At 65.5% G+C, this 56,079-nt stretch carries 53 protein-coding genes (1 of these 53 only partly in view); 20 read left to right on the top strand and 33 right to left on the bottom strand.

The window, feature by feature from the left end; translation table 11 throughout:
• A protein-coding gene (locus A9973_RS16115; protein WP_183014744.1) for a YbhB/YbcL family Raf kinase inhibitor-like protein crosses the window boundary here: on the bottom strand, positions 1-621 show its 5' portion. The gene continues 33 nt to the left of window position 1, outside the view; only the first 621 of its 654 coding nucleotides appear in the window; the start codon lies at positions 619-621; the stop codon falls past the left edge of the window.
• A gap of 71 nt (positions 622-692) precedes the next feature.
• Positions 693-1,922, bottom strand: a complete 1,230-nt coding sequence (gene tyrS, locus A9973_RS16110) for a tyrosine--tRNA ligase (protein ID WP_183014743.1) — start codon at positions 1,920-1,922, stop codon at positions 693-695.
• A 267-nt stretch (positions 1,923-2,189) separates the two neighbouring features.
• Here tyrS and A9973_RS16105 point away from each other — a divergent pair, with 267 nt between their 5' ends.
• Together A9973_RS16105 and A9973_RS16100 are read left to right on the top strand one after the other, a co-directional pair.
• The gene (locus A9973_RS16105; RefSeq protein ID WP_183014742.1) at positions 2,190-3,599 is read left to right on the top strand and encodes a peptidoglycan DD-metalloendopeptidase family protein; all 1,410 of its coding nucleotides are present in this window, start codon (positions 2,190-2,192) and stop codon (positions 3,597-3,599) included.
• An 80-nt stretch (positions 3,600-3,679) separates the two neighbouring features.
• Positions 3,680-4,813 (top strand): anhydro-N-acetylmuramic acid kinase, encoded by a 1,134-nt coding sequence (locus A9973_RS16100; RefSeq protein ID WP_370539495.1) that lies wholly within the window; start codon positions 3,680-3,682, stop codon positions 4,811-4,813.
• Positions 4,814-4,902: 89 nt separating this feature from the next.
• Here the strand turns inward: A9973_RS16100 and erpA are convergent, their stop codons facing one another.
• From erpA to pmbA, 12 genes are all read right to left on the bottom strand, one after another.
• Positions 4,903-5,274, bottom strand: coding sequence for an iron-sulfur cluster insertion protein ErpA (gene erpA, locus A9973_RS16095; protein ID WP_006226695.1), 372 nt, complete (start codon positions 5,272-5,274; stop codon positions 4,903-4,905).
• Positions 5,275-5,360: 86 nt separating this feature from the next.
• Positions 5,361-6,107 (bottom strand): DUF6776 family protein, encoded by a 747-nt coding sequence (locus tag A9973_RS16090; RefSeq protein ID WP_183014741.1) that lies wholly within the window; start codon positions 6,105-6,107, stop codon positions 5,361-5,363.
• A gap of 49 nt (positions 6,108-6,156) precedes the next feature.
• Positions 6,157-7,221, bottom strand: coding sequence for an N-acetyl-gamma-glutamyl-phosphate reductase (argC, locus tag A9973_RS16085; RefSeq protein ID WP_183014740.1), 1,065 nt, complete (start codon positions 7,219-7,221; stop codon positions 6,157-6,159).
• Positions 7,222-7,421: 200 nt separating this feature from the next.
• Entirely contained in the window at positions 7,422-7,814 is a 393-nt protein-coding gene (rpsI, locus tag A9973_RS16080) for a 30S ribosomal protein S9 (RefSeq protein WP_006226692.1), read from the bottom strand.
• A gap of 9 nt (positions 7,815-7,823) precedes the next feature.
• Entirely contained in the window at positions 7,824-8,252 is a 429-nt protein-coding gene (gene rplM, locus A9973_RS16075) for a 50S ribosomal protein L13 (protein ID WP_006217309.1), read from the bottom strand.
• Positions 8,253-8,559: 307 nt separating this feature from the next.
• On the bottom strand, positions 8,560-9,270 hold the full coding sequence (locus A9973_RS16070) for an ABC transporter ATP-binding protein (RefSeq protein WP_169271843.1): 711 nt from the start codon (positions 9,268-9,270) through the stop codon (positions 8,560-8,562).
• Positions 9,267-10,055 (bottom strand): ABC transporter ATP-binding protein, encoded by a 789-nt coding sequence (locus tag A9973_RS16065; RefSeq protein WP_183014739.1) that lies wholly within the window; start codon positions 10,053-10,055, stop codon positions 9,267-9,269. Before A9973_RS16065 ends, A9973_RS16070 begins: the two co-directional genes overlap by 4 nt.
• Positions 10,048-10,929, bottom strand: coding sequence for a branched-chain amino acid ABC transporter permease (locus A9973_RS16060; RefSeq protein WP_183014738.1), 882 nt, complete (start codon positions 10,927-10,929; stop codon positions 10,048-10,050). Before A9973_RS16060 ends, A9973_RS16065 begins: the two co-directional genes overlap by 8 nt.
• 3 nt (positions 10,930-10,932) lie before the next feature.
• Complete coding sequence (locus A9973_RS16055; RefSeq protein ID WP_105559311.1) at positions 10,933-11,814, bottom strand: branched-chain amino acid ABC transporter permease; 882 nt, start codon at positions 11,812-11,814, stop codon at positions 10,933-10,935.
• A 164-nt stretch (positions 11,815-11,978) separates the two neighbouring features.
• Positions 11,979-13,133: an ABC transporter substrate-binding protein gene (locus A9973_RS16050; RefSeq protein ID WP_183014737.1), complete on the bottom strand. Its 1,155-nt coding sequence runs from the start codon at positions 13,131-13,133 to the stop codon at positions 11,979-11,981.
• Positions 13,134-13,394: 261 nt separating this feature from the next.
• A complete protein-coding gene (locus A9973_RS16045; RefSeq protein ID WP_183014736.1) occupies positions 13,395-14,492 on the bottom strand; it encodes a TRAP transporter substrate-binding protein in 1,098 nt (365 codons plus the stop codon).
• A gap of 170 nt (positions 14,493-14,662) precedes the next feature.
• The gene (gene pmbA, locus A9973_RS16040; RefSeq protein ID WP_183014735.1) at positions 14,663-16,027 is read right to left on the bottom strand and encodes a metalloprotease PmbA; all 1,365 of its coding nucleotides are present in this window, start codon (positions 16,025-16,027) and stop codon (positions 14,663-14,665) included.
• Positions 16,028-16,085: 58 nt separating this feature from the next.
• Between pmbA and yjgA the strand changes: the two genes are divergently transcribed.
• The 6 genes from yjgA to A9973_RS16010 all read left to right on the top strand — a co-directional run bounded on the left by yjgA (position 16,086) and on the right by A9973_RS16010 (position 20,993).
• Positions 16,086-16,637 (top strand): ribosome biogenesis factor YjgA, encoded by a 552-nt coding sequence (yjgA, locus tag A9973_RS16035; protein WP_183014734.1) that lies wholly within the window; start codon positions 16,086-16,088, stop codon positions 16,635-16,637.
• 36 nt (positions 16,638-16,673) lie between these two features.
• A complete protein-coding gene (locus A9973_RS16030; RefSeq protein WP_183014733.1) occupies positions 16,674-17,351 on the top strand; it encodes an alpha/beta hydrolase in 678 nt (225 codons plus the stop codon).
• 283 nt (positions 17,352-17,634) lie between these two features.
• Complete coding sequence (locus A9973_RS16025) at positions 17,635-18,639, top strand: ABC transporter substrate-binding protein (protein WP_183014732.1); 1,005 nt, start codon at positions 17,635-17,637, stop codon at positions 18,637-18,639.
• Positions 18,639-19,451 (top strand): ABC transporter ATP-binding protein, encoded by an 813-nt coding sequence (locus A9973_RS16020; protein WP_183014731.1) that lies wholly within the window; start codon positions 18,639-18,641, stop codon positions 19,449-19,451. Before A9973_RS16025 ends, A9973_RS16020 begins: the two co-directional genes overlap by 1 nt.
• A gap of 3 nt (positions 19,452-19,454) precedes the next feature.
• A complete protein-coding gene (locus A9973_RS16015) occupies positions 19,455-20,291 on the top strand; it encodes an ABC transporter permease (RefSeq protein WP_183014730.1) in 837 nt (278 codons plus the stop codon).
• A 9-nt stretch (positions 20,292-20,300) separates the two neighbouring features.
• The gene (locus A9973_RS16010) at positions 20,301-20,993 is read left to right on the top strand and encodes a cysteine hydrolase family protein (RefSeq protein WP_183014729.1); all 693 of its coding nucleotides are present in this window, start codon (positions 20,301-20,303) and stop codon (positions 20,991-20,993) included.
• A gap of 43 nt (positions 20,994-21,036) precedes the next feature.
• On the opposite strand, the gene A9973_RS16005 is transcribed toward A9973_RS16010, so the two are convergent.
• Positions 21,037-23,478 (bottom strand): GNAT family N-acetyltransferase, encoded by a 2,442-nt coding sequence (locus tag A9973_RS16005; RefSeq protein WP_183014728.1) that lies wholly within the window; start codon positions 23,476-23,478, stop codon positions 21,037-21,039.
• Between the two features lie 120 nt (positions 23,479-23,598).
• On the opposite strand from A9973_RS16005, the gene gltX reads away from it, so the two are divergent.
• Positions 23,599-25,005: a glutamate--tRNA ligase gene (gene gltX, locus A9973_RS16000; protein WP_183014727.1), complete on the top strand. Its 1,407-nt coding sequence runs from the start codon at positions 23,599-23,601 to the stop codon at positions 25,003-25,005.
• Between the two features lie 61 nt (positions 25,006-25,066).
• Here gltX and A9973_RS15995 read toward each other — a convergent pair whose 3' ends face one another.
• The 3 genes from A9973_RS15995 to A9973_RS15985 all read right to left on the bottom strand — a co-directional run bounded on the left by A9973_RS15995 (position 25,067) and on the right by A9973_RS15985 (position 27,990).
• Complete coding sequence (locus tag A9973_RS15995) at positions 25,067-26,266, bottom strand: MFS transporter (protein WP_183014726.1); 1,200 nt, start codon at positions 26,264-26,266, stop codon at positions 25,067-25,069.
• A gap of 128 nt (positions 26,267-26,394) precedes the next feature.
• A complete protein-coding gene (locus A9973_RS15990; RefSeq protein ID WP_183014725.1) occupies positions 26,395-26,901 on the bottom strand; it encodes a hypothetical protein in 507 nt (168 codons plus the stop codon).
• A gap of 189 nt (positions 26,902-27,090) precedes the next feature.
• On the bottom strand, positions 27,091-27,990 hold the full coding sequence (locus A9973_RS15985) for a LysR family transcriptional regulator (RefSeq protein ID WP_183014724.1): 900 nt from the start codon (positions 27,988-27,990) through the stop codon (positions 27,091-27,093).
• A gap of 85 nt (positions 27,991-28,075) precedes the next feature.
• On the opposite strand from A9973_RS15985, the gene A9973_RS31170 reads away from it, so the two are divergent.
• The 3 genes from A9973_RS31170 to A9973_RS15975 all read left to right on the top strand — a co-directional run bounded on the left by A9973_RS31170 (position 28,076) and on the right by A9973_RS15975 (position 29,693).
• On the top strand, positions 28,076-28,405 hold the full coding sequence (locus A9973_RS31170) for a hypothetical protein (protein ID WP_255469182.1): 330 nt from the start codon (positions 28,076-28,078) through the stop codon (positions 28,403-28,405).
• The gene (locus A9973_RS31165) at positions 28,399-28,647 is read left to right on the top strand and encodes a hypothetical protein (protein ID WP_255469181.1); all 249 of its coding nucleotides are present in this window, start codon (positions 28,399-28,401) and stop codon (positions 28,645-28,647) included. Before A9973_RS31170 ends, A9973_RS31165 begins: the two co-directional genes overlap by 7 nt.
• 80 nt (positions 28,648-28,727) lie before the next feature.
• Entirely contained in the window at positions 28,728-29,693 is a 966-nt protein-coding gene (locus A9973_RS15975; protein WP_183014723.1) for a tripartite tricarboxylate transporter substrate binding protein, read from the top strand.
• Between the two features lie 76 nt (positions 29,694-29,769).
• On the opposite strand, the gene A9973_RS15970 is transcribed toward A9973_RS15975, so the two are convergent.
• A complete protein-coding gene (locus A9973_RS15970) occupies positions 29,770-30,219 on the bottom strand; it encodes an Lrp/AsnC family transcriptional regulator (protein WP_169271862.1) in 450 nt (149 codons plus the stop codon).
• Positions 30,220-30,349: 130 nt separating this feature from the next.
• On the opposite strand from A9973_RS15970, the gene A9973_RS15965 reads away from it, so the two are divergent.
• The 3 genes from A9973_RS15965 to A9973_RS15955 all read left to right on the top strand — a co-directional run bounded on the left by A9973_RS15965 (position 30,350) and on the right by A9973_RS15955 (position 38,310).
• Positions 30,350-33,856: an indolepyruvate ferredoxin oxidoreductase family protein gene (locus A9973_RS15965; RefSeq protein WP_183014722.1), complete on the top strand. Its 3,507-nt coding sequence runs from the start codon at positions 30,350-30,352 to the stop codon at positions 33,854-33,856.
• 302 nt (positions 33,857-34,158) lie between these two features.
• Positions 34,159-37,089, top strand: a complete 2,931-nt coding sequence (locus tag A9973_RS15960; RefSeq protein ID WP_183014721.1) for a ribonucleoside-diphosphate reductase subunit alpha — start codon at positions 34,159-34,161, stop codon at positions 37,087-37,089.
• 21 nt (positions 37,090-37,110) lie between these two features.
• A complete protein-coding gene (locus tag A9973_RS15955; protein WP_105559328.1) occupies positions 37,111-38,310 on the top strand; it encodes a ribonucleotide-diphosphate reductase subunit beta in 1,200 nt (399 codons plus the stop codon).
• 86 nt (positions 38,311-38,396) lie between these two features.
• Here A9973_RS15955 and A9973_RS15950 read toward each other — a convergent pair whose 3' ends face one another.
• Positions 38,397-38,540, bottom strand: coding sequence for a hypothetical protein (locus A9973_RS15950; protein ID WP_183014720.1), 144 nt, complete (start codon positions 38,538-38,540; stop codon positions 38,397-38,399).
• 194 nt (positions 38,541-38,734) lie between these two features.
• On the opposite strand from A9973_RS15950, the gene A9973_RS15945 reads away from it, so the two are divergent.
• Together A9973_RS15945 and A9973_RS15940 are read left to right on the top strand one after the other, a co-directional pair.
• Positions 38,735-39,445, top strand: a complete 711-nt coding sequence (locus A9973_RS15945) for a histone H1-like DNA-binding protein (protein ID WP_183014719.1) — start codon at positions 38,735-38,737, stop codon at positions 39,443-39,445.
• A 132-nt stretch (positions 39,446-39,577) separates the two neighbouring features.
• Entirely contained in the window at positions 39,578-40,138 is a 561-nt protein-coding gene (locus A9973_RS15940) for a YggT family protein (protein ID WP_183014718.1), read from the top strand.
• A gap of 34 nt (positions 40,139-40,172) precedes the next feature.
• On the opposite strand, the gene A9973_RS15935 is transcribed toward A9973_RS15940, so the two are convergent.
• From A9973_RS15935 to A9973_RS15875, 13 genes are all read right to left on the bottom strand, one after another.
• A complete protein-coding gene (locus tag A9973_RS15935; protein WP_183014717.1) occupies positions 40,173-41,621 on the bottom strand; it encodes a D-alanine--poly(phosphoribitol) ligase in 1,449 nt (482 codons plus the stop codon).
• 16 nt (positions 41,622-41,637) lie between these two features.
• Positions 41,638-42,765 (bottom strand): MBOAT family O-acyltransferase, encoded by a 1,128-nt coding sequence (locus A9973_RS15930; RefSeq protein WP_183014716.1) that lies wholly within the window; start codon positions 42,763-42,765, stop codon positions 41,638-41,640.
• 7 nt (positions 42,766-42,772) lie between these two features.
• A complete protein-coding gene (locus A9973_RS15925) occupies positions 42,773-42,925 on the bottom strand; it encodes a hypothetical protein (RefSeq protein ID WP_105559333.1) in 153 nt (50 codons plus the stop codon).
• Complete coding sequence (locus A9973_RS15920; RefSeq protein ID WP_183014715.1) at positions 42,922-44,109, bottom strand: D-alanyl-lipoteichoic acid biosynthesis protein DltD; 1,188 nt, start codon at positions 44,107-44,109, stop codon at positions 42,922-42,924. Before A9973_RS15920 ends, A9973_RS15925 begins: the two co-directional genes overlap by 4 nt.
• Positions 44,087-44,326, bottom strand: a complete 240-nt coding sequence (locus A9973_RS15915) for an acyl carrier protein (RefSeq protein ID WP_006226661.1) — start codon at positions 44,324-44,326, stop codon at positions 44,087-44,089. The genes A9973_RS15920 and A9973_RS15915 overlap by 23 nt, the downstream gene beginning before the upstream one ends.
• Positions 44,327-44,764: 438 nt before the next feature.
• On the bottom strand, positions 44,765-45,268 hold the full coding sequence (locus tag A9973_RS15910; protein WP_183014714.1) for a glycine zipper 2TM domain-containing protein: 504 nt from the start codon (positions 45,266-45,268) through the stop codon (positions 44,765-44,767).
• A gap of 208 nt (positions 45,269-45,476) precedes the next feature.
• A complete protein-coding gene (locus tag A9973_RS15905) occupies positions 45,477-46,418 on the bottom strand; it encodes a carbohydrate kinase family protein (RefSeq protein ID WP_183014713.1) in 942 nt (313 codons plus the stop codon).
• A 12-nt stretch (positions 46,419-46,430) separates the two neighbouring features.
• Positions 46,431-47,816, bottom strand: a complete 1,386-nt coding sequence (locus A9973_RS15900) for a DUF3426 domain-containing protein (RefSeq protein ID WP_183014712.1) — start codon at positions 47,814-47,816, stop codon at positions 46,431-46,433.
• Between the two features lie 23 nt (positions 47,817-47,839).
• Positions 47,840-48,766 (bottom strand): 50S ribosomal protein L11 methyltransferase, encoded by a 927-nt coding sequence (gene prmA, locus A9973_RS15895; RefSeq protein WP_183014711.1) that lies wholly within the window; start codon positions 48,764-48,766, stop codon positions 47,840-47,842.
• Positions 48,767-48,904: 138 nt separating this feature from the next.
• The gene (gene accC, locus A9973_RS15890; protein WP_183014710.1) at positions 48,905-50,251 is read right to left on the bottom strand and encodes an acetyl-CoA carboxylase biotin carboxylase subunit; all 1,347 of its coding nucleotides are present in this window, start codon (positions 50,249-50,251) and stop codon (positions 48,905-48,907) included.
• A gap of 9 nt (positions 50,252-50,260) precedes the next feature.
• The gene (gene accB / locus A9973_RS15885; protein WP_183014709.1) at positions 50,261-50,716 is read right to left on the bottom strand and encodes an acetyl-CoA carboxylase biotin carboxyl carrier protein; all 456 of its coding nucleotides are present in this window, start codon (positions 50,714-50,716) and stop codon (positions 50,261-50,263) included.
• An 87-nt stretch (positions 50,717-50,803) separates the two neighbouring features.
• The gene (gene aroQ / locus A9973_RS15880; RefSeq protein WP_006226654.1) at positions 50,804-51,238 is read right to left on the bottom strand and encodes a type II 3-dehydroquinate dehydratase; all 435 of its coding nucleotides are present in this window, start codon (positions 51,236-51,238) and stop codon (positions 50,804-50,806) included.
• Positions 51,239-51,327: 89 nt separating this feature from the next.
• A complete protein-coding gene (locus tag A9973_RS15875; protein WP_183014708.1) occupies positions 51,328-51,861 on the bottom strand; it encodes a TlpA disulfide reductase family protein in 534 nt (177 codons plus the stop codon).
• 226 nt (positions 51,862-52,087) lie between these two features.
• Between A9973_RS15875 and mpl the strand changes: the two genes are divergently transcribed.
• The 3 genes from mpl (at position 52,088) to A9973_RS15860 (ending at position 56,068) form a co-directional block, all read left to right on the top strand.
• Positions 52,088-53,458: a UDP-N-acetylmuramate:L-alanyl-gamma-D-glutamyl-meso-diaminopimelate ligase gene (gene mpl, locus A9973_RS15870; RefSeq protein ID WP_183014707.1), complete on the top strand. Its 1,371-nt coding sequence runs from the start codon at positions 52,088-52,090 to the stop codon at positions 53,456-53,458.
• 29 nt (positions 53,459-53,487) lie between these two features.
• Positions 53,488-54,090 (top strand): YqiA/YcfP family alpha/beta fold hydrolase, encoded by a 603-nt coding sequence (locus A9973_RS15865; RefSeq protein ID WP_183014706.1) that lies wholly within the window; start codon positions 53,488-53,490, stop codon positions 54,088-54,090.
• A gap of 73 nt (positions 54,091-54,163) precedes the next feature.
• A complete protein-coding gene (locus tag A9973_RS15860; protein ID WP_183014705.1) occupies positions 54,164-56,068 on the top strand; it encodes a ribonuclease catalytic domain-containing protein in 1,905 nt (634 codons plus the stop codon).
• Positions 56,069-56,079 lie beyond the last annotated feature (11 nt).

Raw genomic sequence — 56,079 nt, 5'->3', positions numbered from 1 at the left:
CAGCTTCGGATTGAGCGTGTAGGTGCCCGTGACCGACGCCTGGGCCAGCACATGCTTTTGCATGGCGCGCAGCGCGTCCTCGCCGGTGAAGGAGCCGTTCAGGTTCAGGCTGTGCACGTCCAGCGCATACAGCGTGAAGACGTAGCGGTGCACGATCGAATCGTTCCAGGGCGGGCACGGGCCGTCGTAGCCGAAGTAGTCGCCGCTCATGTCGTGGTCATTGGCGAACCACGAGGAATACGAGTTGATGCCCTGGCGCGCGTCCATCGGCGCCAGCGGACCGCCCTTTCCGCGCGGCGTGATGCCGTTGGAAAAAGCGCCTTCGTCGATTTCACGCATGTCGGCGGCAAGATCAACCAGCACCCAGTGGAAGAAATCCACGCGGGGCAGGTCGGCCGGGACTTCGCGGCCTTCCTGGTTGACGTCGTCGGGCCGCGAGGGCACATCGGGGTCATGGCAGATCAACGCAAACGACTGCGTTCCCGGCGGGACGTCGTCCCACGAAAACTGCGGGTTGTAGTTGTCTGCCAGCGCGACGTGCGATTGCGCATCGATCTTGCCGAAGGCGTAGCGTTCGGGAATCGACTCGTGATCGGAAAAAGACAAACTCGAAAGTTTCATGTCGTGCTCCTTGAAGTGCCGCAAAGGCGTCCCGCCCCTGCCTGTACCCTCAGCGTATCAAAACTTCGCAATTATGGGTTCAAGTTAACACGCGCGAACTTGCGCTTGCCCACCTGGACGACGTAAGTCCCCGCGGGCAATTGCAACGATTTATCTTCAACCCGATCGCCGTTGACCCGTACGCCGCCTTGCTCCACATTGCGCTGCGCCTCGGACCCCGATGCGACCAGGCCCGCTTCGCGCAGCAGCTTCAGGATGCCCACCGGCGCGCCGCCGATATTCACTTCGGGCATGTCTTCCGGAATGGCGCCGTCGCGAAAGCGCGCCTCGAAGGACGCCAGCGCCTCCTCGGCCGCCCGGGCGGAGTGGAAGCGCGTGATGATTTCCTGAGCCAGCATCACTTTGGCATCACGCGGGTTGCGGCCGCCATCGGTCTCTTGCTTGAGGGCCGCGATGTCTTCCAGCGAACGGAACGACAGCAGCTCGAAGTAACGCCACATCAGCGTGTCGGAAATCGACATGAGCTTGCCGAACATCGAATCGGGCGACTCCGAAATACCGATGTAGTTGCCCTTGGACTTGGACATCTTCTCTACGCCGTCCGTACCCACCAGCAGCGGCATCGTCAGGATGCACTGGGGCTCCTGGCCGTATTCCTTTTGCAGCTCGCGCCCGACCAGCAGGTTGAACTTCTGATCGGTGCCCCCCAGCTCCAGATCGGACTTCAGCGCCACCGAGTCATAGCCCTGCATCAGCGGGTACAGGAATTCGTGCACCGAAATCGGGATGCCGCCCTTGAAGCGCTTGGTGAAGTCCTCGCGCTCCATCATGCGGGCGACCGTGTAGCGGGACGCCAGCTGGATCATGCCGCGGGCGCCCAGCGGATCGCACCACTCGGAGTTGTAACGGATCTCGGTACGGGCCGGATCCAGCACCAGGCTGGCCTGCGCGTAGTAGGTCTTGGCGTTGGACTCGATCTGCTCGCGCGTCAGCGGCGGGCGGGTGCTGTTGCGGCCGCTGGGATCGCCGATCGTGGAGGTGAAATCGCCGATCAGGAAGATGACGTTGTGGCCCAGGTCCTGCAGCTGGCGCATCTTGTTCAGCACCACGGTGTGGCCCAGATGGATGTCCGGCGCAGTGGGATCCAGGCCCAGCTTGATGCGCAGGGGCACGCCGGTCGCGCGGCTCTTGGCCAGCTTGCGGGCGAACTCGGACTCGACCAGCAGCTCGTCGCAGCCGCGCTTGGCTATACGCAGATCGGCTTCGACTTCGGGAGTGATAGGGGCTTCTGAGGATGACATGGCAGGGGGACCAACGCGGCTTCAGCCGACAAAAAGGTGTAAAAAGTGACGAAAACTATCGAAAATTCTAGCCGAATCAGCTAGGATACCGCCCAATCATACGCAACTGCTATCTATACGCAGTCCGCAGTTGCGGTTCGGCCTACCACCCGTTGTTCACAAGATGCGCCCCGCGTCAGCAGCCCCTGCCCCCGATTTCGCGGCGCGCAAGGGCCGTTCGTGTTACGCACCCTGCGAGCTCATGCCACCTGAGAGGGTATCTTCACGATGAATCGTGGCCTCCACGAACTGGCGAGTAGCATCAAGCGCAAAGTTGCTGCCCTGTTTGCGCCTGTTGAGCCCAAGCCCCATCGCTCGGGACTTTTCCGTCGCACTCTTCTCGTCTCCGCTATCGGTCTGTTTGCTGGCGCCGCCGCCCTCGGCATGGTGCAGCAACCCGACCGCACCGAACTCCCCCCGTCCCGCATCATCCAGAGCGTTCTGCCGCTGACCGCCGAGCAAGTCGAAGTCAGCAGCCCCAGCGCCGCGCCGTACATCAGCGAAACCCGCATCCGTGCCGGCGACACGCTGGCGGCCGTGCTGCAACGCCTGGAACTTGACGCCCCGAATCTGCAGACCTTCCTGACGCACGACGCCAGCGCCCGCAGCATTTACAAGCTGTACCCCGGCCGTTCCGTCCAGGCTGCGACCGACGATCAGGGCAACCTGATCTGGCTGCGCTACATCCACACCCCCGGCAACGAGACCGACGGCCAGGTCGTGACGCGCATGCTGCACGTCGCGCCGTCCGGCGACAGCTACAAGGCCGAGGAAGTCACCGAAAGCACCGACCGCCAGACCCGCGTCGCCGTGGGCACGATCAAGTCGTCGCTGTTCGGCGCCACGGACTCCGCCGGCATCCCGGATTCGGTCACCATGCAGATGGCCGACATCCTCAGCGCCAAGATCGACTTCCTGCGCGACTTGCGCCAGGGCGACCAGTTCCGCGTGGTCTACGAAGTGCGTTCGCACGACGGCCGCTACGCCGGCGCCGGCCGCGTGCTGGCCCTGGAATTCATCAACGGCGGCAAGACCTACAGCGCCGTCTGGTTCAGCCCCGACGAAAAGAGCGGCTCTTACTACGACTTCGACGGCACCAGCCTGCGCGGCGCGTTCCTGCGCACCGCCCTGAAGTTCAGCCGCATCAGCTCGACGTTCGGCATGCGCATGCACCCCATCCACAAGACGTGGACGGGCCACAAGGGCGTGGACTACGCCGCGCCTTCGGGCACGCCGATCCACTCCACCGCGGACGGCACAGTCGAGTTCTCAGGCTGGCAGAATGGCTACGGCAACGTGGTCATCGTCAAGCACCACGGCAAGTACTCGACGCTGTACGCCCACCAGAGCCGCATCGCCGAAGGCATCACCAAGGGCTCGAAGATCTCGCAAGGCCAGTTGCTGGGCTATGTCGGCGCCACCGGCTGGGCCACCGGCCCGCACCTGCACTACGAGTTCCGCGTGGACAACCAGCCGATCGACCCGCTGTCCGTCGACCTGCCGGTCGCCCGAGCCCTGGAGCCCGCGGAAGTCCGCGCGTTCAACCAGGCCGTGGCGCCGTACAAGCAACAGATCCAGCTGCTGACCGAGTTCCAGCAGACCTTGCCCGACGCGTTGACCAACGTGGCCAGCCGCTAACCGGCCCACCACGGCAAAACGTCCCAAAAAGGCGGCCCGCGCAGATTCTGCCGGCCGCCTTTCTTCTTTCCGAGGCGCCTGTGACTTCCTCCGCATCCCGCCCGCAGGGCAACCCCGCGCTGTACATCGGCTTGATGTCCGGCACCAGCGTCGACGGCGTCGACGGGGTGCTTGTCCGCCTGGACGCCGGGCAGGCGCCGCACGTGCTTGCCAACGCCAGCCTGCCGATGCCCGAAAACCTGCGCCGTGAACTGCTGGCGCTGAACCTGTCCGGCGACGACGAGCTGGCGCGCGCCGCGCTGGCGGCCAATGCGCTGGCCCGGCTGTATGCCCAAGCCGTCGGTGCGCTGCTTGAACAAGCCGGCCTGGCCGCCACCGCCGTGACCGCCATCGGCGCGCACGGCCAGACCGTCCGCCACCGGCCGGACAGCGGCTATACCGTGCAGCTCAATGCCCCCGCCCTGCTGGCGGAACTGACCGGCATCGACGTGGTGGCGGACTTCCGCAGCCGCGACGTCGCCGCTGGCGGCCAGGGCGCGCCGCTGGTGCCCCCGTTCCATGCCGCGGTGTTCGGCGCCCCGCATGGCCGTGCGGTACTCAACCTGGGCGGCATCGCCAACATCACGCTGCTTGCCCCCGGCCAGCCGGCCCGGGGGTTCGATACGGGCCCCGCCAACGTGTTCCTGGACGCCTGGTGCCAACGCCATCTGGGGCAGCCCTATGACGCCGACGGGCGCTGGGCCAGCACGGGCCAGGTGGTGGCGCCGCTGCTTGAGCAACTGATCGCCAGCGAGCCCTGGTTCGCGCTGCCGCCGCCTAAATCGACCGGCCGCGACCTGTTCAACCTGCAATGGCTGGACGACCGTCTGGCGGCGTTCGACGGCCCCAAGCCGGCCCCGGAAGACGTGCAGGCGACGCTGCAACGCCTGACCGCCAGAACGGTCGCCAACGCTATCGACGCGGCCGCTGCGGGCACGCAAGAGGTGTTCGTATGCGGCGGCGGCGCCCACAACGCCGGCCTGATGCGGGAACTGGCGTACTGCCTGCAGCGCCCGGTGCAACCGACGGATATGTTGGGCGTGCCCGCGCAACAGGTCGAGGCGCTGGCCTTCGCCTGGCTGGCGCAGGCCTTTGTGGAACGCCGGCCCGCCGGCCTGCCGGCCGTCACGGGCGCCCGCGGCGCCCGCATCCTGGGCGCGCTCTATCCCGCCTGAACCGCGCCCGGCCCAAAACCGGTTTGGCGTGCCTCAATGCAAAAAGCCCTTCGGCATGCCGAAGGGCTTTTCCTTTCCTGCTTCGGTGATTACACCGAGAACGAGGAACCGCAGCCGCAGGTGGTGCTGGCGTTGGGGTTGCGGATGACGAACTGCGCGCCTTCCAGGTCTTCCTTGTAGTCGATCTCGGCGCCGACCAGATACTGGAAGCTCATCGGATCAACCAGCAGTTGAACGCCGGCCTTATCCAGCACGGTGTCGTCTTCGTTCACGACTTCGTCGAACGTGAAGCCGTACTGGAAGCCCGAACAGCCGCCGCCCTGGACAAACACGCGCAGCTTCAGCTCGGGGTTGCCCTCTTCGGCCAACAGGTCCTTCACTTTGGCGGCGGCCGAGTCGGTAAATACCAGAGGAACAGGCGGGGCGGCCTGGAGGTCGACGGTTTCGGTTACTGCATTCATGGTTCACTCCTGGCCGGATAGGCCATATTTCGGTGAGCGGCAACGGCGCTCGCATACTGTCACTATAGCGCAGGGCTTGACTAGACTCAAAGTTCCAGTTTGATACTGCGGGAAGCCCGGACGGTATCGCCTTCCAGCACACTGACGGTGACGCTTTCGGGGACAAATCCCTCGGGCACGGCCAAAATGCCTTGGCTGCGCTGATATTGGTCGAACTGCAGGGCCAGCGAAGCCGCCGTGGTGGATTCGCCCGTGGCGGTCACCGGGCCGGTTTCGGCTTTGACTTGCAGGGGCGCCAGGTCGACAGTCACGGTTTCGCCCTTCAGGACGCCCGTGGCCTGGAACCGCAGCGCGCCCGCGAACGGCGACCCGCCATTGCGCCCGCTGCGCATCAGCAGCACCTTGTAGCGCAATCCGCCGCCTTCGCGGTCGATCTGCACCCCACGGATATCGACTGACCCTTCGGGCCCCGGCGGCAGCAATTGTTCGTAGAACGCCAGCTGGTCGCGCACCCGGCCGACTTCGGCCTGCGCGGCGCGCAGCTGCGTTTCAAGCTCCTGGCGGGCCGAGCGCTCGATGACGAGCTCTCCGTCCGCGGTATCCAGCTGGCCCTGCGTGTAGCGCAGCTGGGTAGCCTGCTGGTGCATGGCTTCTTGCTGCGCCTCGGCTTGCGCCGTACTGATCACGACGACATCTTGCGGCCGGGCTTGCCGCTGGGCGTGGAAATAACCCGCAACGCCGCCCAGCAGCACGCCGACCAGCAACCCCGCAAGCACGCGCAGCAGCCCGCCGGCGGGGCGGGACTGCGGTGTGGCGGGAGCGTCAGCTGACATAAAGCACATAGAGGGGCGGCGGCCAGGGGCCTGCCGCCCGATCAAAGCATCAGGGCAGGATCGCGACCTGGTCCAGACCAGTCGATTCCGGCACCCCGAACATCAGGTTCATGTTCTGCACAGCCTGGCCGGCGGCGCCCTTGACCAGATTGTCTTGCACGACCAGGACGATCAGCTGGTCGCCGTTGCCCGGGCGGCTGATCGCGATGCGCAGGTTGTTCGACGCGCGGACCGAACGGGTTTCGGGCAGGCTGCCGGCCGGCATCACGTCGACGAAGGGTTCGCCGGCGTAGCGTTGCTCGAACAGGGCCTGGAAGTCCGTGTCGCGGGCTTCGGGCAGGATGCGAGCGTAGATCGTGGAGAACATGCCGCGGATCATCGGCACCAGGTGCGGCACGAAGGTCAGGCCGACCTTGCCGCCGGAGATCTTCTCCAGCTGGGCGACGATTTCCGGATGATGGCGATGGCCGGCCACGCCGTAGGCTTTGAAGTTGTCGGAGGCTTCCGAGAACAGCGACCCCACTTCCGCCTTGCGGCCGGCGCCCGACACGCCCGACTTGCAGTCGGCGATCAGGGATTGCGCATCGACCAGCGCCTTGCCGCCTTCCAGCAACGGGGCCAGGCCCAGCAGCACGGTGGTCGGATAGCAGCCGGGGTTGCCGATGACGCGGGCCTTGGAGATGGCTTCGCGGTTCAGTTCCACCAGGCCATACTGGGATTCGGCCAGGATGTCCGGGCAGGTGTGGGGAATCTTGTACCAGCGTTCGAAGGTCGGGATGTCCTGCAGGCGGAAATCGGCGGCCAGGTCGATGACGCGGGTGCCTGCGGCGATCAGTTCCTGGGCCTGCGCCATCGCCACGCCGTGGGGTGTCGCGAAGAACACTACGTCGCAATCCGTCAGCGAGGCCTTTTCCGGCGCCGAAAACGCCAGGTTCACGCGGCCACGCAGGTTCGGATACATATCAGCGACCGGCAGCCCGTCTTCCTTGCGGGACGTGATGGCGGTCAATTCCACATTGGGATGCTGCGACAGCAAGCGCAGCAGCTCGACGCCGGTATAACCGGTGCCGCCGACGATACCAACCTTGATACGGGTGTTCGATGCTTGGGCCATGATGGTGTGCTCTTCGTAGAACGAGGCTAGATTGTATCGCTCGAAAAAGGGGTCATGTGGCACCGTGCCAAATTTGGTGCACTAACCCCGTTGTCCGACCTGACGTGGGTGCGCAGAGTTCCGCGCGAAGCGTCGCGAGCGATTGCGCGCGTGACGCCCAAAAACAAAAAACCCGCCGAAGCGGGTTTTTTGCAGCAACATTAACGCTTGCTGAACTGCTTGCGCCGACGTGCCTTGCGGAAGCCGACCTTCTTACGTTCGACTTCACGGGCATCGCGGGTCACAAAGCCAGCTTGCGACAGTGCGGGCTTCAGGGTCGCGTCGTAGTCGATCAGGGCACGCGTGATGCCGTGACGGACTGCGCCGGCCTGGCCGGTTTCACCGCCGCCGTGGACGTTGACTTTGATGTCGAACGATTCCAGGTGGCCGGTCAGTTCCAGCGGTTGGCGCACAATCATGCGGCCAGTTTCGCGGGCGAAGAACTCGTCGACGGGCTTGCCGTTGACAACGATCTTACCCGTGCCCTTCTTGATGAAAACGCGAGCCACCGAAGTTTTGCGACGGCCGGTTCCGTAATTCCAGTTACCGATCATGGCGTTTCCTTAGATATCCAGCGTCTTGGGCTGCTGGGCGGTGTGCGGGTGCTCGGCACCAGCATAGACCTTCAGCTTCTTGATCATGGCGTAGCCCAGAGGACCCTTGGGCAGCATGCCCTTGACGGCCTTCTGAATGGCGCGACCGGGAAAACGCTCTTGCATTTTCTCGAAGTTCGTTTCGCGGATACCGCCCGGGTACGTGGTGTGGCGGAAGTACTTCTTGTCCTTCGCCTTGGTACCGGTAACGACGATATCGGATGCGTTGATGATGACGATGTAATCGCCCGTATCAACGTGCGGCGTGAATTCAGGTTTGTGCTTGCCACGCAGACGACGTGCGACTTCGCTGGCCACACGACCGAGGACTTTGCCCTTGGCGTCGATCACAAACCAGTCACGTTGGACTTCATGCGGCTTGGCCACAAAGGTCTTCATGATGGTTCCTAAGAATAAAAAGTTCTTGCTGGCTAGAACGTCTAACCAGTGTTCTTTCCCCAACTGGGCAAAAACCTGATGAACCGCAACCCATGGATTTCGGCTCGGGGTTTTACCTTTATCGACGTCCCGCCTAAGCGTTATTACCCGCCCGTGCAATGGTCAAAATGAGGGAAAGCCTGAAATTCTAACACGGTTGCTCAAAAAATGGGCAAGCGGAAAGTAGTCAGGCGGTGGCTGGCCGCAAGCCATGTTGCAGCCAGCGTACAAGCAAATTCGGGGACAAGTCCCCGAATGCGGGGCGCCATCAGGCGCCCAGATACGCTTCCAGCACGCGGGGGTGGCCCAGCAGTTCGCGGCCCGTACCCGTCAGCGCCATGGCGCCGTTTTCCAGCACGTAGCCGTTTTGCGCGATCTTCAACGCCTGGCGCACGTTCTGCTCCACCAGGAACAGGGTCAGGCCGTCGGCGTTGATGGCGCGCAGCGAACGGAAGATCTCCTGCACGACGATCGGCGCCAGGCCCATCGACGGTTCGTCCAGCAGCAACAGGCGCGGCTTGGCCATCAGGGCCCGGCCGATGGCCAGCATCTGCTGTTCGCCGCCCGACAGGTTGCCGGCGATGCCGGTGATCCGTTCTTTCAGGCGCGGGAACAGGTTGAACACGTATTCCAGGTCGGAATCCACGTTCTTCAGGCCCCGGCGGTAGGCGCCCAGCTCCAGGTTTTCCAGCACCGTCATGGTGGTGAGGATGGCCCGGCCTTCCGGCACCTGCACGATGCCGCGCGCCACAAGCTGGTGCGGCGCCAGGTTGGTGACGTCTTCGCCTTCGAACAGGATGCGGCCGCGCGCCTTGGGCAGCAAGCCCGACAGCGCCAGCAGCGTGGTCGATTTGCCGGCGCCGTTGGCGCCGACCAGCGCGGTGATTTCGTTGGCGTTCAGGTCCAGGTCGATGCCGCGGACAGCTTCGATGTGGCCGTAGTTGACCTCGAGTCCGCGGACTTCCAGCATCGCGCTCATTTGGCGGCCTCCGCTTGTTCGGTGTCTTCGTCGTCTTCGCGGCCCAGATAGGCCTCGATGACCTGCTCGTTGTTGCGGATCTCTTCGGGACCGCCGCAAGCGATGATCTTGCCGAAGTTCAGCACCGCGATGCGTTCGCACAAGCCCATGACGAAGCGCATGTCGTGCTCGATCATCAGGATGGTGTAGCCGCGGTCGCGGATGGCCAGGATCTCGCGCATGAGTTCGGCGCGTTCGCCGGTGTTCATGCCGGCGACCGGCTCGTCCAGCAGCAGCAACTTCGGTTCGGTGGCCAACGCGCGCGCCAACTCCAGGCGGCGCTGTTCGCCGTAGGACAGGTTGTCGGCCAGGTCGTTGGCCTTGTGGTCCAGGCGCATCCACGTCAGCAGTTCGTGGGCGCGCTCGCGGGCGCGCTTTTCGTGCTCGCGGTAGCCCGGCAGGCCCAGCAGCAGGCTGGGGAAGCCGTAGTTCATGTGGCGATAGGCGCCGACCACCACGTTTTCCAGCAGCGTCATCTCTTTGAAGAGGCGGATGTTCTGGAACGTGCGGGCGATGCCCATGCGCGTGATGCTGTGCGGCTTCTTGGCCAGGACGCTTTGGCCGTTGAACGTGATCGTGCCGCCGCTGGGCGGCAACAGGCCGGTGATCAGGTTGAACACCGTGGTCTTGCCGGCGCCGTTGGGGCCGATCAGGCCGAAGATCGCGCCTTCGGGCACGGACAGGCTGACGTCATGCAGCACATGCAGGCCGCCGAAGCTCTTGGAGACGGAGGAAAGCTCAAGCATGGCGCTTGCCTCCCTGGCCGCCCCGGCCTTGTCGCATCCAGCGCTTGAAGCGCGCTGGATCCCAGATGCCTTGCGGCAGGAACAACACAATCACCACCAGAATCACTCCGTTCGCGATCAGGCGCAAATCCGCGAAGCCGCGCAGCAGCTCGGGCAGCACCGTAATGATGAAGCTGCCCAGCACCGGACCGGCCAGGCCGCCGATGCCGCCCAGGATGGCCATGGTCAGGATTTCAACGCCACGGTCGAAGCCGTATTCGTTGGGGCCGATGAAGAAGGTCAGGTGCGCGTTCAGGGCGCCGGCCAGGCCGGCGATCATGGCGCCTGCCACGAAGGCCAGCATCTTGTTGGCGCGCACGTCGATGCCCATCAGGCCCGCGGCCGTTTCGTCGCCGCGGATGGCGTCGAACGAGCGGCCGATCTTGGAGGCGCGAACGCGCCACAGCACGAACAGGACGATGACGACCGACAGCACCACATGCCACCACTGCGTCAGCTGCGGGATGCCGTTCAGGCCCAGCGCACCGCCGGTGAGGGACTCGGTGTTCAGGATGGTCACGCGCACGACTTCACCGAAGCCCAGCGTGGCCATGGCCAGATAGACCCCTGACAATCGCAAGGTCGGCAAGCCGATCAGCGCCGCCACCAGCGCGGGCGCCGCCATGCCGCCGGCCAGCGCGACCGTGAATGGGACGTCGTAGTTCATGGTGAGCAGCGCGGCGGTGTACGCCCCGATGCCCATGAAAGCGGCGTTGGCCATGGCCAGCATGCCGCAAGCCAGGGTCAGCCAGATGGAGAGGGCCAGCAACGCGTTGGTGCCCAGCGTGAGCACCAGGTTGCCGTAGATGGCCCAGAAGTTTTCGAATCCGCTCATTCTTTAAGCCTTGCGTTGAACCACTTTGCCGAACAGACCTTGCGGGCGCACCAGCAGGATCAGGAACAGCAGGCCGAAAGCCACCGCATCGCGCATGGTGGAGCCGACGTACGCGACGGACAGCACCTCGGCGAAGCCCAGGAAAAGCCCGCCCAGCATGGCGCCGCGGATGTCGCCCATGCCGCCCAGGATGATGACCGCGATGCCCTTGTGCAGCATCGGCTGGCCCATCAACGGGAACAGCGCGTTCGAATACAGCCCGATCAGCACGCCGGCCACGCCGCCCAGGGCGGCCGCGGCGAACGAGGTGGTGACGAACAGCTTTTCGACGTTGATGCCCAGCAGCCAGGCGGCCTTGGGCGATTCGGCGATGGCGCGCAGCGCGCGGCCGAACTGCGTGCGGCGCATGACGTACATCAGCACGGCCATCAGCGCGAACGACAGGAAGATGATGCCCAGCTCGATGACGGTCAGGTGCAGGCCCGCGACTTCGATGACTTCCTCGGGCACGGTGCCGTGCGGGAAGCGCAGGTTGCTGGCGCCGAAAATGCTCTGGGCGCCGTTGTTCAGGATGATGCCCACGCCAATCGTGGCGATCATGGGGATCAAGTGCGGCGCGTTGCGCTTGCGCAGGGGCTTGAGCACCAGGTAGTCGATGATGACCCCGGTGAAGCCGGCCACGAAGAACGCGACCATCAGCGCACCCCACAGGGGCAGGCCGAATTGCTGGACGACGAACAGTGCCGCGTAGGCGCCAACCATGAAGACGGCGCCGTGCGCCAGGTTGATCACCCCGAGCACGCCGAAGATCAGCGTGAAGCCCAGCGCGAACAGTGCATATACACAGCCCAGCGACAAGGCATTGACGAATTGTTGTTCGAACATGATGGGACTTTCCAGATCTATGAGGGCCTCCACGCGCCCGCTGCGTGGTCTAGCTCTCCCTAGGGAGGCCATTTTTGTCTTGGGACGGCCCTACGATAAAAAGCGCCTTGCGGACAGCGGCGCTGTCCGCAAGGCGCATCCCCCCGCGCGGGGATGCGTACTGCTTACTTCTCGATGACGTACTTGCCGTCCTTGGTCACGCTGACGATCGGCGCCTGGTCGGCGTCATAGCCGGCAGGCTTGCCGGCGCGGTCGTTGGCTTGACGGAACTTGAACGCGCCGGTGGCGCCGGTCCAGGTCACGGCAGGCAGGGCATCGCGCAGGGCAGCGCGGTCCTTGGGCAGTTCGCCGGTGAGCTTGGTGTTCTTCAGCGCCTGGGCCACGATGTACATGGCGTCATACGACTGCGCTGCGAACTGGTCGGGCGAACCGTTGAACTTGGCCTTGTAGGCGTCGATGAACTTGACGTTCTCGGGGGCCTTGTTCTCGATCGACCACGGGCTGCCGATCCACAGATTGTTCGATGCGCCGCCAGGGGCCAGGTCGAAAATCTTGACCGAGTTCATGCCGTTGCCGCCGATGACCGGCACGTTCAGGCCCAGTTGGCGGGCCTGAACCATGATCGGGGCGCCTTCGGCCAGCAGTGCGGACAGCACGATGGCGTCGGGGTTGGTGCCCTTGATCTTGGTCAGCTGGGCCTTGAAGTCCACGTCGCCCTTGGCGAACGTTTCGGTCGTGGTGACCGGGATCTTCTGGTCTTCCAGGGCCTTCTTGAAGTTGTCGTAGCCGCTCTTGGTGAAGACGTCGTCGTTGCCGTAGAGCACCGCCACGTTCTTCAGGCCGGTCTTGGCCTTGACGGTGGAGATGGTGGCCGGCAGCACGTCGGCTTCGGTGACCGAGTTGCGGAACACGTAGTTGCCGATGGAGGTGATGCCGTCGGCGGTGTTGGACGTGCCGAAGGCGACCGTCTTGGCGGCCTGGGCGACCGGGTCGGCGGCTTGGGCCGAGTTCGACAGCGTCGGGCCGAAGACCATCAGGACGTTGTCCTTGAAGATCAGTTTCTTGAAGACGTTGATCGCTTCTTCTTTCTTGCCTTGTTCGTCCTCGACCACCAGCACGAGCTTGTTGCCGTTGATACCGCCCGCAGCGTTGATTTCATCAGCGGCAAGCTGGAAACCATTGCGGATCGAGACGCCGTACTGGGCGGCGCCGCCGGACAGGGCTTCCGCCACACCCAGCTTGATGTCAGCCGCGTGCGCAGCCGGGACGATACCGGCGGCGATCAGCGCGGCCAGCAGCTTCTTGGTCTTGGATTGCATGGTTGATACCACCTTAAAGTCTGTCTCGGAATATTGGTAATCCGGGCTGGTGTAATCCCGCCGGATTGACGTCTTATGCCGCCTAAAGGCGCCATGATTGCGCGTCAAGACCCGGGATATTACTCCTTTGTATCAGGCCGAAACTCGAATGTGGTTCGAGAAAAGCCTGAAAACCGCCCATTTTTTTGTAAAAAACGCGGTATTACTAGCAAAAACCCTACGCTCCGCCGAATGCCGTTCAGCCTGCGGCGGACCTCCTTGCTACCTGCCCGACAATGCCACGCCCAGGTACTGGCCGTAAGCGTTTTCGGTCAAGCGGAACCAAGGCATCTCGCTGTCGCGAAAGCCCATGTAACTGTCGAATATGGCCTTGAACTTGGGGTCTTTGGCCGCCAAGTCCTTGTAGGCCAGCTGCGTGGTCTCGAACGCCACGTCCAGGATGGCGCGCGGAAATGTGCGCACTTGCGCGCCACTTGCCGTCAATTGCGCCAACGCGGCCGGGTTGCGGGCGTCGTAGCGCGCGGTCAGGGCGACATGCGCGGCCAGCGAGGCGGCCTGCACGACCGCCTGGTAATGCTTGGGCAGCTTGTTCCAGGCTTCGTCGTTGATATAGAGCGACAGCTGTTCACCACCCGCCCACCAGCCGGGTGCGTAGTAATACTTAGCTACCTTATTCAGGCCCAGCTTTTCGTCGTCATAGGCGCCCGCGCCGGCCACGGCTTGCAGGCCGTCTTTTTCGAAGGCCTGGGCCAACGGCTTGGCCGGATCCGCCGGCTGCGGCGACACGCCCATGCGCCCGAGCACGTCGGCGGCCAGGCCGTCCACGCGCATTTTCAGGTCTTTCAGGTCGGTCAGCCGCTTGATTTCGCGGACGTACCAGCCGCCCATCTGCGCGCCGGTGTTGCCCAGCGGGAAGTTGATGATCTTTTCCGGCTTGAAGAGCTCGCGGGTCAGGCGCAGGCCGTCGCCTTCGCTCATCCAGGCGTTCATCTGGCGTGCGTTCAACCCGAAGGGCACCGCGGCGTCGAAGCAGAAGGCGGGATTCTTGGCGAAGAACAGACGAGACGAGCCATGGCCGCATTCCACCTTGTTGGTCGAGACGGCTTCCAGCAGGTCGGAGGCCGGCACGATCTCGCCGTCGGGGAAGTGGCGGATGTTGAATTTGCCGCCCGTGGCTTCCGAGACGAATTTGCAGAAATGCTCGCCGGCGCCGATGCGCAGGTCCAGGGCGGCGGGGAAAGCAGACGACAGGCGCCAGCTCAAGGACGGCATGTCCTGCGCGAACGCAGGCGTGCTGACGGCGGCGCCGGTGGCGACGGCGCCGAGTCCGGCGTGCTTCAAGAATGAACGTCGTTGCATCTCTCTTTGCTCCTTACAGCAACACCTGGGACTTTGAGCAATACCCGCCGGATATTACACGTTGGCGGCGGTTGGAATCGCTAGAGGAAATCCCGAGCCGGTAAGGGAATGCAAAGACAGGGAAGGCCAAGGCGCGCCGCGGCCGCCGCCGCTGCGCGCCGGTCGGGGGATCAGGTCCCCGCGATGGCCATTTGCTCGATCAGGATCGAGCCGGTGGTCTTGGTGCCGCGCGAAATGGTGTCCGCGCCCACGGCGACGATCTGCTGGAACATGTCGGCCAGATTGCCGGCGATGGTGATTTCCTGGACCGCATGCTGGATCTTGCCGTTTTCGACCCAGTAGCCGAACGCGCCGCGCGAGTAGTCGCCCGTGACGTAGTTGACGCCCTGGCCGATCAGTTCGGTGACGAGGAAGCCCGTGCCCAGCTTCTTCAACATGGCTTCGAAGTCGTCGCCGCGCTTGGTCAGCGTGGAGCTGAACACCAGGTTGTGCGAACCGCCGGCGTTGCCGGTGGTGGTCATGCCCAGCTTGCGCGCCGTGTAGGACGACAGGAAATAGCCTTCCAGCACGCCGGCCGAGACCACGCTGCGGCGGCGCGTGCGCACGCCTTCGTCGTCGAAGGGCGAGCTGCCCATGGCGCCGGGGATGTGGGGATCTTCGGTCAGGTTGATGTGCTTGGGGAAGATCGGCTTGCCCAGCGAGTCCATCAGGAAGCTGGCTTTGCGGTAGAGCGCGCCGCCGTTGACGGCCTGGGTCAGCGCGCCGACCAGCCCCAGCGCCAGCGGCGCTTCGAACAGGACGGGGAACTTGCCGGTGCGAATGCGCCGCGCCGACAGGCGGCTGAGCGTGCGTTCGGCGGCATAGCGGCCGATGGCCTCTGGCGAGGCCAGGTTGGCCGGATCGCGTTCGGAGGTGTACCAGTAGTCGCGCTGCATGCCGTTGCCGCGGCCCGCGATGGGGGCCACGGACAGGCTGTGGCGCGAATACGGGTAGCCGCCCAGGAAGCCCCGGGTGTTGCCCATCACGAACTGGCCTTCGTAGGTGCCCACGGAGGCGCCGTCGGTATTGGTGATGCGCGGATCGACTTCGCGCGCGGCGCGTTCGGCGCGCAAGGCGAGTTCGGCTGCCTCTTCGGTGGACACGCTCCAGGCGCGGTGCAGATCCAGGTCGGGGAATTCGGTGGCCAGCTGGTCGGCGTCAGGCAGGCCGGCAGCCGGATCGGCAGCGGTATGGCGGGCGATGTGCCAGGCGGCCTCGACCGTCTGGCGCAGGGCCGCTTCGGAAAAGTCGGAGGTCGAGGCCGACCCGCGGCTCTGGCCGGCGTAGACCGTCAGGTCCAGCGAACGGTCGCGCGTCTGCTCAACGGTTTCGATGTCGTTCTTTCGCACCGAGACCGACAGGCCCAGGCTTTCCGAGACTTCCGCCGCGGCGTCCGAGGCGCCGATCTGGCGCGCGTAGGCGAGGGTTTGTTCGACGAGTTCGGAAAAACGCGCGTGATTCGCCGCCAGCGGCAAGGATGAGGAGGATTTAACCATTGCTGTCCAATTTGCAGAGACGGTTATCATAGCCAAGTCTGTCATTGCGCAGTTTTCCATGAATTCCCATACTGAAGAAGAATCCGTCGACGACGGTTACGATGAAAACGGCTACGACCGTCCCAGCAAGTCCCAAGTCAAGCGTGACATGCACGCCTTGCTGGACCTGGGCAAACAGCTGATCGAACTGTCCCCCGAACGCCTCAAGCAACTGCCGCTGGCCGAACGCCTCTATGAGGCGATCCGCATGGCGCAGCGCACCACCGGCCGCGAAGGCCGCCGCCGGCAGATCCATTTCGTGGGCAAGCTGATGCGCGACGCCCCCGCCGAAGAGATCCGCGCCCAGCTCGATGTCTGGGAAAACGGCTCGCGCGAAGAGACCGCCGCCATGCACCGGCTGGAAACGCTGCGCGACCGCCTGCTGGACGACGACGACCTGCTGACCAAGCTGCTGGCGAACAACCCGCAGGCCGATGCGCAACAATTGCGCACGCTGATCCGCGCCGCGCGCAAGGAAAAGCAGGGCAACGCCGTGCTGCTGCAAGGCCAGGAACCGCAGAAAAAGCACTATCGCGCGCTGTTCCAGGCGCTCAAGACCCTGACGCTCTGATCTCCCCCCTTCCCTGATTTTTCCTGCCGGCCGTCCATGAACGCTTCCACCGACCTGCTCGATTGCATCGAGATCGAAACCGCCCCCCATCCCACGCACGCCGTGATCTGGCTGCACGGCCTGGGTGCCGACGGCAATGACTTCGCGCCCATCGTGCCGGAACTGGACCTGCCCGCGGGCCTGGGCGTGCGTTTCGTGTTCCCGAACGCGCCGGTCCAGCGCGTGACGATCAACAACGGCATGGCGATGCGCTCCTGGTACGACATCCTGGTGATGGACCTGGTGCGCGTGGAAGACGCCAAGGGCATCCGCGCCTCGGAAGCCGCCATCCACAAGCTGATCGCGCGTGAAAACGCCCGCGGCATCCCCACGTCGAACATCGTGCTGGCCGGGTTTTCGCAGGGCAGCGCCATGACCCTGCACACGGGCCTGCGCCTGCCGGAAAAGCTGGCGGGCATGATGGCGCTGTCGGGTTACCTGCCGTTGGTGGACACCGCCGAAGCCGAACGCCACAGCGCCAACAACGCCACGCCGATCTTCATGGCCCATGGCCAGTACGACCCGGTCGTGTCGCTGGCGCGTGCCGAGGCGTCGCTGGCCGAACTGCAGCGGCTGGGCTACGACGTGCGTTGGCACACGTACCCGATGCCGCATTCGGTCTGCGCCGAAGAAGTGGCCGACATCTCGCGTTTCCTGAACGGCGTCCTGGCCTGACACAGGCCTCCGGGTGGCGCGCCCTGCCCACCCGATAAATCAATCTTGTATACCAAGCGGTATTCCAGCCCCGAATTTTCCGGGCTGGGCTGGCGCTCGTCCATAGAGAAAAACGCCAATCTCAAAATACTTGTCGCCCGTTTGTATTGAATATAGTATTCGATCCATGCCTGACGGCCCGGGCAGTGATCGTTCGGGCTTCCCTGTTGTTGTTGTCGATTCCATCCCATTGGCCGTGTTGCGCCGGGTTTCGGCGTGCCATACAAGACGCAGGAGAAAGTCCGTGAAATCCTTGCCACTGCCCCGCCTGGCGGGCGCGGCGCTGCTTGCGCTGATTGTTCCGCTGGCCGCCCGGGCCGAAGCCCTGAATCCCCCCGTGAAGGTCCGCTACGAAGAGGTGGTGCGCTCCATCCTCTACGTGCCCAAGTACGTGGCCCTGTCGCAGGGCTACTTCAAGGACGCCGGGCTGGACGTGTCCATGAAGACGTCCCAGGGCACGGACAAAGGCATGACCGCCCTGCTGTCGGGCAGCGCCGACATCGTGCTGATCGGGCCCGAAGCATCCATCTATGTGCAGAACAGCGAGTCGCCGGTCAAGCCGAAGATCTTCGCGGGACTGACGGCCACCGACGGCTTTTTCCTGCTGGCGCGCAAACCCATCGACAAGTTCGACTGGTCCATGCTCAAAGGCAAGGATGTCATCGGTTTCCGCCCCGGGTCCAACCCCATCGTGTTCCTGGAAGCCGCGTTGCGCAAACACGGCCTGGATCCGCAGAAGGACGTGAAACTGCTGAACAACATCGGCATCCCGGCGCGCGCCGGGGCGTGGATGGCGGGCCAGGGCGAATACGGCATCTTCCTGGAGCCCGAAGCCGGCGAACTGGTGCGCAATGGCAAGGGTTATATCGTGGCTTCCGTCGGCCATGAAGTGGGCCAGGTGGACTACACCGTCTTCACCGCCACCGACAAATACATCCGCGACAACCCCAAGGTCATCCAGGCCTGGACCGACGTGGTCGCGCGCGCCGAGAAGTACGTGAAGGACACGCCCGCCGCGACGCTGACCCCGCAGATCATGACCTTCTTCCCTGGCATGGATCAGGGCGCGGTGACCGAAGCGATCGAACGCTACAAGCAATACCAGATCTGGAAGACGTCGCCGCTGGTGACGGCTGAGGCCATATCGAAGCTGCAGGACATGCTGATCGCCAGCGCCGTCATGAAGGACTCCGCCCGCGTGAAGTACGAAGACGTGGTGGTGGCCGATTTCGCCAAGAAGGCGCCGTGATGGGAGCCGCCGTCCATAACCTGAAGCCGGCCGCCGCCATGGCGAAGATCGAGCTGCGCGACGTCTGCCTGTCGTACTTCACGACCGAGGGCGAAACCGAGGCGCTGTCCAACGTGTCGTTCACGCTGGCGCCGGGCGAATTCGTCAGCCTGATCGGGCAAAGCGGCTGCGGCAAGAGCACGCTGCTGTCGCTGATCGCCGGGCTGATCCCGCCGACCTCGGGCGCCGTGATGATCGATGGCCAGGGCGTGACCAAGCCCAATCCGCGCATCGGCTACATGCTGCAGCAGGACTACCTGTTCGAATGGCGCACCATCCTGGACAACGTGATGCTGGGCGCCGAGATCCAGGGCCGGCGCGATGCGCGCAGCGAGGCGCGTGCCGTGCATCTGCTGGAAAAATGCGGGCTGGGCGCGTTCCTGTCGCACACGCCGCGGCAATTGTCGGGCGGCATGCGCCAGCGCGCGGCGCTGGCGCGCACGCTGGTGACCGAGCCGGACGTGATCCTGCTGGACGAACCCTTTTCGGCGCTGGATTCGCAGACGCGGCTGGCGATCTCGGACGAAGTGGTGGACATTCTGCGGCGCGAGGGCAAGACCGTGGTGCTGGTCACGCACGACATCGGCGAAGCCATCGCCATGACGGACCGCGTCATCGTGCTGTCGCGCCGGCCCGGCCGGCTGAAAAGCCAGCACCGCATCCACTACGGCGACGGCGCGCGGCCGACGCCCTTCCAGGCGCGTTCCCGGCCGGAATTCAACGCCTATTTCAAACAGCTCTGGGACGAGCTGGACGTCCACGTGGAGGGTTGACCCATGAATGCGCCCATCGCCAATACCGTCCCCCTGCGCGCCGTGCCCGCGCCCAGCGAGAAGTACCTGGACTACCTGCGCCGCGACCGCGCCCGCAAGCGCAACATCCGCCTGACGCAGGTGCTGCTGATGGTGGTCTTCCTGTGCGCGTGGGAGATCCTGCCGCGCATGCACGTTCTGAACCCGCTGCTGACCAGCTACCCCAGCGCGCTGTGGCCCACCTTCATCGAACTGTGGAACAACGGCCAGCTGGGCAAGCACATCATGACCACGCTGTCGGCCACGCTGGTCGGCTTCACCCTGAGCATGGCGATCGGCATCGTGGTGGCCGCCGCGCTGTGGTGGTCGGACTTCCTGTACAAGGTGCTGGACCCGTTCCTGGTGGTGGCCAACGCCATGCCCAAGATCGCTTTCGTGCCGATCTTCTACCTGTGGCTGGGTTCGGACTACGCCGTGTACGGCATGGCCGTCGCCATCGCGGTTTTCGTCACCATCATGGTGGTGTACGCGGGCTTCCGGGGCATCGACCTGAACAAGGTCAAGCTGGCCCACACGTTCGGCGCCAGCCGCTGGCAGGTGCTGACCAAGGTGGTGCTGCCCGGCAGCGTGCCCACCCTGATCGCGGCCGTGAAGATGAACATCGGCCTGGCGCTGGTGGGCGTCATCGTAGGCGAATTCCAGTCGGCGGATTCCGGCCTGGGCTTCCTCATCATGAACGGCAGCCAGGTGTTCAAGTTGAACATCGTCATGACGGCCATCGCCATGCTGGCGCTGATCTCCAGCGTGATGTACCTGATCATCTACCGCGTCGAAGCCGCCGTGGCGCGGCGTTACGGATAAGGAACGGCCATGGAATTCCCGCAATGGGTGAAGGATCGCGTCGTGGCCCGGCAGGGCTGCCTGCATCCGTATGACGAACTGCCCGCCGCCCGCACGGCGGTGGTCGTGGTGGACATGCAGCAGTACTTCACGCTGCCCGGCTACCAGGGCGAATGCGCGCCGGCGCGCGAGATCATCGCGCCGGTGAACCGGCTGTGCGACGCCGTGCGCGCGGCCGGCGGCACGGTCGTCTGGGTGCAGACGGCCTCGGACAACGCCGACGCCTTCTGGTCGCACCACCACGGCGTGATGCTGACGCCCGAACGCAGCGCGCGCCGGCTGGAAACGCTGCGCCGCGATTCGCCGGGCTTCCTGCTGCACCCGGACCTGCATGCGCACGACACCGACCTGCGCGTGGTCAAGCGCTTCTATAGCGCGATGGCGCCCGGCTCGTCCGAGCTGGAACCCCTGCTGCGCGGGCTGGGCGTGGACACGCTGCTGATCGCCGGCACCGTCACCAACGTGTGCTGCGAATCCACCGCGCGCGACGCCATGATGCGGGACTTCCGCACGATCATGGTGGACGACGCGCTGGCCGCGGTCACCCCTGCCGAGCACGAGCATTCGCTCTACGGCTGGATGCTGTTCTTCGGCGACGTGCTGTCGGTGGACGAGGTGGAGGCGCGGCTGACGCCCCGCCAGGCGGCCAGGAAGACCGCCTGACGGCAGCCTGATCCCGCGCAGGGTCAGGCCCGCCGGATCAGGATCAGGTCAGACCCAGCCAGACCCGGCGCATCGTCGGGTCTTCGGGATCGGAATCGTTGGTGAAGCCCAGGCTGGTCATCAGCGCCAGCATGGGCCGGTTCGTCGACAGCACCAGGCCGTCGATGTATTCCAGCCCTTGCTCGCGCGCCGCATCGATCAGCGCCGTCATCAACTGGCGGCCCAGGCCGCGCCGCTGCCAGTCGTCGCCGATCACCAGCGCGTATTCCGCGCCCCGCCCGTCGGGGTTGCGCAGGTAGTGCGCAAAACCCACGATGACCTCGCGCGGATGGCCGCGGTTGGCCGGGTTGGGCACTTGGGTCGCCGCCACCAGGGCCAATTCGCGGTGGTAATCCACCTGGGTGTAGCGCGACACCATGCGCGGGGTCAGCTCGCGCATCATCGACACGAAGCGCATGTAGCGCGACCGTTCCGACAGGCCGCGGATGAATTCCTGCAGGGCCTCGCCGTCTTCCGGACGGATGGGACGCAGCACCCACGGGATGCCGTCGCCGAAACGGCGCACCTGCACCAGGCGCGCCGGATACGGGTGGATCGCCATGTGCGGATAGCCCGAGGTCTGCGGCGTTTCGCAGCCCGGGGTTTCCGTCAGCAACAGGCGCAGCCCGCCCGCGCGCAGATGCGTCTCGCCGGCGTAGAGGGGGTCGATGTCCAGCGTTTCGATGTCGGGCAGTTCCGACACCATTTCAGACACCAGCACCACCGCCTGCTGCAGGGATTCGGCGGCGATATGGCCAATGCGCGGCGCCAGCACGCGGCGCCACAGCCGGCTGCGTTCGATCAGTTGCCGGGCCAGGAAGCCATTGAGCGGCGGCAGGTCCATGCCGCGGTCGGACGCGGACAGCATGGCGTCGGGGCCGCCCGCGCCAAAGCGGATGACCGGGCCGAATTGCGGGTCGCGCCGCACGCGGATCGCCATCGGGCGGGATTCGGGTTCGACCGCGGCCACGTCCACCGGCATGTCGCGCAGCGGCACGTAGAACAGGCCCAGCAGGGTGCGGATCTCGGCCGTGTTCAGTTCGCGCCGGCAGTCGGCGCGCACGCGGGCGATGACTTCGCGCGCCGCGGCCAGGTCGGGCACATGGCTGGGGGGTTCCTGCGGCTGCGTCTGCAGCAGCAGCTGCTGGTTGTAATGGTGCGACGCCAGCACGCCGAACGCGTCGGCGGCGGATTCGGGCGTGCGGAAGGCGGACGTGCCCGCGTCGTCCAGCATGCGCCGCAAGGGCCGCATGCCGGCGTCGCCCATGAAGCAGCTGACGACCGGCTTTTTCGCCTTGGGCGCGATCAGCGCCAGTTCGCGCGCGACGGCGGGCATGTCGGCCAGCGCGTCGGGCGCCAGCAGCACCAGCACGCCGTCCACGCCCGTATCGTCCAGCACTGCTTCCAGGATGGCGCGGATGCGCTCCGGGGTCATCGGCATATAGGTGATGACGGGGTTGGCGCTGACCGCGTCAGGCTCCAGCATGCCCTCCAGCGCGCGCCGCGTGGCGGGCGCCAGTTCGGCGCGAAGCACCGCGGCGTCCGGGCCGATCAGGTCCATGGCCAGCTGCGGCGGGCCGTTGCCGTTGGAGATCAGCGCCACGCGCCGACCCTTGGGGCGCCGCGTGTAGCCCAGCACCTTCACGGCCGAGAACAGCTGCACGAAGTAGCGCACCCGCACCGCGCCGGCGCGGCGCAAGGCGGCGTCGAAGATGGCGTCGGCGCTGTCGCCGTCGGCGCGGCCGGCTTTCAGCACGATGACCGGCTTGACGCTGGCGGCAGCGCGCAGCGTGCTCATGAATTCGCGCGCCGGGCCCACGTCTTCCAGGTACAGCACGATGCTGTCGGTGCGCGGGTCGCTGGCCAGGTAGTCCAGCACTTTCGACAGCCCCACCACCGCCTCGTCGCCCAGCGACACGGCGGTGGAAAAGCCGATGTGCACGTCTTCGGCCCAATCCATGACCGCCGCCATGATCGAGCGCGACTGCGCCAGCAGCGCAACGCGGCCGGCGCGCGCCAGCACCGGGTGCTGGCTGAAGTTCAGGCCGGCATGGGGACGCTGGGCGCCGAACGAGCGCGGCCCCAGCAGTTCGCAGCGGTTCTCTTCGGCCCAGGCCCGGCAAAGAGCCAGCGTGCCGCGCGGATACGGGTCGGGCAGTTCGTGCGGCAGCAGGATCACCGAGCGCGGCGCCAGCGGCGACAGGCGCCGCAGCGTTTCCGGCAGCACCGCCGGCGACACGCAAACCAGGGCCAGATCAGGCCGCTCGCCGGGCGCCAGCCCTTCCAGGGCCGAGGGCAGCTCGGGCGCGGCCCCCACTTCGCAGGCCACTACGGTGGTTTTCGCCTTGAGCGCGGGCGACAGGGAACCCGCCGCCGGCAGGGGCCGGTCGGCAACGATCACCAGCGAACTGGGTTCGAACATCGGGGCAAGAGCGTGTCGCAGCATAGGGGTGGCTGGCCCTAATCTAAAATACCGTTCATCGTAACAAGACAATCCCGTCGTCCGCTTGATGTGGACCCTGCCTGACGCCGCTTTGTGGCGCCGCAGCCGCTATCATTGCCACCTATGACCTCCAACGCCTCCTCCCCCATTCGTACCCGTTTCGCGCCTTCGCCCACGGGCTTCCTGCACTTGGGCGGCGCGCGCACCGCGCTGTTCTCCTGGGCCTTCGCGCGCCACCACCAGGGCACGTTCGTGCTGCGCATCGAAGACACGGACGTCGAACGCTCCACGCCGGAAGCAGTGCAGGCCATCCTGGACAGCATGGAATGGCTGGGCATGCAGCCCGATGAAGGCCCCTTCTATCAAATGCAGCGCATGGACCGCTACCGCGAAGTGGTCGCGCAGATGCTGGCCGCCGGCACCGCCTACCACTGCTACAGCTCGCCCGAAGAAGTGGAAGCCATGCGCGAGGCCGCCCGCGCCCGCGGCGACAAGCCGCGCTACGACGGCACCTGGCGCCCGGAACCCGGCAAGACGCTGCCCGCCATCCCCGACGGCCGCAAGCCCGTCGTGCGCTTCAAGAATCCCCAGGAAGGCGCCACCTCCTGGAACGACATGGTCAAAGGCACGATCAGCTTCGACAACACCGAACTGGACGACCTGATCATCGCGCGCCCGGACGGCACGCCGACATACAACTTCTGCGTCGTGGTCGACGACTGGGACATGGGCATCACCCACGTCCTGCGCGGCGACGACCACGTCAACAATACCCCGCGCCAGATCAACATCCTGCGCGCGCTGGGCGCGGCGCTGCCGGAATACGGCCACGTGCCGATGATCCTGGGCCCGGACGGCGAAAAACTGTCCAAACGCCACGGCGCGGTCAACGTCATGGAATACGACAACGACGGCTACCTGCCCGAGGCCATGATCAACTACCTGGCCCGCCTGGGCTGGAGCCACGGCGACGACGAGCTCTTCTCGCGCGAACAGCTGGTGTCGTGGTTCGACACCAAGCACCTGTCGAAGTCGGCCTCGCAATGGGATCCGAAGAAGCTGAACTGGGTCAACGCCCACTACATCAAGCAGATGGACAACGCGGAACTGGCCGAGCGCGTGGCCCCGCGCGTGGCGAACCGGGGCGGCCATCCGGAAAAGATCGACCTGCCGGGCGTCATGGGCCTCTTGAAGGACCGCGCTGAAACGCTGGAGCAGCTGGCTGACGGCGCCATGCTGTTCTGCGCCGAGTTCAAGCCCGCCGCGGCCGAGCTCGTCGAACAGCACCTGACCGCGCCGGCCCGCGAAGCGCTGGCCGATTTCGCCCAGCGCGCGCAGGACACCGACTGGACCCGCGAGGCCCTGTCCGCCCTGATCAAGGCGGTGCTGGCCGACCGTGGCCTGAAGATGCCGCAACTGGCGATCCCGCTGCGCGTAGCCGTCACCGGCCAGACGCAGACGCCCGCCGTCGACGCCGTGCTGGCCCTGCTGGGCAAGCAGACGGTGCTGGCCCGCCTGGCCGCGATCTAACCCGCGCGGCCGACCGGCCACGGGCCCGGCGCATCCCAGGATGCGCCGGGCCCGTGTCGTTTCAGGCCTGTTGAATGGCCGCCCGCGCCTTCAGCGCGCGCGCGAAGAACGCGCCCAGCAGCGGCAGCAGTACGGCAGAACCCCCGAACAGCGCGGCCGCGCCGATCTCGTCCACCACGGCGCCCGCCAGGGCCACGCCGGCCGCCTGCCCCATGAACAGACAGGACGCGAACCAGGCGACGGCCGTGCCGCGCGCCGACGGCACCATCTGCGTCGCGTTGGTCTGCAGCGTGGCGTGCAGCAGGTAGTAGCCGAAACCGGCCAGGACGCTGGCAAGCAGGCTCCACATCCAGACGGGGCCCAGCAGGTAGGAGAGGAAGGCCACGCTCAGCACCAGGCCGCCCGCGACCGCCAGGCCGCGTTCGCCCAGGCGCTTGAGGATGCGGCCGGCCACCACCGTGTAGATCAGGCCGCCCACGGCGTACACCGCTACGAGCGCGCCCGCGGCGGTCAGCGAGATGTCGAAGCGTTCATGCAGATAGGACGGCGCGAACGCCAGCGCGCCGAAGACCAGCAGGCCTTCCGCGAAGACGGTCGCCAGCACGATGCGGGCCCAGGGCGTGCCCAGCACCAGCCGCGCCTGCGCCACGAACCCCTGCTTGACCGCGCCCGCTTCCACCCGGCCGAAGCCGGACACCTGCTGGCGCCGCACTTCCAGATGCAGCAGCACGCCCACGGCCAGATACCCCACGACGAGCGCGGCAAAGGCCCAGCGCCAACCGATGGTGTCCGCGAACAGGCCGCCGGCCAATTGCCCGGCCGACATGCCCAGGATGGTGCCGGTCAGAAAGCGCGCCAGCGTCGCCTGCCGCCGTTCATACGGCACGTTGTCGCCGATCCAGGCCATGGACAACGGCACGATGCCCGCCCCCGCCGCGCCCGACAGCGCGCGGCAAAGCACCAGCACATCCAGCGATTCGGCCATCACGGCGCCCGCGCTGCCCAGCGCGCAGGCCACGGTCGCCACGCTGACGACGCGGTACTTGCCGTAGCGGTCGCCCACCGGACCGAAGAACATCTGCAGCACCCCGTAGGCCACGGCGAACGCCGTCACGGCGCGCGCGGCCTGGCCGGTGGTCGTGCCGAATTCCGCCGCCAGTTGCGGCAGCATGGGATCACAGATGCGGAAGGCGCTGGCGCTGACGAAAGCGGCCAGGGCAAGCAGCGCGATGGCGCGTGCTTCGGAGGACATGGCGGGCATGGGGGGGCGGGCAGCGAGGCGAAAGTCGAAGCCCGCACCTTACCGCAGCCCGGCCGACTTGGCGAAGCGGCCGGACGGGGGTGTCCGCCCGGCGCAACGGTCAGAGCGTAGCGGTCAGAGCGCAGCGGTCAATACGGCAGGCGGTAGCCCTGGGGCATGCGGCGCGCGGTGACGACCTGGCCGCCGGTCTTCAGTTCGCGCAGCGTCAGTTTGGCCTTTTCGACCTTTTCGACGCGGTAGCGATTCAGGTAGATCGGATCGTTCGCGTCCACCAGTTCGCCGGCAGATTTCGTGGTGCGCATCGTGTAGATGCCGTCGACCACCGTCCAGCACCCGGTCTCGCGCAGGGCGGGCCGCGCCTTGCGGCCGATCTTCAGCAGGGTTTCGTAGGCCATCGAGCCATCGGCCGACAACACGATCAGCGATTGCAGGTCGCCGCTGACGTCGCGGGGCTTGCTGTTCGATAACCAGGTGCCGATCATCGGATCGCCGTTTTGGGCCGGCACGCAAGCCACCGGCTTGGGCGGTTCCGCAGGCTGGGCCTCGGTGATGACGGCGGGCTTCCTGGCGACGCAACCGGCCAGGACCAGAACGGCGCAGGCGATGCCGGCCGAACGCAAATACACACTGCTCATGTCTTCCTCAACACGTCTGTCGACGCGTCGCGCCGATCACACCGGCACGCCCTTCGCGCAGCAAACATCACGCACTCTAAAGAGCCGCCAGGGAAGAATCAACGACGATCCGCGCGGTGTGCAATTGCGCAACAGTCGAACATTGAAAGGCCCGGCTTTAGCCTCGAAAACCGCACGAATGCGTTGGTTTCAAGCGACACTGCGGCCGCCTCGCACCGCTTTCGCACGCAGCATTTCCTCCATGCGCGCGGCCGCCGGCGACAGGCTGCGCCCCGCCAGCCGCGTGATGCCCAATTGGCGCTCGATGCGCGGCCGCGACAGCGGCACGAAAGCCAGGCCGGGCGAGTCCGGCGGCACGCCCAAGCGCGCCAGCACCGTCACGCCCACGCCGCGTTCCAGCATGGCCAGCAGCGACATCATGTTGGACACGAACACCTGCCGATCCATCATGAAGGCCGCCTGCGGATAGCCGGCAAGCTGGCGGTGCGCCACGGTGCCCACCAGCGGCAAGCCGGCGATCTCGCGCCAGGTCACCGATTTGCGTCCGGCGAGCGCGTGACCGCGATGGCAGACCAGGCCGAAAGCGTCGCGCAGCAACGGTTCGAACGACAGGCGGCGGTCCTGCAGCACCGGACTGCACACGCCCAGCTCGACCTCGCCCGCCAGCACCATGCGCTCGACGCCTTCCGAGTTGTCGTCGAACAGGCGCAGCGCCACCGCCGGATAGTGTTCGCGGTAGGACGCCACCAATTCGGGCAGCCAGTGCGTGGCCACCGTGGCGACGGAAGCCATCGTCAGCGTGCCGGCGCCGTTGCTGGCCAGCCCCGACAGCGCGCCCGCCACGCGATCGTGATGCTCGACCAGTTCGCGCGCCAGCGGCAGGCAGTCCTGCCCGAAACGCGTCAGCGTATTGCGGTTGCCGCGTTCGAACAATGGCTGTCCCAGGCGCTGCTCCATTTCGCGGATGGACAGGGACAGCGCCGGTTGCGAACGGAAGGCCCGGGCGGCCGCCGCGCGGAAACTGCGCAGCTCGGCCACCAGCAAGAAGTGCCGGTAGTGCGTGATGGACAGGTCGGGCAAGGATCGCATTGGGCAGCTCGATTTGGAAAACTTATCCAATCATAGGAAAAATAAAGTTTTCTGATCATAGGGTCGCACTTAAGATGGCCGCAAGATGATCGCTGCCGCCCCCTCTCCCGCTTCCGCCCCCGTCGCCACGGACCCGCTGGATTTCAGCCTGGCCGACCGCCTGCCCGCCCGCCGCGCCGGCCAAGGCCGCCTGATTGCCGGCGCGCCGCCGCAAGACGGCCGGCCCGGCCTGCTGTTCGTGCCGGGCGCCTATCACGGCGCCTGGTGCTACGCGCACTATCTGGACTACTTCGCCGCCGCCGGCCTGGCCTGCGCGGCGCTGGACGAATCCGCGCGCGCTTCCTGGCCACGTCGCCCGGCCGCGACGTCAGCGCCGTCACGCAGCGCCTGTGCGCCGAAAGCCCGCAAGTGCTGAATGACCGCTACCTGCTGCGCGTGGCGATCGGCGCCGCCGCGTTCGACGCGCCCGGCCTGTGCCTGGAGGCCGGGCTGGACACCCATGACCGCCATCCGCCCGGGCAGGACCAGGCGATCGCGCGGCGCTACGGTTTTTCCCACGCCGTGCTGGCCGGGCAACCGCACTGCATGATGTATGCGGACCACTGGCGCGTCAGCGCCGGCGCCATCCTGGTGTGGCACCGCGAACAGTTCGGCTGAATCGCCCTCGCACCGCTACAACGACAAAACAACGACACCCGACCGCGCAAGCACGCGGCTAGCGCACTCAGGAGACAAGCATGTCCATACCCCGTTTTCTTCGCCCGGCGTTGATCAGCGCCGGCCTCGTGCTGGCCGCCTCCGCGCAGGCGGCAGGCTGGCCCGAAAAACCCGTGACGATCATCGTGCCGTCCGCGCCGGGCGGCGCTGCGGACCTTACCGCCCGCACCTTCGCCCAATACCTGGGCGAACAGACCGGACAGACGGTGATCGTCGAAGACCGTCCCGGCGCCGGCGGCATCGTCGGCACCAACGCGTCCAAGAACGCGGCAGCGGACGGCTACACCTTCCTCTTGTCCACGAACTCGACGCACGCCGCCAACCAGTTCCTGTACAAGAGCCTGCCCTACGACGCGCAAAAGGATTTCCGGCAGGTCGGCCTGCTGGGCACCTTCGGCACGGTAGGCGTCGTGGCGCCCGGCAGCCCCTACCGCACGGTGCCCGAGCTGGTGGACTACGCCAAGAAGCATCCCGGCGAGGTCTTCTTCGGCTACTACAGCTCGTCCTCGCAGGTGCCGTCCGAACTGTTCAAGCAGCGCGCCGACATCAATATCACTGGCGCGGCCTACAAGAACATCACGCAGATCATCACCGACCTGCGCGGCAAGCAGATCAGCTTCGCGTTCGTGGACTACCTGACCGCCATGGGGCAGATCGACGGCAAGGGGCTCGTCCCCATCGCCGTCACCGGCGCCCAGCCGCACGCCGCCTGGCCCACCGTGCCGACCATGGCGACCTACTACCCGGACTTCGTCGTCGCCGGCTGGCTGGGCCTGTCGGCGCCGGCGAACACGTCGCCGGACATCGTGGCGAAGATGAACGGCTATCTGCAGGCGGCGGTCAAGGACGACGCCACGGCGAAGAAGCTGCGCGCCCTGGGTCTGACCCCGGAATCGATGGACGTGGCCCGTTTCGACGCCTTCGTGAAGGAGGACACGGCGCGCTGGAAGGAATGGATCCGCATTTCGGGCATCCAACCCCAATAAACGCCGATCCATCGCCCGCCTGCGGGTCTTTCACCGCAAACGCCGCGCCCTCTATATATAGAGGGCGCGGTGCGCTTCACAGCGGCAGGCGCTGTTCGTGCTTGATTTCGCGCAGCGCCACGATGGTGCGCGTCTGGCGGATGCCCGGCATGTTGAACAGGAACCGGTGCAGGAAACGGTCGTAGGCCTCGGGGCTTTCCACCAGGATCTTCAACAGGAAATCCGAATCCCCCGTGACCGCATAGCACTCCAGGATCTCGGGCGCGTCGCGCACCGAGCGCTCGAAGTTCTCGACCGTGCTGGAGGCATGCCGCTCCAGGCTGATCTGCGCGAACATGCAGCCCAGCCCCACCTTGCTGCGGTCAACCTGCGCGCTATAGCCCTGGATGACCCCGCTGGCCTCCATCGCCTTCACGCGCCGCCACACCGGCGCGGCCGACAGCCCCACCTTCTCCGACAACTGCTGCGCCGAAGCCCGGCCGTCCTCCTGCAAGGCCTTGAGGATGCCGATATCGGTCTTGTCCATCGCGATGTCTCCTGGTTTTTGTCGAATACGAAATATTCATTGCGTATTATAGGGATAGCACGATCCAAAAACGCAATAAATCGAATGCTCCGCGAACCTATCATGGTGCCAAATACCAGGAGCATTCACTATGGACGGCACGCCCGCCCCCGAACCCCAGCTGGACCTCGACTACCAGCTTGCCGACAATCTGACCCGGGAGTCCGGCCGCATCTTCCTGACCGGCACGCAGGCGCTCGTGCGCATCATGCTGACGCAGGCCCGGATCGACCGCGAACGCGGCCTGAACACCGCCGGTTTCGTGTCGGGCTACCGCGGGTCGCCCCTGGGCGGCGTCGACATGGCGATGTGGAAGTCCAAGAAGGCGCTGGACGCCGGCAAGATCTCATTCCTGCCCGGCATCAACGAAGACATGGCGGCCACCGCCGTCATGGGGACGCAGCAGGCCGGCGTGCGCGCAGACCGCAATGTCGATGGCGTCTTCGCCATGTGGTACGGCAAGGGCCCCGGCGTGGACCGCGCCGGCGACGCGCTGCATCACGGCAATGCCGCAGGCGCATCGCGCCACGGCGGCGTGCTGGTGGTGGTGGGCGATGACCACACCGCCGTCTCGTCGTCGATTCCGCACGCCAGCGAAGCGTCCTTGATCGGCTGGCAGATGCCCATCGTGCATCCCACCTCCATCGACGAATACGAAACCTTCGCGCTGTGGGGCTGGGCGCTGTCGCGCTATTCCGGCACCTGGGTCGCGTTCAAGGCCGTGTCCGAGACCATCGAAAGCGGCCACTCGTTCACGCCTGCCGCCGTGCACGCCTACGACATGCCCGCCGATCCGGACATGCCGCCCGAATCGCTGGAATATTCGGCGCGCGACTTCCTGTCGCTGGCCGTCGAAACGCGCATGAACCTGCGCATGAAGGCCGTGGCCGCGTTCGCGCGCCGCCACAGCATCGACCGCCTGACCTGTCCCGCCCCCAAGGCCACGGTCGGGATCGTGACCGTCGGCAAGGCCCATCTGGACACGATGGAAGCGCTGTCGCGCCTGGGCGTGGACACCGTCACCGCCAATGCTCCCGTGCGCATCTACAAGCCCGGCCTGACCTGGCCGCTGGACGGCGAACGGCTGCTGGAGTTTGCGCGCGGCCTGTCGCACATCCTCGTGATCGAAGAAAAAGGCGCGGTGGTCGAAAGCCAGATCAAGGACCTGCTGTTCAACCGGCCCGACCGCCCCTCCGTCATCGGCAAGAAGGGCTTCGACGGCGAAACCCTGGTGCCGTCCGCCGGCCAATTGCGCCCGTCGCTGCTGGCGCAGCCGCTGGTCGGCTGGCTGACCCGCACGGCGGGCCTGCCGCTGGCCGCGGACCTGGCGGCGTTCGAATGCCAGGCCGCGCTGTCCAACGACGCCGACGGCATGCGCCGCCGCCCCTACTTCTGTTCGGGCTGTCCGCACAGCACGTCGACCAAAGTGCCCGAAGGCAGCCAGGCGCTGTCCGGCGTGGGCTGCCACTACATGGCCGCCTGGATGGACCGCGACACCGGCGGCCTGACGCAGATGGGCGGCGAAGGCGTCGACTGGATCGGCCTGTCCCGCTACACCAAGATGCCGCACATCTTCCAGAACATGGGGGAAGGCACCTACTACCACTCCGGCTACCTGGCGATCCGCCAGGCCGTGGCCGCCGGCGCCAACATCACCTACAAGATCCTGTTCAACGACGCCGTCGCGATGACCGGCGGGCAACCGGTGGACGGGCCGATCTCGGTGCCGCAGATCTGCCAGCAGCTGCGCGGCGAAAACGTGGCGCGCATCGTCGTCACCAGCGACGAGCCCGAAAAGTACCAGGGCGTGGACCTGGGCCCGAACATCCTGGTGCACCACCGCCGCGAACTGGACGCCGTGCAACGCGAGCTGCGAGAAATCCCCGGCGTGACCGTGCTGATCCACGACCAGACCTGCGCCGCCGAAAAGCGCCGCCGCCGCAAGAAGAACCAGTTCCCCGACCCGGCGCGCCGCATGCTGATCAACAGCGCCGTGTGCGAAGGCTGCGGCGATTGCGGCGTGCAGTCCAACTGCCTGTCGGTCGTGCCGCTGGAAACGCCGTATGGCCGCAAGCGCGCCATCGACCAGTCCAGCTGCAACAAGGACTACTCCTGCGCGGAAGGCTTCTGCCCCAGCTTCGTGTCCGTCATGGGCGGCAAGCCCAGGAAGAGCGCGGCGCCCAAGACCGACCAAGAGCGCCTGCAAGGCCTGATCGCGCAGCTGCCGCTGCCCGCCACGCCCGCGCTTGACCGCCCCTACCGCCTGCTGGTCGCGGGCATGGGCGGCACCGGCGTCATCACCATCGGCGCCATCGTGTCGATGGCCGCGCACCTGGAAGGCCTGTCGGCCGCGGTGCTGGACCTGACCGGCCTGGCGCAAAAAGGCGGCACGGTCGTCAGCCACATCCGCCTGGCGCCCGCCGGCGCATCGGCGGGCCCCGTGCGCCTGGACTGGCAGCAGGCCGATGCCGCCATCCTGTGCGACCCGGTGGCCTCGGTGGCGCCGGATTCGCTGGGCGCGCTGCGCCGCGGGCACACGCAAGTCACCGTCAACACCTACGTGGCGCCGGTCTCGGACTTCACCCGCAACCCCGATGCCGCCATGCGCCCCGAAGCGCTGCTGGCCAAGATCCGCCACGCGGCGGGCGAGGCCAACACGGCCGCCATCGACGCGCACGAAGCGGCACTGGCCCTGTTCGGCGACAGCATCCTGTCCAACATGTTCATGCTGGGCTATGCGTGGCAGCGCGGCGGCGTGCCGTTGTCGCAGGCCGCCATCAACCGCGCCATCGAACTGAACGGCGTGGCGGTCGCGGCCAATCGCGCCGCGTTCGACAGCGGCCGCCTGGCGGCGCATCAGCCCGACGCGCTGGACAGCGCGCTGCGCCCGCGCGCCCAGGTCGTGCAGTTGCACGTGCCCGAGACCTTCGAACGCGCCGTGGCGCGCCGCATCGCGGACCTGACCGCCTATCAGAACGCCGGCTACGCCCGCGAATACCAGGACGTGGTCGAGGCCATCGCGGCCCGCGAGCGCGAACTGGCGCCCGATGCCAAGACCCCGCGCCTGGCGATGGCGGTGGCCCGCGGCCTGTTCAAGCTCATGGCCTACAAGGACGAGTACGAAGTAGCGCGCCTGTACACGGGCGAAGCGTTCCAGGCGCAGTTGAAGGGCCAGTTCGAAGGCGACTACAGCCTGCGCTTCCACATGGCGCCGCCGATCTTTGCGCGCAAAGACCCGCGCACCGGCGTGCCGCGCAAGATGACGCTCGGCCCGCGCACCATGACCGCGCTGAAACTGCTGACTCGCATGAAGGGCTTGCGTGGCACCTGGTTCGATCCCTTCGGCCGCACCGCCGAGCGCAAGATGGAGCGCGCGCTGATCGGCGAATACCGCCAGACCATAGACCGGCTGCTTGTAGGGTTGACCCGGGACAAGCTCGCGCAAGCAGCTACAATCGCCGGCCTTGCAGAAACCATCCGCGGCTACGGCCACGTGAAGGCTTCGAACGTCGAGAAGTATCGGACGGAATTGGGTCGATTGATGCAGAGCTATACGGCACCGGCCCCGCGCGACATGCCCCTGCGGAAAACCGCATAAACATTCGCTCTGAGCGGTCCTGTCCTGGGCGCGCCTTACTGGGCGCGCCCAGTGCATTTAGTAACAATCTTTTGTGAGCTTCGTCATATCTTCTTCTTGTCCCTGTAGTTCTCGATCACTAGAATTAGTGTCCAACGAGGGGTGCTACACTATATGTTGTGGTCGCCTAAGCGCTGATTCTCGTCGGCCACGCCTTTTGGACTAGCCCGTCCAAGCGTTCCGACCCCCTCAAAAGATCCACATTCGTACCGGACATGACCGTCGTCATGTCGCTATCTACGCGTTTTCGCACAGGAGCTTCCATGCAGACTACGATCGCCTCTGTGACCCGGCCTTCGGCCGTGCCGCCCTCGCAAACCGATTCCCCTGCCGACGCCAATGGCGGGCAATGGGCCAGCTACAACATCATTCGCCGCAATGGCTCGGTGGTCGGGTTCGAACCCAGCAAGATCGCCATCGCCATGACCAAGGCCTTCCTCGCCGTGAACGGCGGGCAGGGCGCGGCGTCCGCGCGAGTGCGCGAGCTGGTCGAGAACCTGACGGACCAAGCCGTCAACGCGCTGGTGCGCAACCGCCCCAACGGCGGCACCTTCCATATTGAAGACATCCAGGACCAGGTCGAACTGGCCCTGATGCGTTCGGGCCAGCATGACGTTGCCCGCGCCTACGTGCTGTATCGCGAGAAGCGCACGCAAGAGCGCGCCGCGGCCGCTGCCGCCGAAGGGCAGGACAAGGCCGCCGCCGCCCCGCAGGAACACGTGCTGAACGTGACCGACGCCGGCGTGCGCCGCCCGTTGGACCTGGCTGAACTGCGCGCGACCATCGTCGCCGCCGGCGAAGGCCTGGCCGAATTCATCGACAGCGAATCCATCCTGAAGGAAACGGTCAAGAACCTGTACGACGGCATCCCCGTCGACGAAGTGTTCAAGTCCGCCATCCTGTCCGCGCGCGCGCTGGTCGAAAAAGACCCGGCCTACAGCCAGGTCACCGCCCGTCTGCTGCTGCACACGATCCGCAAGGAAGTGCTGGGCGAAGAAGTGTCGCAAGACGGCATGGGCGCGCGTTACGCCGAATACTTCCCCACGTTCATCGCCCGCGGCATCGAAGCCGGCCTGCTGTCGCCCGAACTGGCCAGCTATGACTTGACCCGTCTGGGCAAGGCGCTGAACGCCAAGCGCGACCTGCAATTCGGCTACCTCGGCCTGCAGACGCTGTACGACCGCTACTTCCTGCACATCCGCGGCACTCGCATCGAACTGCCGCAGGTGTTCTTCATGCGCGTGGCCATGGGCCTGGCGCTGCGCGAAGCCGATCGCGAAACGCGCGCCATCGAGTTCTACGAGATCCTGTCCTCGTTCGACTTCATGAGCTCGACGCCGACGCTGTTCAACTCGGGCACGCTGCACTCGCAGCTGTCGTCGTGCTACCTGACCACCGTCTCCGACGACCTGGAAGGCATTTACGACGCCATCAAGGAAAACGCGCTGCTGGCCAAGTACGCCGGCGGCCTGGGCAACGACTGGACCCCGGTGCGCGCGCTGCGCAGCCACATCAAGGGCACCAACGGCGAAAGCCAGGGCGTCGTCCCGTTCCTGAAGGTCGTCAACGACACCGCCGTGGCGGTGAACCAGGGCGGCAAGCGCAAGGGCGCGGTTTGCACGTACCTGGAATCGTGGCACCTGGACATCGAAGAATTCCTGGAACTGCGCAAGAACACCGGCGACGAACGCCGCCGCACGCACGACATGAACACGGCGAACTGGATTCCCGACCTGTTCATGAAGCGCGTCATGGAAGCCGGCGAATGGACGCTGTTCTCGCCGTCCGACTGCCCTGACCTGCACGACAAGGTCGGCCGCGCATTCGAAGAAGCCTACATCGGCTACGAAAACCGCGTCGCCAGCGGCGAGCTCAAGCTGTACAAGAAGATGCCGGCGCTGACGCTGTGGCGCAAGATGCTGTCCATGCTGTTCGAAACCGGCCACCCGTGGATCACGTTCAAGGATCCGTGCAACATCCGTTCGCCGCAGCAGCACGTGGGCGTCGTCCACAGCTCGAACCTGTGCACCGAAATCACGCTGAACACCAACGAATCCGAAATCGCGGTGTGCAACCTGGGTTCCGTGAACCTGGTCGCGCACATGAAGCCGGCTGCCGGCGGCGGTTTCGAACTGGACCACGACAAGATCAAGCGCACCGTCAGCATCGCGATGCGCATGCTCGACAACGTCATCGACATCAACTACTACGCCGTCGAGAAGGCACGCAATTCCAACGCGCGCCATCGTCCGGTGGGCATGGGCATCATGGGCTTCCAGGATTGCCTGCAGATGATGCGCGTGCCGTACGCGTCGCAAGCCGCGGTTGAATTCGCCGACCGTTCGATGGAAGCAGTGTGCTATCACGCCTACTTCGCATCGAGCCTGCTCGCCGAAGAACGCGGCCGCTATCAGTCGTATGAAGGTTCGTTGTGGTCGCGCGGCATCTTGCCGCAAGACACGTTGAAGATGCTGCGCGATGAACGCGGTGGCCATGTTGAAGTCGATGAATCGAGCTCGCTCGATTGGGATACGTTGCGCGCGCGCATCAAACAACACGGCATGCGCAACTCCAATTGCGTTGCAATTGCCCCAACCGCGACTATTTCCAATATCATTGGTGTATCTGCGTGCATCGAACCTACTTTCCAGAACTTGTACGTCAAATCGAATCTCTCCGGCGAGTTCACGGTCGTTAACGATTACCTCGTGCGTGACCTGAAGAAACTCGGTCTCTGGGACGAAGTCATGGTCGCCGACCTCAAGTACTTCGACGGCAGCCTGTCCCGCATCGATCGCGTACCTTCCGAACTCCGCGAACTCTACGCCACCGCGTTCGAAGTCGAACCGAGCTGGCTGGTGGAATGCGCGTCGCGCCGTCAGAAGTGGATCGATCAGGCCCAGTCGCTGAACATCTACATGGCAGGCGCATCGGGCAAGAAGCTGGATGACACCTACAAGCTGGCATGGCTGCGTGGTCTGAAGACGACGTACTACCTGCGTACCCTGGGCGCCACCAGCGCCGAGAAATCCACGGGCCGCGGCGGCGAACTGAACGCCGTCACCGCCGGTGGCCAATCCACGGCTGCGGCTGTGGGCGCCGCACCTGTTTTGCCGGAACCCGAAGTTCTCGGGGCGGTTTGCACCATGCGGCCGGGCGACCCCGGCTTCGAAGAGTGCGAAGCCTGCCAATAACCGCCTCCGGAGAATTGAATCATGATTAATTGGGAAGACGACACCCTCGCCACGCAACCTGCAAAGACCCCCGCACCCGCGGGCGGTGGGCAGGCTGCGCCCGAAGTCCGGGCGGCGACCGGTGTATTCGGCGACACCGCCATGCCCACGCCCGCCGCGCCTGAACACGCGGCAGGCCTGGCCACGAGCGGCGCCGCCACCTCGCAACGTGTAAAGGTTGCTGACAAGCGCATCATCAACGGCGAAACCGACGTCAACCAGCTTGTGCCTTTCAAGTACAAGTGGGCGTGGGAAAAGTATTTGGCCACTTGCGCCAACCACTGGATGCCGCAAGAGATCAACATGTCGCGCGACATCGCCCTCTGGAAGAACCCGAACGGGCTCACCGAGGACGAGCGCCGCATCGTCAAGCGCAACCTGGGTTTCTTCGTCACGGCCGACTCGCTGGCCGCGAACAACATCGTGCTGGGCACCTACCGCCACATCACGGCGCCTGAATGCCGCCAATTCCTGCTGCGCCAGGCATTCGAAGAAGCGATCCACACGCACGCCTATCAATACATCGTCGAAAGCCTGGACCTGGACGAAGCCGAGATCTTCAACGCTTACAACGAAGTTCCGTCCATCCGCGCCAAAGACGAGTTCCTGATCCCGTTCATCGACGCGATCGCGGACCCCCACTTCAAGACGGGCACGCCCGAAGCCGACCAGACGCTGTTGAAGTCCCTGATCGTCTTCGCATGCCTGATGGAAGGCCTGTTCTTCTACGTGGGCTTCACGCAGATCCTGGCGCTTGGCCGCCAGAACAAGATGACCGGCGCGGCCGAGCAGTACATGTACATCCTTCGCGATGAATCCATGCACTGCAACTTCGGCATCGACCTGATCAACACCGTCAAACTGGAAAATCCGCATCTGTGGACGCCGGAATTCCGCGAAGAAATTCGAGAACTCTTCCGCAAAGCGGTCGAACTCGAATACGCTTACGCCGAAGACACGATGCCGCGCGGCGTGTTGGGCTTGAACGCACCTATGTTCAAATCCTACCTGCGCTTCATCGCCAACCGTCGTTGCCAGCAAATCGGTATCGAACCGCTGTACCCGCAGGAAGAAAATCCCTTCCCGTGGATGGCGGAAATGATCGATCTTAAAAAGGAACGCAACTTTTTTGAAACTCGCGTGATCGAATACCAAACCGGTGGCACGCTGAGCTGGGAGTAAAGCAGTTCGTCATCAGGCCCGGCGCGGGCACGCTCCAGAGTGACGGAGCGTCGCGTTCGCGACAGGCTTGATGGCGCTCTCCTCGGTCAGGGTGTTTTGTCGCCGAACTGCTTCAAGGCAAAACGCACCCCCTTGGGGGGCAGCGAGCCGAAGGCGCGGCGCGGAGACATTTCGAACACGTAGAACAAGCGGTCGGCCCAGCCTGTGATCAGGCAGCCGATCGGCGCCATTTGAAATGGCTCGCGCCAAAGGAGCGGGGGCCATATCAAATGGCTGTGCCGAATTCATTAGCGCAAACCGTAGTAGCTGTTGCTCGCACAGAACAGCGGCATGCGCCGATGAATAGCCCGGGCACGGTTCGCCTTGTTGGCGAGTCGGGGCACGGGTTTAAGTTCTGGGACCCCTGAACCTAAGGAGCATGACCATGGCAACAGCCAAGAAAGCCGTAAAGAAAGCAGCGGTGAAGAAGCCCGCCGCCGCCAAGAAGGCAGTCGCTAAAAAGGCCGCCCCGGCCAAGAAAGCCGCTGTCAAGAAGGTAGCAGTCAAGAAAGTCGCAGCCGCCAAGAAGCCGGCTGTGAAGAAGGTTGCCGCCAAGAAGCCGGCAGCCAAGAAGGTCGTCGCCAAAAAAGCGGTAGCCAAGAAGGCCGTCGCCAAGAAAGCGGTAGCCAAGAAGGTTGTCGCCAAGAAGGCGGTTGCCAAGAAGGCAGTAGCCAAGAAGGTCGTCGCCAAGAAGGCGGTTGCCAAGAAGGCCGTCGCCAAGAAAGCGGTAGCCAAGAAGGTTGTCGCCAAGAAGGCGGTTGCCAAGAAGGCTGTTGCCAAGAAAGCGGTAGCCAAGAAGGCCCCCGCCAAAAAGGCCGCTGCCAAAAAGGCGCCTGCTGCCAAGAAGGCGGTTGCCAAGAAGGCCGTAGCCAAGAAGGCTCCCGCTGCCAAGAAGGCTCCTGCTGCGAAGAAGGCTCCTGCTGCCGCCAAGCCGGCTGCTGCTGCCAAGCCCGCCGCTGCCAAGAAGCCTGCTGCCAAGAAAGCCGCTCCGAAGAAGCCCGCTACGCCTCCGTCGTCGACGGCAGCTGCCCCGGGCGCGAAGACCGCGCTGAACCCCGCCGCGTCGTGGCCGTTCCCGACGGGTGGCCGTCCGTAATCAGGACGGTTGAAGCCCTGGCTTCACCAGAGCCGCCCGGCATGCCGGGCGGCTTTTTCGTGCCCGCCGCCGCGGCGCAGAACCGTCATGCCGTGAGACAATTGATTCCTTCTTTTTTCGGTGATCGCGTCCATGCTCGGTGATATCTTCCGCTTTCTCCTCGAAATCGTGTTCACGCTGTTCGGCGCCGCATTGATTGCCCGCGCCTGGATGCACGCGATCCGCCTTCACCCCTTCAACCCGCTTTCCCGTGCGATCTACCAGTTCACGAACTGGCTGGTGATGCCGCTGCGCAAGATCATCCCCGCCGGCAACAAGATCGACTGGACGAGCCTTGTCGCGACCTGGCTGGCCGCGCTGGCCTATATCGTGCTGATCTGGCTGGTGTCCATCGGCGCGCTGATCCCCGCGTCCCTGCTGCCCGCCGCCCTGGGTTCCGCCCTGCTGATGGCCATCAAATGGGCGCTGAACCTGGTGGTGTGGTTGACGCTGATCCAGGCCGTGCTGTCGTGGGTCAACCCGATGGCGCCCATGATGCCATTGCTGCAATCACTGACCGCGCCCATGCTGGACCCGATCCGCCGCCTGCTGCCGCGCACCGCGATCGACTTTTCGCCGCTGGTGCTGCTGATCGTGGCGCAAGTGCTGCTGATGGTGCTGAACAATCTCAGCCAACGCATGATGGGGCTGTAAGGCGCGGGGCATCGTGCCCCGCCCTTCGGATGGGCTACGCCGGGATGCCGGCGTAGATCTCGACCAGCTTCTTGCGGTCGATCTTGTGGTTGTTCGACATCGGCAGCGTCGGGCAAGCGACCAGCTCGGACGGCACCATGTAGGGCGGCAGGCGCTGCGCCAGCCGCTCTTTCCATCCGGCCAGCGCATCAGGCGCCAGGAAGCGCGCGTCCTCTGACGCGTCGCCCGCCCCCGCCACGAAACCAATCAGACGCACCGCCGTCCCGTCCGGCCGCCGCAGGACCGCGCATGCGCCGCCCTCCACGCCCGGCAGGCCATGCAGGGCCTCGTCGATCTCGGCCAGTTCGATTCGATAGCCGTTCAGCTTGATCTGGTCATCCATGCGGCCGCGGCAGAACAGCAGGCCTCCGGCTTCCATCTGCCCCAGGTCGCCCGTGCGGAACGCGCGGCGGCCGTCGGCGTAGGTGTAGAGCTTGGCCTCGTTCAGGTCGGGACGGTTCAGGTAGCCCCGCATGACGTGGTCGCCCACGATGCAGATCTCGCCTTCGTCCACGATCAGCACGCTGTCGGGTTTGGCGTGCCCCACCGGCAGCGGGTCATGCGCGGCCAGGACGGCATCGGTGACTTCGATCCAGGTGGTCGCGACCGTGGCTTCCGTCGGGCCGTAGGTATTCAGGATGACGGCGCCGGGAAAGCGCTGGCGCAGCTTCTTCGCCAAGGCCGAAGGCAGCGGCTCGCCGCAGAACAGGAAGGTGCGCAGCGCGGGCAAGGTGGCCGGCGAGAAATCGCGGTTGGCCAATTGCTGATGCGCGAACGACGGGGTCGACACCCAGACCGTCACGCCGTGCCCGGCCAGACGCGGCATCCACGTGCCCGCGGCCGCGATCTGCTCGCGCGCGTTCAGCACGCAGGCGCCGCCCGAGGCCAAGGTGGCGAACACTTCGTACATGGACAGATCGAAACTGAACGGCGCCTGGTTCATGAACACCGGCGCGTCGCCCAAGCCGAAGCTGCCCAGCATCCAGTCGCCCAGCAGGCCGACGCTTTCGCGGCCGATCTGCACGCCCTTCGGGTCGCCCGTGCTGCCGGACGTGAACATGACATAGGCCAGGCCGCGCTCGGCCAGTTCGGCGCCTTCGCCCGCGCTGAACGTGCCGGACGCGGCGTCGTAGACGGCGGCCGCGCGGACGATCTCGACGATGCGGCGCAGGCGTTCGGCCGGGTAGATGGTGTCCACCGGCACGAACGGCGCGCCGATCAGCAAGGCGCCGACCATCGCGACGAAGAACGACGCTTCCTTATGGCCGTAGATCGCCACCGGCACATCCGGCGCCGCGCCGTTGCCGCGGGCCTCGTCGGCCCAGGCGACGGCTTCCGAGCGCAACTGCGCCCAGGTGAGGTTGCGATCCGCGGCGGCGACGGCCAGCGCGTCGGGCGCCACGCCGGTGTCGACGAATTGGAAAGACTTCAGGTCGAAACGCATGCCGAAACTCCCGGCGTCAGATGGGGCTGCGGCCGCTGAACACGTACAGCGCCAACGCGGCCAGGATCAAGGTAAGCACGCGGCCCAGGAAGCGCATGACGGGCTGCGCCAGGGCGGCCTGCATGGCGGGGCGGGTGCGCGAGGCGTTGATCAGCAGGTTGTGGCCCACCGAATACGCGCCGAACATCAGGCCGCTGACGATGTAATGTAGCGACAGGCCGTTCCACACGCCCATGGCCAGCAGCGTCGCGAAAATGCCGATGTTCTGCGCCGCCATGCGGTGGCGGCCGAAGAATTTGGTCTTGCTCAACGCCTTGTAGATCGGCATGAACACCACGTCGCGCAGCCACTCCGACAGGCTGATGTGCCAGCGGCGCCAGAAGTCCTGCGGATTCAGCGTGGCCAGCGGATTGCGGAAGTTGATCGGCAGCGTGAAGCCGAACAGCATGCCGATGCCGATCGCCATCGTCGAATAGCCGGCGAAGTCGAAGAACAGGTAGGCGCTGTAGAGCGACGCGTTCAGCGCCACGCCCGTGAACGAATAGTCGTGCGCGTCCAGCGTGGACAGGCCGTAGCGCCAGATCAGTTCAGCCAGGCCGAATTTCTGGATGACGCCCAGCATGATGAGTTCCAGGCCGGTCAGCCAGGTGCTCAGGTTCACGCCTTCGTAGCCGCGCTTCAGGTCCGCCTGGAAATTGCGCCAGCGGTACATCGGGCCGGCCAGCAGCGTCAGCGGGAAGAACAGGTAGATGAAGTAGTCCAGCGGCGACACGCGTTCGTTGCGCTGCGCGAACAGCAGCACGTCGATGGCGCGGAAGGTCGCGAACGACAGCCCGAGCATGGCGCCAAGATGCGACGCGCCCGTCTTCACCAGCAGCAGCGGCGTCATCGTGATGACGACGGCAAGCCAGGTGGGGATGTAGTTGCGGCGCATGGCCCACAGCGCACTGCCCGAAATGGCCAGCAGCGCGATGGGCTGATAGGGACGCGCCCAGAACACCGCCATCCACACGCCCAGGCAGACCACGCCGATGATGTGGCGATAGCCGATACGGAACGGCATGCCGAAGGAGCGGTATGCCAACAGGCCAAGGCCCCCGAACAGGGCCCCGCCGAAAAAGCTCAAGCTTGCGAACAGTTCCATGGCGTGCTCAGAACTGCTGATACTGGAATTCGACCTTGATCGGTCCGCCGCTGCCCGTGGTGGGCTGCGCCTGAAGCACGAACACCAGGATCACCCCGATGTACAGGCACAAGTGCCAGAAGAAACGGCGCCCGGCGCCCTCTTTGCGAAAAAATTTCATCGGGAAAAATACTCCGCAATGCCTTGGTCCGCCATCGCCCAGCCGAGCTCGGCCAGATGCATGTCGTCGCGCACCATGCCGGGTTCGAACGGGATGCTGTAGAGATCCAGGCAACCCATCTGATACCGCTGGCACATGCCCGTAATGGCAGCCACCACCGGATCGAATCGCTCGACGTCCAGGATGAGCTTGGGATTGAACGGCTGAATGACGAAATACGCCTTCACCTTGCGCCTTTGCAGCAAGGCCATCACGCGCGACAGGTCACCCAGTTCAGTGCGGGTGATCGGGTCCACGTCGGCGAACTCGTTGCGCGCCGGCGAATACAACGGCGCCAGGTACTGCTTGTAGTAGTCGTCGCGGACGTCGTAGGGGTTGTTGCCGCCCAGGTCGCGTTCGACTTCGCGCGCCTGATGCGTCAGCCTGCCCCACTGCCCTTCGTTCAGGCGGGCGGATGACGGCCAGGACACGAAACGGTGCGCCGGCACCGACAGCTTGCTGCGCGGCCGATCGGGCGCGGGCTCTTTGCGGGCGTGCCACCACAGCGCCAGCTTGTCCTTGAGTTCGGCCACCTGGCCATTGGCGATCAGCCACAACAGGCCCCAGTTGGCGTTGTCGCTGATCCAGTTCTGCATCTGCTCGCGGGTGTTCGGCTGGTCCCAGAGGCGATCCCAGACCGGGCCCGTCACGTGCTCGGCGAACGCGCTGCGCGGCAGCTGGCCGCCCGAGGCGAACCAGGCGGGCGACACCATGATCACCAGCCGCGTGTTCGGCGTCAGCGAATCCGCCACGGATTCCAGCACGCTGACGATGCCGTAGGACTGGAACATGGCGTGGCCATAGGCCAGCGTCGGCACCTTCAGTTCTTCCGGGAAAAAGCGGTAGGGCACGAAGCGCAGGTCATGGCTGGACAGCTCGGACGACCCCAGCACCACCAGCGTGCCGTCGCTCAGGGCGTTGCCCAGGCGATTCAGGTTGACGTGCTGCGTGCCCCAGTCCGGCCCCAGATTGGGCAGATAGTTGCTCTTGTCGGCAGCGGCCGTTGCCGGCGCCGGCAACGGCGTCACGAGGCGGCTGAGCAAGTCATCCGCGCCGCAATACGCCCCGAACGCCAGTGCCACGGCGGTCGCGGCGGCCGCGACATGGGACCACAACTGCGTATTACGAAGTATGGGCAGCGACATAGCCGGCAAGCGTGCGGACCGACTGAAGGTGCTCGGCGATCTCGGGAGCCGGGATGCTGCATCCGTACTCCGACTCGACCGCCAGCGTGATGTCCACCGCAGCCAGGGAATCAACCAGGCCAGTGGCAATCAACTGCGTATCGGGGGTGACTTTCTTCATGACGATCGACTCGACGATCTCGCCGATCTTGGTGTGGAGTTCTTGCTCGGTATGCATAGATAGTGCAGGTTGCCTCGTCGGCAAAACATCCCCATCCCCTGGGATTCAGGTAGACGAGGATACAGAAAAATGCTGAAGCTCAACTGACGGCTTCAGCGATCCAGAGCGGCATCAAGACGCACTTGGTTACATCAAAATCGAATCGCAATGCCGATCGCAGGCGCAATCATTGCACTTTGCCCGTTGAATCGCCATGAAACTTTTGGGGTAAAACGCGAGAAAAGGCTGGCAGACGTAACGCCTGCGGGTAAATCCCGGGTGCTGCGTTGCGGCAGAACGACAAATCCCCCGCCCTGCCCGGTCCGTCTTGATCCTGGCCCCAATAATCCGGCGGCAAATTTTCGGGCAAAAAAAAGCCCCGCCGCAGGCGCCTGCCCTGCCTGGCCCAGGCAAAAAAAAACCCGCTTACGCGGGCTTTCCGGAAGGCTTTCCCGATTACATCGGGGTGACGCGGGTCGGACCGGCGCCGCTGATCACCTGGACGCGCTGGCCCACGCTGACCGGCACATCCGCCTCTTGCGCGACCACCCGGGTTTCGCCGTTGTCCAGGCGCACGGTGATTTCGAGGCCAGAATTCGTGCCGACGCGGTTTTCCACGGCGTTGCCGGCCAAGGCGCCCAGAATGGCGCCGCCGACGGTGGCGATGGTGCGGCCTGTGCCGCCCCCGACGGCGTTACCCGCCACGCCGCCCAATGCGCCGCCGGCCAACATGCCGACACCGCTGGATTTGTCGTTCTGGATCACGATCGGGCGCACGCCCGTGACCGTGCCGGTACGGACGATCTGCTCACGCTGGGCTTGGTCGTAGCTGTACACGCCGCTGGACGCGCTGCGATTGGCGCAACCGCCCAGGACAGCCATCGACGTCACGACGGCTGCGATGGCCAACCACCGGCCAGTACGCGGCGTCACCAGGGAAAGAGATTTGCTTTGGTTCATTTGGACTCCTCGATCGGGCATTGCCGACGACTGTTGATCATAATACTCTGCCCTGAAGAAGCGGCACCCGCGGCTGCAACACACTGAAACTCACAGCCAAAAGCGGAAAAACAGCATTCTGATCAGGACGGCCGCCAGGCCGCCTTTCGAAAACGCGATGCGGCTTCGACCATCCCGCCGCATCGCGGTTCCCCAGGAGCGAAAGGAATCAAGCGGGCAGATGGATGCCGTAGGTCGCGTGCAGCACGGCGTCGATGTCCGCGCGCGACGGCGCGTGGTTCTGCGGGCCGCGCGATGCGATCTTGATCGCGCCCATGACGTTGCCCAGGCGGCAGCTGTCTTCCCAGTTCCAGCCGCTGGTCAGGCCGTACAGCAAGCCGCCGCGTTGCGCGTCGCCGCAGCCCGTCGGATCGACAACCTGCGAGGCGCGCACCGGGGCGATCTGGACGGTCTTGCCGTCGACGAACAACGTCGCGCCTTCGGCGCCGCGCGTCACCACCACCGCTTGCAGCGTGGCGGCGATGTCGGCCACGCTGCGGCCCGTGCGCTGCTCGACGATGCCCGCTTCGTAATCGTTGACGGTCAACGCCTGCGCCAGCTTGAGCATGCGCTCCAGGTCGGCGCCGTCGAACAAGGGCATGGCCTGGCCCAGGTCGAAGATGAAAGGGATGCCGCGGCGGTGCAGGCGTTCGGCGTGGGCGAACATGCCTTCCTTGGCGTCCGGCGCCACGATGGCCCAGGCCGCGTCCGCGTCGCTCAGGTCATTGTCCGCGGCGAACGACATCGCGCCCGGGTGGAAAGCGGTGATCTGGTTGTCGTCCAGGTCGGTCGTGATGAAGCACTGCGCGGTGAAGGTGTCGGGGATGACCTTGACACGGCTCGTGTCGATGCCCAGGCCCGACAAGCGCTCCATGTATTCGCCGGCGTCCTCGCCCACCGTCGCCACCGGCACGGGTTTTCCGCCCAGCAGGTTCATGTTGTAGGCGATGTTGCCCGAGCAGCCGCCATATTCCTTGCGCATGCTGGGCACCAGGAAGGACACGCTGAGCGATTGGATGCGATCAGCAAGAATGTGCTCTTTGAACCGACCTTCAAACACCGCGATCGTGTCGAACGCCATCGAGCCGCAAACCAGAACAGGGGTTGCCATGCTTATCATCCTTTAAGGAAAGAACTTGTCGAGTTGGTACCCATTGACCTGCACGCCGGTCACTTCAATGGGGACGGAAATCTTGAGCTCGCCAGCCGGGCCGAACGGGCCGCTCAACTGTTCTGGCGTCAGGTAATTTTCGGGCATCAGCACTTTGCGCACGACCACGGTATCGGACAGGTCGGTCAGGTCCAGCACCAGGGCCGGCCAATGCTGCGGCTTGTCGTAGCGGTTACGCAGCACCAGGTTCAGCACCAGGCGGCTGCGACCGTCGTCGATGGCGGCCGCGCCGGGCGGCGGCTGCAGCGACGATGAGGAAATCGCGATGCGCTCCAGGCGCCGGGCATAGCCGACCGTGCAACCCAGGGGCTTGCAAACGGCGTCCAGCACCGGCCGCAAGACCGGCACGGAATTGGCGATGTCGGTGCGGTAGGCATACACCGCTTGCAGGCCGAGCGCGATCAGGCCCAGCAAGCAGGCGTAGCCCCACACTTTACGCAACAAACCGCGGCGCTCCTGGCGGTCCTGGTCGAGGAATTCGGGCGGAGCGCGACCCACGTCGGTCGCGCTGGAATAGCGGGTGCGCGTATCGCCCAGCACGGGTTCGCGCCCATCGTCGCCTGCGTCGTCAAACTCGTGGTCAAGCTCGTCGCCGTCGTGGTCGTCGCGGTCATCATCCGCTGAGAAGGACGGCTCGGCCTGCCCGGCGGCGCGGCGGCGGGCATCCCAATCGATGACCGGTTCGCTTGCACGCGATGCGATGACGGGGTCGCTGCGCGACGCCGGCGGAGACGGCGGCACCCAGCGCGGCGCAGGGTCGCGCACTGGTTCCGGATGGCGGACGAAGGCGGCGTGGCGGTCGCTGTCCTGCTGATCGCTGTCGTCCTCGCCGTCATCGTCGTCGAAGTCAGTTTCCGGCAGGGCCGCGTCGGGCTCGACGCGCTGGCGGATCGCTTCGCGGCCGCGCAGCACGGCGGGCGGAATGGCGGGCGCGGCGGGGGCCGGAACGGGCGGAGGCGGAACGGGCGGAGGCGGAACGGGCAAAGGCGAAACCCGAACGGGCTCGTCTTCCCATGGGGCGATCTGGCGGGGCGGCTCCGCCGACGGGCGCGACAGCGGCGGCGGCGTCTCCGCAGGCGGCGTGGCCAGTACTGGTGCCGCAGCGGCCGCGGCAGGCGTCACCACCGGAGGTACCGCCGGCGCGGCCGGTACCGTTCGCGCAGCCGGCGGCATCGTCGGAGAGGCGGCCGGCGCGCCAGTTTCCGGCAGCAGGCAGGCCCGGCCGTCGAAGACGGTCGAGCACGCGCCGCAGCGAACCAGGCCATTGCGGACCCGAAGCTGGTCAGGCACCACCTTGAACGAGGTGCCGCACTGGGGGCAGCGGGTGGTCAGAGCCATGTTGCGATCCTGCTGAACGGCGCTCAGGCCTTCTGGCCGTGCAGGCACACCCAGCCGTCGCGCGCGCGCCAGACCGACATGGCGATCCAGGGCGCATAGGCGGCGGCCACCTCTTCGGCCTGGCGTTCCAGCACGCCGGACAGCACCAGATGGCCGCCAGCGGCGACGCGGCCGGCCAGCATCGGCGCCAGCACCTTCAGCGGATTGGACAGGATGTTGGCGACCACGACCTGGAAGGTGCCGTCCGCCAGCGCGTCGGGCAACATGGCCTGCAGTTCGACGCGGTTGACGTCGGCGTTGTAGGCCGTGCTTTGCACCGCCTGCGCGTCGATGTCCACGGCCAGCGTCGGGCCCGCGCCCAGCTTGCGGGCGGCGATCGCCAGGATGCCCGACCCGCAGCCATAGTCCAGCAACGTGGCGCCGGCCAGCAGCTCGGCTTCCAGCCAGGCCAGGCACAGGTGGGTCGTGGGATGGCTGCCGGTGCCGAAGGCCAGACCCGGATCCAGTTCGATATGGATCGCGCCGTCGCCCGTGGCGGCCGGATCGAAACCAGGCACGTCGGGGCTGTCGCGGTGCCAGCTGGGCACGATCCACAGGCGTTCGGCGATGTGGATGGGGCCGAACTGCGATTGCGTCAGGCGCACCCAGTCGGCGTCGGGCACGTCGCGCAGGCTCCAGCCGGCAAACAGCGCCGGGTCGAGTTCCCCAGCCGCGGCGGCCTCTTCCATGATCTGCGCGGGATCGGCTCCGTCGGGCAGCAAGGCGACGACGCGGTTGCGGTCCCAGGCCTGCACGTCGGGCTCGGTGCCGGGCTCGCCGAACAGCGGACGTTCGTCGTCGGTGCCGAAGTCGGCGTCTTCCACGGAAACGGACAGCACGCCCGCTTCCAGCAGCGCGTCGGACAACGCTTCGGCCTGCGCCTCTAGGCAATGGAGCACGAGTTCACGCATGATTATTCTTCCATCTGGCCATCGGGCCGCGGTGGATGCCGCGGCCCGATGACCGTAAAACAATTAAAAGGCCCCGGAAGGGGATTGCCTTCGGTTCGCCCAAAGGCAAAAAGGGGCCGCGAGGCCCCTAGTGGTCGGTCAGGGACGCTGAGCCAACTTGTTTTCCAGATAGTGGATGCTGGTGCCGCCTTCGATGAAACGGGCGTCCTGCAGCAGTTCGCGATGCAGCGGGATGTTGGTGGAAATGCCTTCCACCACCATTTCCGACAGCGCGATGCGCATGCGGGCCAGGGCCTGATCACGCGTGTCGCCGTACGTGATGACCTTGGCGATCATCGAATCGTAGTTCGGCGGCACGAAGTAGCCGTTGTACGCATGCGAATCGATACGCACGCCCGGACCGCCCGGCGTATGCCAGTTGGTGATGCGGCCGGGGCTGGGCACAAAGCGGAAAGGATCTTCCGCGTTGATGCGGCATTCGATCGCGTGGCCCTTGAACTGGACATCGCGCTGGCGCAGCGTGAACTTCTCGCCGGCGGCGACCAGGATCTGCTGCTGCACGAGATCGATGCCGGTGATCAGTTCGGTGACCGGATGTTCGACCTGGATGCGGGTGTTCATTTCAATGAAATAGAACTCGCCGTTCTCGAACAGGAATTCGAACGTGCCGGCGCCGCGATAGCCCATCTTGCGGCAGGCGTCGGCGCAACGGTCGCCGATGCGCTCGATCGCGCGGCGGGCGATGCCCGGAGCCGGCGCTTCTTCGATGACTTTCTGGTGGCGGCGTTGCATGGAGCAGTCGCGTTCGCCCAGCCAGACGGCGTTGCGGCCGCCATCGGCCAGCACCTGGATTTCCACATGGCGAGGGTTCTCGAGGAACTTCTCCATATAGACTTCCGGGTTGTTGAACGCGGCGCCCGCTTCCGAACGCGTCATCGTGACGGCGTTCAGCAGCGCGGCCTCGGTGTACACCACGCGCATGCCGCGGCCACCGCCGCCGCCTGCCGCCTTGATGATGACCGGATAACCGACTTCGCGCGCAATGCGGATGATTTCCTGCGGATCTTCGGGCAACGCGCCCTCGGAACCCGGCACCACCGGCACGCCCGCTTCGATCATGGCGCGCTTGGCGCTGACCTTGTCGCCCATCAGGCGAATGGTGTCGGGACGCGGACCGATGAACACGAAGCCGCTCTTTTCGACGCGATCGGCGAAGTCGGCATTTTCGGACAAAAACCCGTAACCCGGGTGGATTGCCTCGGAATCCGTGACTTCGGCCGCCGAAATGATGGCGGGCATGTTCAGGTAGCTGTCACGCGACGGCGCGGGCCCGATGCACACGGATTCATCGGCCAGGCGCACGTACTTGGCTTCGCGGTCAGCCTCGGAGTGCACGACCACGGTTTTGATGCCCAGCTCACGGCAAGCGCGCTGAATGCGCAGGGCGATTTCGCCCCGATTGGCGATCAGGATTTTTTCGAACATTTTCAGCTATCAGCCAATGACGAAGAGGGGTTGACCGTACTCGACGGGCTCACCGTTTTCGACCAGGATTTCTTTGATGACGCCGGACTTGTCGGCCTCGATTTCATTGAGCAGCTTCATGGCTTCAATGATGCACAGCGGATCGCCTTCCTTGACGGTGGCGCCCACGTCGATGAACGGGGCGGCGCCCGGGTTCGGCGAACGGTAGAACGTGCCGACCATCGGCGCCTTCACGACATGGCCCTGGATGACCGGGGGGGCTTCGGCGACCGGGGCGGCAGGCGCGGCGGCCTGGGCCACGGGCGCGCCGTGGGCGCCGGCTTCGGGCTGGTGGTAAGCCACCGGCTGCAAGGTCTGCGAGAACTTGACGATGCGTACCTTGCCTTCGCCTTCGGTGATTTCCAGCTCGGCGATACCCGATTCAGCCACCAGGTCGATCAGGGTTTTGAGTTTTCGAAGGTCCATAGAAGCTGCTTCCCGAGATAGTGTCGGCGGCGTCCCAGCGTGGGGTCCGCGCCGTATAAGATGTAAAAGCGGTGAGTTGGTGCGAGATCAGTGCCGCACTGCGTAACGCAGAGCCGCCTCGTAGCCATCCGCGCCGAGGCCGCTGATAAGGCCTATCGCCAAGTCGGACAGATAAGAGTGATGCCTGAAGGGCTCTCGCTTATACAGATTGGACAAATGTACTTCAATAAATGGGATCGCGACCCCAGCCAGCGCATCGCGAATTGCGACGCTGGTGTGCGTATAAGCCGCCGCGTTGATGATGATGAAGTCTGTGCCGTCTTGCCGGGCCGCCTGAATGCGGTCAACCAGCGCGCCTTCGTGATTGCCTTGCCAAGCTGTCAGCTTGGCGCCCAATTCGCCTGCAAGCAGCTCCAGGCGCTCATTGATCTGGGGCAGGGTCAGACTGCCGTAGATATGAGGTTCCCGGGTGCCAAGCAGGTTCAGGTTCGGGCCATGCAATACCAGTATGTTTTGCGCCATGCGCTTGCCGATGAGTGGATTGCCAATTGTTGGCAAAACAGCCGATAAACCAGCTTTTTACGCCAATTCCTACTATTTGTCCAACAGACTTACGCCTTCAAACCAGATAGGGTTTGGCTCAGGTCGTCGGGCTGAATTTCACCTAGTATCTTCCGGTTAATTCCGCCATCCGCGTTGAAAACGATGGTAAAAGGCAGACCGCCACTGGGATTACCAAGCTTGCGCAGAGTATCGATCGCCCCGGCGCCGATGACCCAAAGCGGGTAGGAAACTTGCACTTTCTCGACGAATTTTTGCATGTTCGCCGCCGAATCGACACCGATGCCGACAAATCGGACGTGCGGGTATTTTTTCTGCAAGGCGTCGAGTTCAGGCATTTCCCTGACGCACGGCGCGCACCAGGTCGCCCAGAAATTGACCACCATCGGCTGGCCTTTCCAATCGGCCAGCCTATGGGTCGCCCCATTCAGATCCGGCATCTGCAGCTGCATCAGCCCGGCGACGGGATCGCCAGCCCCGGCGGGCGCTGCGGAATCCTGGGACTTGCGGCCCATCCAGGTAAAAGCGCCCGCAACCGTGGCGGCCACCGCCACGCCGGCGGAAAGAAGTAGGCGTCGATTCATGGCGCGATCATAACCGCTGCCGCTGTTTTTTGTCGCCGGGCCGCCCCAAGACAAAAACGGCCCCCTCGGGGGGCAGCAAGCCCGCGAAGCGGGCGCAGCGTGGGGGCCCTTTCTTTCGCTAGGCCGCCCCAAGACAAAAACGCCCCCCTCGGGGGGCAGCAAGCCCGCGAAGCGCGCGCAGCGTGGGGGCCCTCTATATATACAATGCAGGACAGGAGAGTTTTCAATGCACCTGCATATTCTTGGCATCTGCGGTACGTTCATGGGTGGCTTGGCGCTGATCGCGCGGGCCGCCGGGCATAAGGTCACTGGTTGCGATGCGGGCGTGTATCCGCCCATGAGCACGCAGCTGTCCGAACAGGGAATCGCGCTGATCGAAGGCTTCGGCGTCGAGCAGATGGCGCTCAAGCCCGACCTGTACGTGATCGGCAACGTGGTCAGCCGCGGCAATCCGCTGATGGAAGCCATTCTGGAATCGGGCGCCCGCTACGTGTCCGGCCCGCAATGGCTGGGCGACAACGTCCTGCCTGGCCAGCACGTGCTGGCGGTGGCGGGCACCCACGGCAAGACCACCACCAGTTCGATGCTGGCTTGGGTGCTGGAGGCCGCGGGCCTGGCGCCCAACTTCCTGATTGGCGGCGTGGCGCAGGACCTGCAGGTATCGGCCCGCTACGATCCGGCGCGGCGCCCTTTCGTGATCGAAGCCGACGAGTACGACACGGCCTTCTTCGACAAGCGCTCGAAGTTCGTCCATTACCGCCCGCGCACCGCCATCCTGAACAATCTGGAATACGACCACGCCGACATCTTCCCCGATCTGGCGGCCATCGAAACCCAATTCCACCACTTGGTGCGGACCATTCCGGGGTCGGGCCGCATCGTGCGTCCGACGCATTCCGAGGCGCTTGACCGCGTGATTGCGCGCGGATGCTGGTCGGAAACCGTCACGTTCGGCGCCGATGGCGGCTGGCAAGCCACGCCGCCCGATGCGAACGGCGCGTTCGGCGTGCTGCGCGAGGGCAAGGCGGCCGGCACCGTACGTTGGAACCTGACGGGCGAGCACAACCGCATGAATGCGCTGGCGGCGCTGGCCGCCGCCGAGCACGTCGGCGTACCGGTGGAACAAGGCATCGACGCGCTGACCCGCTTTGGCGGCGTCAAGCGCCGCATGGAACTGCGCGGCACGGTGGCCGGCGTGAAGGTCTACGACGATTTCGCCCACCACCCCACCGCCATCGCCACCACGCTGGAAGGGTTGCGCCGCCAGGTCGGGCCGGCGCGCATCCTGGCCGTGCTGGAGCCCCGCTCCAACACCATGAAGCTGGGCACCATGGCCGCCCGCCTGCCCGACGCCCTGGCCGACGCCGACCTGGTGTTCTGCTTCGGCGCGCACAGCGGCAAGCATGCGCTGGGCTGGAATCCGGCCGACGTCCTGGCGCCCCTGGGCGACCGCGCGTCCAGCTACGATGACATCGGCGCCCTGGTGGCCGCCGTGACCGCCGCGGCCCGCCCTGGCGACCAGATCCTGGTCATGAGCAACGGCGGCTTTGGCGGGATCCACGGCAAACTGCTGGACGCCTTGCAGGCGCGCGGCTGAACGGCGGCCCGACACCGGACGAGCACGACATGATTCTCTACCTGCATGGTTTCCGTTCCTCGCCGACCTCGATGAAGGCCCGGATGATGGCCGACGCCATGGCCCAGCGCGGCCTGGAAGCCGACTGGGCCTGCCCGCAGTTGCCCGCCAGCCCGCGGGAGGCGATCGACCTGGCCATGGGCATCGCCCGGCGCCAGCTGGAAAGCGCGGACAGCCCCCGGGCGCTGACCGTGATCGGCTCGTCGCTGGGCGGTTTCTACGCCACCTGGCTGGCCGAACAACTGGGCTGCCAGGCGGTGCTGCTGAACCCGGCCGTGGAGGCCGCGCGCGACCTGGCCACCCAGGTCGGCGAACACCACATGTATCATTCCGACGCGCCGTTCGTCTTTTTGCCCGAATATGTGGACGAACTGGCGGCCATCCATGCCCCTCGCATCACGCAGCCCGACCGGTACTTCCTGGTGGCGGCGACCGGCGACGAGGTGCTGGATTGGCGCGAAATGCGCGATCGCTATGCGGGTTGCCGCCAGCGTATCGTGCAAGGCAGCGACCACGGTTTATCCGATTTCGCGCAATGGATGCCCGAGGTGCTTGAATTCGCCCTTGGCGCCAGGCAGGTTCGCCCCCAATAATCAGTACCAGACCTCAACACTCTATATAGCTGCGCAAGGCGGCGCGTGCGCGCCGCCCAGGACGATCCCCACCATGTATGTGTTTTACGAAGACGACGGCAGCTTCAAGGCCGGCAATATCCTGTCCGAGACCGACGCCAGCCTGCAGGTGGAGTCGGAGTCCGGCAAGCGCAGCAAGATCAAGCGCGCCAACACCCTGTTCAACTTCGCGGCGCCCGAGCCGGCGGCGCTGATGAGCCAGGCGGCTACGGCCGCCGAGGCCCTGGACCTGCAATTCCTGTGGGAATGCGCGCCGCAGGAAGAGTTCGACACGCCCGCCCTGGCCGCCGACTACTTCGGCCATGCCCCCACGCCCGTAGAGCAGGCCGCGCTGCTGATGCGCCTGCACGGCGCGCCGGCCTATTTCCATCGTCGCGGCAAGGGCCGTTACCGCCCTGCCCCGCCCGATATCCTGGCGGCCGCGCTGGCTGCGCTGGACAAGAAGCAGCGCCAGGCCGAGCAGCAGCAGGAATGGGTCGACGAGATGGCCGCCGGCCGGCTGCCCGAACCCATCGCCCAGGCCGCGGAGTCCCTGCTGATCCGCCCGGACAAGAATACGCAGCAATGGAAGGCCCTGGACGCCGCGTGCGCCAAGCTGGGCAAGACGCCGGACCGCCTGCTGCTTGAGCTGGGCGCCTGGCCGCATGCGCTGGCGTTGCACAAGCGCCGCTTCCTGGCGGTGAACTTCCCGCGCGGGCTGGCGTTCCCCGATCTGGAACTGCCGCCCGTCGACCGCGAACTGCCGCTGTCGGATGCCGAGATCTATTCGGTGGACGATGTCACGACCACCGAAATCGACGACGCGCTGTCCGTCACGGAATTGCCCGACGGGCGCCTGCGCGTGGGCGTCCACGTGGCCGCCCCCGGCCTGACCGTGACCCGCGACAGCGAGTTCGACAAGCTGGCCCGCGCCCGCCTGTCCACGGTCTACATGCCGGGCGACAAGATCCCGATGCAGCCTGACAGCGTCATCAAGGCGTTTTCGCTGGACGCCGGCCGCGAAGTGCCGGTGCTGTCGCTGTATGTCGTGGCCGACTCGGAGACGGGCGAGGTCATCGAGTCCGAGACGCGCCTGGAGCGCGTGGTGGTGCGCGAGAACCTGCGCCACAACATGCTGGATGCCCAGGTCACGGAGGCTAGCCTGGCCGACCCGTCGGCCGACATCCCCTACGGCCACTGGCTGCGTCCGCTGTGGAAGCTGGCGCTGGCGCTGTCGGCGCAGCGCGAGAAGGTGCGCGGCAAGCCCGAGAACAATTCGCGGGTGGAATACAGCTTCTACCTGGACGGCAATCCGGACGACCCGGACACGCCGGTGCGCCTGGTGCCGCGCCAGCGCAATGCGCCGCTGGACCGCATGGTGGCCGAATACATGATCCTGGCCAACAACCAGTGGGGCGGCCTGCTGCATCAGCACGGCGTGCCGGGCATCTACCGTTCGCAACAGGCGGGCCGCGTGCGCATGAGCACGCAGGCTTTGCCGCACGAGGCGATCGGCGTGCCGCAATACGCCTGGAGCACGTCGCCGCTGCGCCGCTATGTCGACCTGGTCAACCAATGGCAGCTGATCGCTGCGGTGGAGCATGGCGTGTCGGCCCGCCTGGTGGCCCCGTTCAAACCGCGCGACGCGGACCTGTTCGCGATCATCGGCGCGTTCGACGCCCAATACGCGGCATGGGCGGAGTTCCAGAGTGCGATGGAACGCTACTGGTGCCTGCGCTGGCTGAAGCAGAACGGCGTGACCCGGACAGTGGCACACGTGCTGCGCGACGATCTGGTGCGGTTCGCGAATGCGCCGCTGGTGACCCGGGTGGGCGGAATGCCCGAATTGGAACGGGGGACGGCGGTGGAGATCGATATCCTGGGGATGGACGAGTTGAGCCTGGAGCTGGATTGCCGGTATCTGGGGGAAGTGAGTCCTGCTGCGGGGGATGCGGCTTAGCAGCTGCGGGG

The sequence above is a fragment of the Achromobacter sp. UMC46 genome (assembly GCF_014170335.1).
In the GTDB taxonomy this organism is placed as follows: Bacteria; Pseudomonadota; Gammaproteobacteria; order Burkholderiales; family Burkholderiaceae_B; genus Achromobacter.
Note: the sequence above shows the minus strand (reverse complement) of the source record. Positions and strands in the feature narration are given on the sequence as shown.

Coding starts and splice junctions, on each gene's coding strand:
- tyrS (WP_183014743.1), bottom strand. CDS start 1,922: ATGTCATCCTCAGAAGCCCCTATCACTCCCGAAGTCGAAGCCGATCTG.
- A9973_RS16105 (WP_183014742.1), top strand. CDS start 2,190: ATGAATCGTGGCCTCCACGAACTGGCGAGTAGCATCAAGCGCAAAGTT.
- erpA (WP_006226695.1), bottom strand. CDS start 5,274: ATGAATGCAGTAACCGAAACCGTCGACCTCCAGGCCGCCCCGCCTGTT.
- A9973_RS16090 (WP_183014741.1), bottom strand. CDS start 6,107: ATGTCAGCTGACGCTCCCGCCACACCGCAGTCCCGCCCCGCCGGCGGG.
- argC (WP_183014740.1), bottom strand. CDS start 7,221: ATGGCCCAAGCATCGAACACCCGTATCAAGGTTGGTATCGTCGGCGGC.
- rpsI (WP_006226692.1), bottom strand. CDS start 7,814: ATGATCGGTAACTGGAATTACGGAACCGGCCGTCGCAAAACTTCGGTG.
- rplM (WP_006217309.1), bottom strand. CDS start 8,252: ATGAAGACCTTTGTGGCCAAGCCGCATGAAGTCCAACGTGACTGGTTT.
- A9973_RS16070 (WP_169271843.1), bottom strand. CDS start 9,270: ATGAGCGCGATGCTGGAAGTCCGCGGACTCGAGGTCAACTACGGCCAC.
- A9973_RS16065 (WP_183014739.1), bottom strand. CDS start 10,055: ATGCTTGAGCTTTCCTCCGTCTCCAAGAGCTTCGGCGGCCTGCATGTG.
- A9973_RS16060 (WP_183014738.1), bottom strand. CDS start 10,929: ATGAGCGGATTCGAAAACTTCTGGGCCATCTACGGCAACCTGGTGCTC.
- A9973_RS16055 (WP_105559311.1), bottom strand. CDS start 11,814: ATGTTCGAACAACAATTCGTCAATGCCTTGTCGCTGGGCTGTGTATAT.
- A9973_RS16050 (WP_183014737.1), bottom strand. CDS start 13,133: ATGCAATCCAAGACCAAGAAGCTGCTGGCCGCGCTGATCGCCGCCGGT.
- A9973_RS16045 (WP_183014736.1), bottom strand. CDS start 14,492: ATGCAACGACGTTCATTCTTGAAGCACGCCGGACTCGGCGCCGTCGCC.
- pmbA (WP_183014735.1), bottom strand. CDS start 16,027: ATGGTTAAATCCTCCTCATCCTTGCCGCTGGCGGCGAATCACGCGCGT.
- yjgA (WP_183014734.1), top strand. CDS start 16,086: ATGAATTCCCATACTGAAGAAGAATCCGTCGACGACGGTTACGATGAA.
- A9973_RS16030 (WP_183014733.1), top strand. CDS start 16,674: ATGAACGCTTCCACCGACCTGCTCGATTGCATCGAGATCGAAACCGCC.
- A9973_RS16020 (WP_183014731.1), top strand. CDS start 18,639: ATGGGAGCCGCCGTCCATAACCTGAAGCCGGCCGCCGCCATGGCGAAG.
- A9973_RS16015 (WP_183014730.1), top strand. CDS start 19,455: ATGAATGCGCCCATCGCCAATACCGTCCCCCTGCGCGCCGTGCCCGCG.
- A9973_RS16010 (WP_183014729.1), top strand. CDS start 20,301: ATGGAATTCCCGCAATGGGTGAAGGATCGCGTCGTGGCCCGGCAGGGC.
- A9973_RS16005 (WP_183014728.1), bottom strand. CDS start 23,478: ATGCTGCGACACGCTCTTGCCCCGATGTTCGAACCCAGTTCGCTGGTG.
- gltX (WP_183014727.1), top strand. CDS start 23,599: ATGACCTCCAACGCCTCCTCCCCCATTCGTACCCGTTTCGCGCCTTCG.
- A9973_RS15995 (WP_183014726.1), bottom strand. CDS start 26,266: ATGCCCGCCATGTCCTCCGAAGCACGCGCCATCGCGCTGCTTGCCCTG.
- A9973_RS15990 (WP_183014725.1), bottom strand. CDS start 26,901: ATGAGCAGTGTGTATTTGCGTTCGGCCGGCATCGCCTGCGCCGTTCTG.
- A9973_RS15985 (WP_183014724.1), bottom strand. CDS start 27,990: ATGCGATCCTTGCCCGACCTGTCCATCACGCACTACCGGCACTTCTTG.
- A9973_RS31170 (WP_255469182.1), top strand. CDS start 28,076: ATGATCGCTGCCGCCCCCTCTCCCGCTTCCGCCCCCGTCGCCACGGAC.
- A9973_RS15975 (WP_183014723.1), top strand. CDS start 28,728: ATGTCCATACCCCGTTTTCTTCGCCCGGCGTTGATCAGCGCCGGCCTC.
- A9973_RS15970 (WP_169271862.1), bottom strand. CDS start 30,219: ATGGACAAGACCGATATCGGCATCCTCAAGGCCTTGCAGGAGGACGGC.
- A9973_RS15965 (WP_183014722.1), top strand. CDS start 30,350: ATGGACGGCACGCCCGCCCCCGAACCCCAGCTGGACCTCGACTACCAG.
- A9973_RS15960 (WP_183014721.1), top strand. CDS start 34,159: ATGCAGACTACGATCGCCTCTGTGACCCGGCCTTCGGCCGTGCCGCCC.
- A9973_RS15955 (WP_105559328.1), top strand. CDS start 37,111: ATGATTAATTGGGAAGACGACACCCTCGCCACGCAACCTGCAAAGACC.
- A9973_RS15950 (WP_183014720.1), bottom strand. CDS start 38,540: ATGGCGCCGATCGGCTGCCTGATCACAGGCTGGGCCGACCGCTTGTTC.
- A9973_RS15945 (WP_183014719.1), top strand. CDS start 38,735: ATGGCAACAGCCAAGAAAGCCGTAAAGAAAGCAGCGGTGAAGAAGCCC.
- A9973_RS15940 (WP_183014718.1), top strand. CDS start 39,578: ATGCTCGGTGATATCTTCCGCTTTCTCCTCGAAATCGTGTTCACGCTG.
- A9973_RS15935 (WP_183014717.1), bottom strand. CDS start 41,621: ATGCGTTTCGACCTGAAGTCTTTCCAATTCGTCGACACCGGCGTGGCG.
- A9973_RS15930 (WP_183014716.1), bottom strand. CDS start 42,765: ATGGAACTGTTCGCAAGCTTGAGCTTTTTCGGCGGGGCCCTGTTCGGG.
- A9973_RS15925 (WP_105559333.1), bottom strand. CDS start 42,925: ATGAAATTTTTTCGCAAAGAGGGCGCCGGGCGCCGTTTCTTCTGGCAC.
- A9973_RS15920 (WP_183014715.1), bottom strand. CDS start 44,109: ATGTCGCTGCCCATACTTCGTAATACGCAGTTGTGGTCCCATGTCGCG.
- A9973_RS15915 (WP_006226661.1), bottom strand. CDS start 44,326: ATGCATACCGAGCAAGAACTCCACACCAAGATCGGCGAGATCGTCGAG.
- A9973_RS15910 (WP_183014714.1), bottom strand. CDS start 45,268: ATGAACCAAAGCAAATCTCTTTCCCTGGTGACGCCGCGTACTGGCCGG.
- A9973_RS15905 (WP_183014713.1), bottom strand. CDS start 46,418: ATGGCAACCCCTGTTCTGGTTTGCGGCTCGATGGCGTTCGACACGATC.
- A9973_RS15900 (WP_183014712.1), bottom strand. CDS start 47,816: ATGGCTCTGACCACCCGCTGCCCCCAGTGCGGCACCTCGTTCAAGGTG.
- prmA (WP_183014711.1), bottom strand. CDS start 48,766: ATGCGTGAACTCGTGCTCCATTGCCTAGAGGCGCAGGCCGAAGCGTTG.
- accC (WP_183014710.1), bottom strand. CDS start 50,251: ATGTTCGAAAAAATCCTGATCGCCAATCGGGGCGAAATCGCCCTGCGC.
- accB (WP_183014709.1), bottom strand. CDS start 50,716: ATGGACCTTCGAAAACTCAAAACCCTGATCGACCTGGTGGCTGAATCG.
- aroQ (WP_006226654.1), bottom strand. CDS start 51,238: ATGGCGCAAAACATACTGGTATTGCATGGCCCGAACCTGAACCTGCTT.
- A9973_RS15875 (WP_183014708.1), bottom strand. CDS start 51,861: ATGAATCGACGCCTACTTCTTTCCGCCGGCGTGGCGGTGGCCGCCACG.
- mpl (WP_183014707.1), top strand. CDS start 52,088: ATGCACCTGCATATTCTTGGCATCTGCGGTACGTTCATGGGTGGCTTG.
- A9973_RS15865 (WP_183014706.1), top strand. CDS start 53,488: ATGATTCTCTACCTGCATGGTTTCCGTTCCTCGCCGACCTCGATGAAG.
- A9973_RS15860 (WP_183014705.1), top strand. CDS start 54,164: ATGTATGTGTTTTACGAAGACGACGGCAGCTTCAAGGCCGGCAATATC.